The organism is Paenibacillus sp. 05T425 (assembly GCF_056396205.1).
Window position 1 is genome coordinate 1 of record NZ_JBFTLA010000021.1, and the last position, 57,671, is coordinate 57,671.

At 50.2% G+C, this 57,671-nt stretch carries 45 protein-coding genes and 1 pseudogene (1 of these 46 running past the window's edge); 14 read left to right on the top strand and 32 right to left on the bottom strand.

Annotation, left to right across the window (positions count from 1 at the left end; genetic code table 11):
* Window positions 1–127: 127 nt before the first annotated feature.
* The 6 genes from AC1DF0_RS29560 to AC1DF0_RS29585 all read right to left on the bottom strand — a co-directional run bounded on the left by AC1DF0_RS29560 (window position 128) and on the right by AC1DF0_RS29585 (window position 7,272).
* Entirely contained in the window at window positions 128–1,309 is a 1,182-nt protein-coding gene (locus tag AC1DF0_RS29560) for an IS256 family transposase (protein WP_477576984.1), read from the bottom strand.
* 184 nt (window positions 1,310–1,493) lie between these two features.
* Entirely contained in the window at window positions 1,494–2,396 is a 903-nt protein-coding gene (locus AC1DF0_RS29565) for a DMT family transporter (protein WP_477576986.1), read from the bottom strand.
* Window positions 2,397–2,707: 311 nt separating this feature from the next.
* A complete protein-coding gene (locus tag AC1DF0_RS29570; RefSeq protein ID WP_477576988.1) occupies window positions 2,708–3,424 on the bottom strand; it encodes an ABC transporter permease in 717 nt (238 codons plus the stop codon).
* A complete protein-coding gene (locus AC1DF0_RS29575) occupies window positions 3,421–4,266 on the bottom strand; it encodes an ABC transporter ATP-binding protein (protein ID WP_477576990.1) in 846 nt (281 codons plus the stop codon). The genes AC1DF0_RS29570 and AC1DF0_RS29575 overlap by 4 nt, the downstream gene beginning before the upstream one ends.
* Window positions 4,267–4,410: 144 nt before the next feature.
* Window positions 4,411–5,427, bottom strand: a complete 1,017-nt coding sequence (locus tag AC1DF0_RS29580) for a LytTR family transcriptional regulator DNA-binding domain-containing protein (protein WP_477576992.1) — start codon at window positions 5,425–5,427, stop codon at window positions 4,411–4,413.
* 99 nt (window positions 5,428–5,526) lie between these two features.
* Entirely contained in the window at window positions 5,527–7,272 is a 1,746-nt protein-coding gene (locus tag AC1DF0_RS29585) for an ABC transporter ATP-binding protein (RefSeq protein ID WP_477576994.1), read from the bottom strand.
* 190 nt (window positions 7,273–7,462) lie between these two features.
* On the opposite strand from AC1DF0_RS29585, the gene AC1DF0_RS29590 reads away from it, so the two are divergent.
* The 4 genes from AC1DF0_RS29590 to AC1DF0_RS29605 all read left to right on the top strand — a co-directional run bounded on the left by AC1DF0_RS29590 (window position 7,463) and on the right by AC1DF0_RS29605 (window position 12,956).
* Window positions 7,463–8,893 carry an ABC transporter permease gene (locus AC1DF0_RS29590; RefSeq protein WP_442048232.1) on the top strand — a complete coding sequence of 477 codons (1,431 nt, stop codon included), beginning with the start codon at window positions 7,463–7,465 and terminating at the stop codon, window positions 8,891–8,893.
* A gap of 14 nt (window positions 8,894–8,907) precedes the next feature.
* Window positions 8,908–10,416 (top strand): ABC transporter permease, encoded by a 1,509-nt coding sequence (locus AC1DF0_RS29595; RefSeq protein WP_477576996.1) that lies wholly within the window; start codon window positions 8,908–8,910, stop codon window positions 10,414–10,416.
* A gap of 126 nt (window positions 10,417–10,542) precedes the next feature.
* Complete coding sequence (locus tag AC1DF0_RS29600; protein ID WP_442048230.1) at window positions 10,543–12,375, top strand: ABC transporter substrate-binding protein; 1,833 nt, start codon at window positions 10,543–10,545, stop codon at window positions 12,373–12,375.
* A 104-nt stretch (window positions 12,376–12,479) separates the two neighbouring features.
* A complete protein-coding gene (locus tag AC1DF0_RS29605; RefSeq protein WP_442048229.1) occupies window positions 12,480–12,956 on the top strand; it encodes a hypothetical protein in 477 nt (158 codons plus the stop codon).
* Window positions 12,957–13,204: 248 nt separating this feature from the next.
* On the opposite strand, the gene AC1DF0_RS29610 is transcribed toward AC1DF0_RS29605, so the two are convergent.
* From AC1DF0_RS29610 to AC1DF0_RS29655, 10 genes are all read right to left on the bottom strand, one after another.
* Window positions 13,205–13,573, bottom strand: coding sequence for a VOC family protein (locus AC1DF0_RS29610; RefSeq protein ID WP_442048228.1), 369 nt, complete (start codon window positions 13,571–13,573; stop codon window positions 13,205–13,207).
* 20 nt (window positions 13,574–13,593) lie between these two features.
* A complete protein-coding gene (locus tag AC1DF0_RS29615; protein ID WP_477576999.1) occupies window positions 13,594–14,013 on the bottom strand; it encodes a MarR family winged helix-turn-helix transcriptional regulator in 420 nt (139 codons plus the stop codon).
* A gap of 136 nt (window positions 14,014–14,149) precedes the next feature.
* Window positions 14,150–15,157, bottom strand: a complete 1,008-nt coding sequence (locus tag AC1DF0_RS29620) for a FecCD family ABC transporter permease (RefSeq protein ID WP_477577067.1) — start codon at window positions 15,155–15,157, stop codon at window positions 14,150–14,152.
* Window positions 15,157–16,164, bottom strand: coding sequence for a FecCD family ABC transporter permease (locus tag AC1DF0_RS29625; protein WP_477577001.1), 1,008 nt, complete (start codon window positions 16,162–16,164; stop codon window positions 15,157–15,159). Before AC1DF0_RS29625 ends, AC1DF0_RS29620 begins: the two co-directional genes overlap by 1 nt.
* Before the next feature lie 109 nt (window positions 16,165–16,273).
* On the bottom strand, window positions 16,274–17,242 hold the full coding sequence (locus tag AC1DF0_RS29630) for an iron-hydroxamate ABC transporter substrate-binding protein (protein WP_477577003.1): 969 nt from the start codon (window positions 17,240–17,242) through the stop codon (window positions 16,274–16,276).
* A gap of 250 nt (window positions 17,243–17,492) precedes the next feature.
* The gene (locus AC1DF0_RS29635; RefSeq protein ID WP_477577005.1) at window positions 17,493–19,157 is read right to left on the bottom strand and encodes a type 2 periplasmic-binding domain-containing protein; all 1,665 of its coding nucleotides are present in this window, start codon (window positions 19,155–19,157) and stop codon (window positions 17,493–17,495) included.
* Between the two features lie 38 nt (window positions 19,158–19,195).
* Window positions 19,196–20,095 (bottom strand): carbohydrate ABC transporter permease, encoded by a 900-nt coding sequence (locus AC1DF0_RS29640; RefSeq protein ID WP_337100454.1) that lies wholly within the window; start codon window positions 20,093–20,095, stop codon window positions 19,196–19,198.
* Window positions 20,096–20,109: 14 nt separating this feature from the next.
* On the bottom strand, window positions 20,110–21,072 hold the full coding sequence (locus AC1DF0_RS29645; protein ID WP_442048223.1) for an ABC transporter permease: 963 nt from the start codon (window positions 21,070–21,072) through the stop codon (window positions 20,110–20,112).
* Between the two features lie 279 nt (window positions 21,073–21,351).
* Window positions 21,352–23,640 carry an AraC family transcriptional regulator gene (locus AC1DF0_RS29650; RefSeq protein ID WP_477577007.1) on the bottom strand — a complete coding sequence of 763 codons (2,289 nt, stop codon included), beginning with the start codon at window positions 23,638–23,640 and terminating at the stop codon, window positions 21,352–21,354.
* A 220-nt stretch (window positions 23,641–23,860) separates the two neighbouring features.
* A complete protein-coding gene (locus AC1DF0_RS29655; RefSeq protein WP_477577009.1) occupies window positions 23,861–24,643 on the bottom strand; it encodes an MBL fold metallo-hydrolase in 783 nt (260 codons plus the stop codon).
* Window positions 24,644–24,768: 125 nt separating this feature from the next.
* Between AC1DF0_RS29655 and AC1DF0_RS29660 the strand changes: the two genes are divergently transcribed.
* Window positions 24,769–25,653 (top strand): TetR/AcrR family transcriptional regulator, encoded by an 885-nt coding sequence (locus tag AC1DF0_RS29660; protein ID WP_477577011.1) that lies wholly within the window; start codon window positions 24,769–24,771, stop codon window positions 25,651–25,653.
* Between the two features lie 54 nt (window positions 25,654–25,707).
* Here the strand turns inward: AC1DF0_RS29660 and AC1DF0_RS29665 are convergent, their stop codons facing one another.
* The 10 genes from AC1DF0_RS29665 to AC1DF0_RS29710 all read right to left on the bottom strand — a co-directional run bounded on the left by AC1DF0_RS29665 (window position 25,708) and on the right by AC1DF0_RS29710 (window position 43,808).
* Window positions 25,708–26,316: a DUF1349 domain-containing protein gene (locus tag AC1DF0_RS29665; protein WP_477577013.1), complete on the bottom strand. Its 609-nt coding sequence runs from the start codon at window positions 26,314–26,316 to the stop codon at window positions 25,708–25,710.
* A gap of 154 nt (window positions 26,317–26,470) precedes the next feature.
* Window positions 26,471–30,583 (bottom strand): S-layer homology domain-containing protein, encoded by a 4,113-nt coding sequence (locus tag AC1DF0_RS29670; protein WP_477577015.1) that lies wholly within the window; start codon window positions 30,581–30,583, stop codon window positions 26,471–26,473.
* Window positions 30,584–30,734: 151 nt separating this feature from the next.
* Window positions 30,735–32,549, bottom strand: a complete 1,815-nt coding sequence (locus tag AC1DF0_RS29675; protein WP_477577017.1) for a family 43 glycosylhydrolase — start codon at window positions 32,547–32,549, stop codon at window positions 30,735–30,737.
* 309 nt (window positions 32,550–32,858) lie between these two features.
* Entirely contained in the window at window positions 32,859–34,019 is a 1,161-nt protein-coding gene (gene trpB, locus AC1DF0_RS29680) for a tryptophan synthase subunit beta (RefSeq protein ID WP_477577019.1), read from the bottom strand.
* Between the two features lie 84 nt (window positions 34,020–34,103).
* Window positions 34,104–36,215, bottom strand: coding sequence for a GMC family oxidoreductase (locus AC1DF0_RS29685; protein WP_477577021.1), 2,112 nt, complete (start codon window positions 36,213–36,215; stop codon window positions 34,104–34,106).
* Window positions 36,216–36,445: 230 nt separating this feature from the next.
* Window positions 36,446–36,568, bottom strand: coding sequence for a hypothetical protein (locus tag AC1DF0_RS29690; RefSeq protein ID WP_477577023.1), 123 nt, complete (start codon window positions 36,566–36,568; stop codon window positions 36,446–36,448).
* A gap of 12 nt (window positions 36,569–36,580) precedes the next feature.
* Entirely contained in the window at window positions 36,581–37,351 is a 771-nt protein-coding gene (locus tag AC1DF0_RS29695; protein WP_442048214.1) for a class I SAM-dependent methyltransferase, read from the bottom strand.
* Window positions 37,352–37,527: 176 nt separating this feature from the next.
* A complete protein-coding gene (locus AC1DF0_RS29700; RefSeq protein WP_477577026.1) occupies window positions 37,528–40,605 on the bottom strand; it encodes a glycosyl hydrolase family 95 catalytic domain-containing protein in 3,078 nt (1,025 codons plus the stop codon).
* Window positions 40,606–41,144: 539 nt separating this feature from the next.
* Entirely contained in the window at window positions 41,145–43,232 is a 2,088-nt protein-coding gene (locus AC1DF0_RS29705) for a prolyl oligopeptidase family serine peptidase (RefSeq protein WP_477577028.1), read from the bottom strand.
* A 177-nt stretch (window positions 43,233–43,409) separates the two neighbouring features.
* Window positions 43,410–43,808 (bottom strand): winged helix-turn-helix transcriptional regulator, encoded by a 399-nt coding sequence (locus AC1DF0_RS29710; protein WP_442048211.1) that lies wholly within the window; start codon window positions 43,806–43,808, stop codon window positions 43,410–43,412.
* Window positions 43,809–43,923: 115 nt separating this feature from the next.
* Here AC1DF0_RS29710 and AC1DF0_RS29715 point away from each other — a divergent pair, with 115 nt between their 5' ends.
* The 4 genes and pseudogenes from AC1DF0_RS29715 (at window position 43,924) to AC1DF0_RS29730 (ending at window position 46,898) form a co-directional block, all read left to right on the top strand.
* On the top strand, window positions 43,924–44,937 hold the full coding sequence (locus tag AC1DF0_RS29715; protein ID WP_477577030.1) for a zinc-dependent alcohol dehydrogenase family protein: 1,014 nt from the start codon (window positions 43,924–43,926) through the stop codon (window positions 44,935–44,937).
* Window positions 44,938–45,221: 284 nt separating this feature from the next.
* A pseudogene (locus AC1DF0_RS29720) lies at window positions 45,222–45,398 on the top strand (LysR family transcriptional regulator); the annotation flags it as partial.
* A gap of 63 nt (window positions 45,399–45,461) precedes the next feature.
* Complete coding sequence (locus AC1DF0_RS29725; protein WP_477577069.1) at window positions 45,462–46,088, top strand: substrate-binding domain-containing protein; 627 nt, start codon at window positions 45,462–45,464, stop codon at window positions 46,086–46,088.
* Between the two features lie 150 nt (window positions 46,089–46,238).
* On the top strand, window positions 46,239–46,898 hold the full coding sequence (locus AC1DF0_RS29730) for a type 1 glutamine amidotransferase domain-containing protein (RefSeq protein ID WP_477577032.1): 660 nt from the start codon (window positions 46,239–46,241) through the stop codon (window positions 46,896–46,898).
* A gap of 93 nt (window positions 46,899–46,991) precedes the next feature.
* Here the strand turns inward: AC1DF0_RS29730 and AC1DF0_RS29735 are convergent, their stop codons facing one another.
* From AC1DF0_RS29735 to AC1DF0_RS29755, 5 genes are read right to left on the bottom strand one after another with little or no spacing between them, the layout of a single operon-like run.
* The gene (locus tag AC1DF0_RS29735) at window positions 46,992–47,921 is read right to left on the bottom strand and encodes an MBL fold metallo-hydrolase (protein WP_477577034.1); all 930 of its coding nucleotides are present in this window, start codon (window positions 47,919–47,921) and stop codon (window positions 46,992–46,994) included.
* 16 nt (window positions 47,922–47,937) lie between these two features.
* Window positions 47,938–48,984, bottom strand: coding sequence for an ABC transporter substrate-binding protein (locus AC1DF0_RS29740; protein ID WP_477577036.1), 1,047 nt, complete (start codon window positions 48,982–48,984; stop codon window positions 47,938–47,940).
* Between the two features lie 27 nt (window positions 48,985–49,011).
* Window positions 49,012–49,776: an ABC transporter permease gene (locus AC1DF0_RS29745; RefSeq protein ID WP_477577038.1), complete on the bottom strand. Its 765-nt coding sequence runs from the start codon at window positions 49,774–49,776 to the stop codon at window positions 49,012–49,014.
* Window positions 49,709–50,548 (bottom strand): ABC transporter ATP-binding protein, encoded by an 840-nt coding sequence (locus AC1DF0_RS29750; RefSeq protein ID WP_477577040.1) that lies wholly within the window; start codon window positions 50,546–50,548, stop codon window positions 49,709–49,711. Before AC1DF0_RS29750 ends, AC1DF0_RS29745 begins: the two co-directional genes overlap by 68 nt.
* Window positions 50,549–50,576: 28 nt before the next feature.
* The gene (locus AC1DF0_RS29755; protein WP_477577042.1) at window positions 50,577–51,257 is read right to left on the bottom strand and encodes a Crp/Fnr family transcriptional regulator; all 681 of its coding nucleotides are present in this window, start codon (window positions 51,255–51,257) and stop codon (window positions 50,577–50,579) included.
* Window positions 51,258–51,709: 452 nt separating this feature from the next.
* Here AC1DF0_RS29755 and AC1DF0_RS29760 point away from each other — a divergent pair, with 452 nt between their 5' ends.
* A complete protein-coding gene (locus AC1DF0_RS29760; protein WP_477577044.1) occupies window positions 51,710–52,084 on the top strand; it encodes a hypothetical protein in 375 nt (124 codons plus the stop codon).
* A gap of 437 nt (window positions 52,085–52,521) precedes the next feature.
* Here the strand turns inward: AC1DF0_RS29760 and AC1DF0_RS29765 are convergent, their stop codons facing one another.
* A complete protein-coding gene (locus AC1DF0_RS29765; protein WP_477577046.1) occupies window positions 52,522–53,775 on the bottom strand; it encodes an FAD-binding protein in 1,254 nt (417 codons plus the stop codon).
* A 381-nt stretch (window positions 53,776–54,156) separates the two neighbouring features.
* Between AC1DF0_RS29765 and AC1DF0_RS29770 the strand changes: the two genes are divergently transcribed.
* The 4 genes from AC1DF0_RS29770 to AC1DF0_RS29785 all read left to right on the top strand — a co-directional run.
* Window positions 54,157–55,092, top strand: coding sequence for a LytTR family transcriptional regulator DNA-binding domain-containing protein (locus AC1DF0_RS29770; protein ID WP_442048202.1), 936 nt, complete (start codon window positions 54,157–54,159; stop codon window positions 55,090–55,092).
* 138 nt (window positions 55,093–55,230) lie between these two features.
* Window positions 55,231–56,076, top strand: a complete 846-nt coding sequence (locus tag AC1DF0_RS29775) for an ABC transporter ATP-binding protein (RefSeq protein ID WP_442048201.1) — start codon at window positions 55,231–55,233, stop codon at window positions 56,074–56,076.
* Between the two features lie 32 nt (window positions 56,077–56,108).
* Window positions 56,109–56,783: an ABC transporter permease gene (locus AC1DF0_RS29780; protein ID WP_442048200.1), complete on the top strand. Its 675-nt coding sequence runs from the start codon at window positions 56,109–56,111 to the stop codon at window positions 56,781–56,783.
* Window positions 56,784–56,805: 22 nt separating this feature from the next.
* Window positions 56,806–57,671, top strand: the start of a protein-coding gene (locus AC1DF0_RS29785) for a preprotein translocase subunit SecA (protein WP_477577049.1). It continues 1,417 nt past the right edge of the window; only the first 866 of its 2,283 coding nucleotides appear in the window; its start codon is at window positions 56,806–56,808; the stop codon falls past the right edge of the window.

The following is a 57,671-nucleotide window of genomic DNA, read 5'->3' on the forward strand; positions in this document are numbered from 1 at the left end:
GGGTAGCGTCAAGAAGTTTGTGTAAGAAGGTAGGAATATCCATTGGGGAGACGGGTGTGAGTTGTGTTTGAATATTCTGAAAAAATAGTCGGTAGGGCTTAGCTCCTATTCGACTGGAACTTATTGGTTAACCAATGGCCTGTGGATAGCGTTCCTCGAACATCTCAGCCAGTTCCTTTTTGACTTCCGTCATACCGAAACCAGGTGTGATGCGCTCCGCATACCTATCGTTGTACTCGATGGATTGCATGTAGACGACTTTCTCAGCCGCATCCATGTTCGTCAAGCTGTTCATGGGCTTGAGCCGTTTGCGGAATTCCTTATTCATGCGCTCGATGGCATTTGAAGTATAGATGGCGTTCTTAATTTCTTTGGGGTACTTGTAAAACGTCAGCAGGGTCGACAATTGGTTTTCCCATGATTTCATTTCCTTCGGGTAAAGCTTGCCCCACTTGTCTTTAACCGTATCGAAGGCAGCAAGAGCCATGTCGTGGTCGATCGCGTTGTAGATCGTCTTTAGATCGTTAATGACGTCTGTCTTATGCTCGACGCGGATCTTCGGAAAAGTGGAACGTACCTTGTGCACGATGCAGTGCTGCACATCAGCCTTCGGATAGGTCTCCCGAAATGCCTCATCCAACCCTGGGAGGCCGTCGAAAACGCCAAGCAGCACTTCCTTGGCTCCACGACTGTAAAGATCTTTCAGTACCTCACGCCAACCGTTAGAACTCTCTTGGCCGCCGATGTAGAAGCCAAGGATTTGACGTCGTCCATCTTCATCAATGCCCATGGCGAAGTAGATGACCTCGCCTCTTACATTAGTCCGCTTGAGCTTGATGTAAAGTCCGTCTAAGTAGATGACAGAGTAACGCTTCTGAAGCGGACGGGTTTGCCAATTCTGGATGTCCTCGAGTACGGTAGCGGTAATGTTACTTACTGTCGTCGGGGAATAGTGGCTGCCAAACATGCTTTCGATGAAGCGAGCGACGTCACGGGTGCCCATTCCACTTTTGTACATTTGAATAACAGCCTCTTCGAGCCAACCGTCACGGCGCTGATACGGCTCAAAAACTTGAGTTTGAAACAGACTGTTTCGATCCCGTGGGACCGACAAGTCCTCAATGTTCCCGAATTTAGTATGCAGGGTGCGGTTGTAGTAACCATTGCGGCTATTGTGCCGCTTGGATTCATCTGACTCCATGAATGCTGAGATCTCAGCACGCATGATGCTCTCAAGGTTGTCCTGTACAAACTGAGTAACAAGATTTTCAAATAGATTAGTAAGCATGTTTTCGGGTATATTAGTCATCGGTAGGGTCCTTTCTCTGGTGGCTTCAGCAACCCCGAGAATACCCTACTTTTTTGTTGCCTGACTAGGCTACAAATCTTGGTACACAAACAATTTTACGCCATCTGGAGACGAAATCTTTTGAAAGGATAATCATGTATAAGTTTTCGGTATAACGAGTAAATCGACACTCCCCATTGTTCAGTTATTCAGTGTGGTCGGGGACCTGCTGCAGCCCCTTGTCGCTTCGGCGCGGTATCGGGAAATTCAGCAATAGAATTCCCGCTACGAATATGAACGTACCGCTAATCAGGTAGATCGTGATCGGCTCTTGAAAAAACAAAAACGACCACAATAACGCAAAGAGAACGGTACAGTTGCCGACAATGGCTACGACTGCGAACGGTACCCGCTTGATGGCCTCCGCGAACCAATAAAAACTGAGACCCGTAATGATGCCAAGCAGCACCAAGGCTCCCCAAGCCCATACGCTAACCGGACCTATAAATCCTTGGGATTGGATCGGAATCGGAACGGTAACGATTAACGTGCTCAGGAAGAACACCGATAAGTTCATGTTGCCGTTATCCATCTTCTTGAGAAGCATTCGTTGGCTTAATACATGAACGGCAGCGCCGATCCCGGCAAGCGTGAACAGCACCGACGTCAGACCGCTTCCCTCCGCGAGCTTGCCAATCGGCGTTCCATTCCAGCCGACGACGATAACGCCAACGACGCAAAACGCAGCCGCGATCCATCCGCGCGCCGTTATCTTTTCATTGAACAACAGCCCTGCCGCAAACAAGAGTACGACGGTCTGAACCGGTTGGACGAGAATATTGCCGTAGGAATATCCGATTTTTAACGCGATATTCTCAAAGGTATAATTGGCGGCCTTCCCTATTGCACCAATCCAAATCCACTTCATCCCCATGCGAAGCTGAAGCTTGCCATCCCTAATAAACAGATAGACGCCAAGAAAAATGACTCCGAAAAAAAAGCGCGCGAACGAAACAATCGAACTGTCCACCATTGTCGACGCTGTCTTGACAAGTACTCCGACGAAGCTCCAAGCCAATGTCGCGAGCAGCAACAGAATGTAACCCACAAAGATTCAACTTCTTTCATAATTTTATGCCAGGCCTAGACGCTTCCATCATTCTAGATTAGCAGACTTTGTTTAATGGGTAAACTATGTCTCTATATAAAAAAAGCCTGACAGAAGGTTCGGCCTCCCATTCAGGCTAAATGATTTCAATCGCAATTAATCGAAAAGACCGAAGATCCCGTCAGGCAACCACAGCTTTCTTACAACCAGGCATACAGCGAGCAGGACAACGCCAAAAATGATGTTTTTGGTCCATTTATTCATCGAAACTCCTCCATCTCCATTATTATTGGCATAGCGCCGTCGCTGCTTTACTTATCGAACCGTCTTTTCCCATACACGAGGAAGCATAACGCCACCGATATAAGCGTCCATACAATCAAGTTGGTCAAATTCCCTAGAATCGGAGAAAGTCCGCCCTCCTGATGAAGCTCGGTTACCGCCAGCACGAATTGATGCGAGGGCAGCAAGTTAATGATGTTCATCAAGGCGGGCATATCCAGATCGGGAACAAAAATAGGTCCGAAAATAAAGAGCAGAAGCAGGGGAAGGCCGACGATGGAGGATTCCGATGCCGTTCGCGCGATAAGGCCGATAACCGTACCCAAAGCCATAAAGATAAGAAGCAATAAAATCGCCAACACCGTCAAGTAAGCGTAATTGACGTGAGGTACGCCGGATATGGCCAAGCACGCTGCGATGACAATAATTGCAAATAAGGTGGTCGTCGCGCTTTTGCCCGCAAGCACCTCCAGTTTCGTAGCCGGCGACAGCATTAACGAACGCAGCGTATTTTTCTCTTTCTCTTCCGCGATCATATTCGCTTGAACGAAAGCTCCGGTAATGGATATGGCAACCAGTATAGGAACAGAGATAAACGAAAGGTCGCTCGGATCAGCCCCTTTTTGGTTGAATAATACGGCAATCAAAATAGGCATGCCCGCGTTCAATAAAATTTGCGGATTCCGAATCGCGTCCTTCCATTCTTTCTTGACGATCGCTTTGAAACGGCGCATAGAGAACGTCATTCAAGTCCCCTCCCCGTCAGTTTCACGAAAATATCGCCAAGCGTAGGCTCATTGGAATGAATGGCCAGCAGCTCTCCGCTGTTCATTAAGCTCCTTACATGATCCGCACTCGCTTCGTTTTGCTCCATAACCTGCTTCCCCTCCCGGGTCGTCACGGTAATGGAGCGATCGCCGTACTGCAAACGCAATGCCTGCGGGGTGTCTAGAGCTGAAATTTCCCCATTGTTCAGAAACGCAACGCGGTGGCAAAGGTCTTCGGCCTCCTGCATATTGTGCGTGGTCAAAAAGATGGTCGTCCCCCGACGGTTCATTTCGCGCAGCGTTTCCTGAATGCGGCCGCTGTTCACCGGATCCAAAGCGGACGTAGGCTCATCTAGAAAAAGAATGTCCCGCTCGTGCAGGATCGTTCTTGCCAGCGTAACCCTCTGCTTCATCCCTTTGGACAGCCGCCCGACTACCGTGTACATGTCTTCGATCAGATTGACCGCCTCTAGAACGGCTTCAATTCTTTGATCCGCCACGCCGTACAACCGACAAAACAGCACAAGATTGTCATATACGCTAAGACGCTCGTACAAGCCGCTGTTGTCCGTAAGCACACCGATTTTGCCCAAAAACGAGGAATGCCGGTTTCGTCCAGGATCGCTTCCAAGCACGTTCACCCGCCCCGATGTGTACAGCAGTTGAGAGGTAAGAATTTTCACCGTAGTCGTCTTTCCCGAGCCGCTGGGACCGAGAAACCCGAATATTTCGCCCCGTTGAACGCGAAAACTGATTTTCTTCAGGGCTTGCTTCTTTTTGTAAAGCTTTTCGAGGTGTTCAACCTCAATAATCGATTGCATGACGATTACACCTTCCCTTGACACGTGTAGCCTGTAAGCTCCGTTCCAGATTAAGCGTAAAGCGGTCCGACAGCCTCATATTCACCGCGAAAAGAGCTATTCGCTAGCCGAATGACGCCATTCGCGGGATGAACGGAACCAACTTCATAACCCTACAATCGTCTTCAGCTCCTCGAATTTGCCCTTCGACAACGGAATTCGCGACTTGCGATCGTCGCTCAGAACCAAGCTATAGCTGTTGCGGCTCCACACGATCAGCTCCGTCAGCCGATCGAGATTGACGATATAGGAACGGTGGCAGCGATAGAATCGAAACGGTCTGAGCTTATCCTCTAATTCAGCCAGCGTCCAGGTGCAAGCAAGAATGCCTTCCTTCGTATGTAAGCAGGTGTTACCCTCGTTGCTTTCAATAAAATGAATTTCTTGGGGATCGATGAACACATATTTATCTTCGGCTTTCACCATTAGCTTACCTAGCCTCACGGCATGATCCGACAGCTCGCTGCTGCTGTTAACAGTCGAGGGTTCCCCGTCGTCAGCGTCCATATCCGGCTCGCTCGTTTCCGTCTGCTCAGGTACGCTAACCGGAACAAACCCGCTTCCCGTCAGCCGGAAAATCGTATTCGAAATCGAATGCGCTTGCTCCAACGTCGCGCATGTAACGAGAATCGCCTTATCCCTGCGGATGAGCTCGTCTATCAGCCTCCTGACGATGATGCAGCTATCCAGATCGAGATTCTGTTCCGGATCTTCCCATATGATAATGGCAGGATCATGAACAACGCTTCGTACGAAGCTAAGCAGCCGCTTCTCCGAATAACTAAGCTTGGATATTCGTTCATGGGCTTTGCCCACCAATCCGATGATGCTAAGCAGCTCCGCTAACGATGCTTGAACTTCATGGAGCTCTGCCCAAAAGGAAAGGTATTCTCTCACCTTCAGCCGTTCATATAACCCTTCGTCGAGCGTGCTGAATCCGACTTGCTTGACAGCTTCCGGGCCCTCCAGAGCTAACCGTTCCCCTTGATAAGAGATCCCATATTCCGATGATACACGCTCTCCTCTCATGGACCGGATGAATGTACGTCCGCTATCGGGATTGCACTGTATAACGACGCATTGTCCAGAAACGAGCTCGATGACTTTGTTTATTCCATCCATGTAAAGCGCCTCCTGCTCACCGAATTTCTATATCGATATATACGAAAAGCCCGACTGTAAGGTTCACACCTTCCAGTCGGGCTTTTCGTTCATGCATCTTTATCTTATATGAGCGGCAGCCATGGCTACCCAGTGGCCGGGAGTTACTTCAACGAATTCGGAATGTTCCAATCCGTAAGGATCGGCCTTGCTTGCCTCGTTGTTCGTGACACGTTTCTTCAGTGCCTCCACCTTCGGATCGGGAACCGGAATCGCGGCAAGTAGCGATTTCGTATAATCATGCAGCGGATTGCTGTAAAGCTCCTCGCTTTCCGCAAGCTCGACGATTTTGCCCTTGTACATGACCGCAACGCGGTCGCTAATATGCTTAACCATCGACAGATCATGAGCGATGAACAGATAGGTTAGTCCGAGACGCTGCTGCAATTCCTCAAGCAGCTTCACGATTTGCGCTTGTATCGATACGTCCAGCGCGGACAACGGCTCGTCGCAAACGATAAACTCCGGTTCGACCGCAAGCGTTCTGGCAATGCCGATCCGCTGCCTCTGGCCGCCGGAAAACTCATGCGGATAACGCATCGCGTGCGAAGCTTGCAAGCCGACGAGTTCGAGCAGTTCCTCGACACGCCGCAACCGCTCGCTCTTCGACGTCGCGATGCCATGCACATCCAGCGCTTCTCCGATAATATCGACAATACGCAACCGAGGATTCAGCGAGGCGTACGGATCTTGGAAGATCATGCCCATATGGCTCCGTATTTTCTTCATCTCGCCTCGGTTCAATTGTTGGAGCGGAATGCCGCGGAACAGCACCTCTCCTCCCGTCGCTTCATTTAATCGAAGAATGGTGCGTCCCGTCGTGGACTTGCCGCTGCCTGATTCCCCGACCAACCCCAGCGTCTCCCCTGCGTGGATGTCGAACGATATATTGTTAACGGCTTTAATCAACTGCCCTTTGCCTAGGTCAAAATGCTGTCTAAGCGACCGAACCTGCAGCAGAGGAACGCCCTCCTCGCGCTTAACGGCGCTGGATACAGCCTTCGGCTTCTTCTTCTCGTCCAGACGAGGCAGCGCATTAAGCAGCTTAATCGTATACGGATGCTGCGGATCGGCGAAAATTTGCTCCGTCGTTCCCGTCTCTACGATTTCTCCATCCTTCATCACGACAACCCGATCGCACATCCCTGCCACGACACCCAAGTCATGCGTGATGAGAATAATCGATGTGCCGAGCTGCTGCTGAAGATCCTTCATCTGATTAAGGATTTGCGCTTGAATCGTTACATCGAGCGCCGTTGTCGGCTCGTCCGCAATAAGCAGCGAAGGACGGCATGCCAGCGCGATCGCAATCATGACCCGTTGGCGCATGCCGCCGGAGAACTCGTGCGGATATTGACTGTACCGCGTCTCGCTATTCGGTATGCCTACCATACGCAGCATCGCGATCGCTTCGGCTTTCGCTTCCGCTTTATTAAGCTTACGATGCTTGACGAGGCTTTCCTCGATCTGCTTGCCGATACGCATCGTTGGATTGAGTGAAGACATCGGGTCCTGAAAGATCATGCCGATGTCGCGCCCGCGAATCTCTTCCATTTCCTTATCGGTTTTGAAAGCGAGATTCTGGCCTTGAAACCATATTTCTCCGTTTTTGACCATGGCCGGAGGCGACGGCAACAGCCGCATAATCGAACGCGCCGTAACGCTCTTGCCGCTGCCCGATTCGCCTACGATGCCCAGCGTTTCGCCCTTGCGCAGCTCGAAGCTTACTCGGCGCACTGCCTCTACTTCACGTTCATGCGCAAAAAACGAAACCGATAAATCTTTCACTTGTAACAATGTATCCATATAAGCACCTGCTATTCTGTAAAATTCAGCTGTGTAATGATGCGTCATTTCATTGTTTTAGGTATAATAACAAGGAACTTTAACCAACTATAACTTTATTGACATTTCATAGCCGTTAAAATAAAATCTACTATATCGATCGGAATAATTCAATTTAAAATTTTTGTTAGATGAAAGGGAGCGGAATAGCTTGACAGGGCACGCAACTTCAACAAGTAATGGCTATACGGCTCGCATGGCAGCCATCTACCGTAAGATGCTTCTTCATAAAACATATGGATTCCTGCTGCTGCTTGCCGGTTTGCCAGTGTCCATCGTTGTCTACTTTATACATCTAGCACGCAAAGCGCAAGACGGCCAGAAGGCTCTAATAGAAGAAAACCGCAAGCTGCTGCTTGAGAGCGGCGCCAGAGAGAAGCTGCTAAAGGAAGCAACGGAGCAATTGCGCCGCAAACACGCCTTTTTTGGTCAAACCGTCACCGAAGAGCATACGCGCCGGGAAGCGGAACGTATCGCCTCCGATAAGTTCGAGGAGAAGCTCCATGATCGGCTTGAAGGATTGCGGATTCACACCTATACCTTAGCGGATACTTATGAGTCGCTTGCAGCTAATCCTGTCTTTATGGCGCTATCAGTCATTATCGGCTTTCCTATGTATGTGCTGATGGCCATCTATGCAAGCCCTTATGTCAAGTACGTAGCCGAACGGCTCGTAATGGCAGCTCTCGTCATTCTCGGCGTATCGTTTCTCGTATTTACGATCCTTTATATTTCGCCGATGAATCCGGCTGCCAATCTGCTAGGCGAGACGGCTACCGCCGAACAGATCGCCAATTTCAATCATTTATACGGACTGGATCAGCCTTATCTTGTGCAGTTATGGAACAATTTAAAGGGCATACTAACATTTGATCTGGGTAAGTCATTTGCCGGGAATGAATCCGTGACGACGGCGATTGCGAACAAGTTTCCCGTTACGCTTACGCTGACGACGATCTCGACCCTGATAGCCGTGCTGATTGCTCTTCCGATCGGCATCATATCGGCAACGCGTTCGAATTCCTTTTTTGATTATACCTTTATGTTCATCGCTCTGCTTGGCTTGTCCATTCCGAACTTCTGGCAGGGACTTATCTTTATCTTGAACTTCTCGATCAAGCTTTCCTGGCTTCCTGCAACGTATAATCCCGACAATTGGCTATCTTCCATTATGCCGATTGTCGTGCTCGGTACCGGCCTAACCGCTGCCGTAGCCAGAATGACCCGTTCATCGACGCTTGAAGTCATTCACGAGGATTATATAACGACTGCCAAAGCCAAAGGACTCGGCCGCGGACATGTGTTATGGAAGCATGCGGTCGGCAACGCGCTCATACCGATTCTTACGATTGTCGGCTTGCAATATGGCGCCCTGCTCGGCGGCGCGGCCGTAACCGAGAAAGTATTCAACATTAACGGTATCGGCAGCTACATTGTTGACAAGCAGTTTATTCCGGATATACCGGCCATTATGGGCGGCGTAATCTACACCGCTATTACCATATCGATCGTCAACGTTATCGTCGACCTGCTGTATGCTTTCTTTGACCCTAGAATCCGCTCCAAGATGAAACAATACTAAAGCAGGTGCTACTTTTGAAAAATAACGCCATTAACAACCAAGAAGCGCGGTTCCGACTGAAGTCGAGCTCCGAATATAGCCATGCCAGCTTTTCCGCTATCGTCTCAGCTGCGCTAGGCGCCGCCTTGCTGTTCGCCAGCTATGTGCCGGCCCAAGGCGCGTTCAACCCGCTGCCGTTCTTCGGCGGCATCGCCTGGATCGTCTTTGCCTTTCTCCAAACGTTGGTATGGGCGATCATCCGAAGCAATTTATTGAAGTCCGGCGAGATCAAGACCTCGACCAGGCGGCTTGGCTACATGCTGCTGCTAAGCCTTCTGACCGCTAACGTATTCATAGCGACATCGGCCTTCGGACTTATCAGACGGAGAAAAAACGCCGCGTACACGCTCGCCGTATACACGCTTCTCACGACATTGTTCGTATTTGCCGTATCCGCCTTGAACGTATTCAAGCCTTTCGTGGCTAACGGATATTTGCTTGGCATGTCGCTGCTAATCATTATTGCGGTGGTGCAGTTGGTTACCCTGCTGCTCATCGCCAAGTACGCAGACCATGCTGTCCTACCCGGGTGGATGGGTCTCGTAGCAGCCATTCTCATTGTCACATCAGCTACCGGCAACTTGTTCGCGCTCTTCCTTGGCCTGCTGCTCATTGCGAGACTGCGGGACAAAAATTATTCTTCCGGCTCTAGACTTGCCGAAGTGATCGATAAGCTGTCGCGAAGCTCCACCTCTATGCTCGGACTGCTGTTTATCGTCTTTCTGCTAACGATCGCCATAACGAGCTACCTGACATTCGATTACGGCATGGCGATTGAAAATAACTATAGCCTGATCTTACACTCGCCTGACCTGGCCTACCCGCTCGGTACGGACAATTACGGCAGAGATTTGTTCTCGCGCATTATTTTTGGAGCACGGATCTCGCTTGTCGTCGGTCTGCTCTCCACCCTTATTCCGCTGCTAATCGGCGGCGCGCTTGGCGCCATCTCCGGTTACTACGGAAGACGCACGGACAATATCATTATGCGATTGCTCGATGTCCTGTATGCCATTCCCGGCATTCTGCTCGCCATCGCGATTATTGCGGCGTTCGGGGCAAGCACCGCCAATCTGATTCTGGCGCTTAGCGTCGGTGCCATTCCGACCTATGCAAGGACGATGAGAGCGAATGTCATGCTCGTATCGACGCTTGAATATGTGCAGGCGGCACGCGCTTTCGGAGTCGGCGACGGTAAAATCCTGTTCAAGCATATCGTTCCGAATTCGATAGCGCCCATGATAGTCAAGGCAACGCTGACGATCGGCACCGCCGTCATCTCGACAAGCAGCTTGAGCTATCTGGGTCTCGGCGTTGAGCCGCATATTCCGGAATGGGGCAATATCCTGAAGCTGGGAAGCGCATATTTGGAGACACACTCGTTCACGGCGATCTACCCGGGACTGGCGATTATCGCGCTTGTGCTTTCCTTTAACTTTCTGGGAGACGGGCTGCGCGATGCGCTCGATCCGAAGCTCGACTAACACGGTAGGTCAATCAACCTTGGTAACCTCATTCATATTCCTACGGCCTCTACGTTACGAAACGATGCATGGACGATACATGAATGTGAGTTAATATAAAAAAATAGATAAGTGGAGGGAATCATCATGAAAAGAAAAACCAAATTTGCCGCTCTGCTGTTAATCAGTGCTGCGCTTATGCTCAGCGGCTGCAAATTAACGACCAAAGACGACGCCGCGGAATCGCCGGCGCCGACGCAAACCTCGGAAACGCCGAGCGACGGAACGAAAGTGGACATTGAATTGCTCGGCATGAGTTCCAACGAAGCCGACCTCAACATCGTTCGCGACCAATTGACGAAAAACGGCTTTAACGTAAAGCTTAACATTCAAGCCGACTACGGCAGCTTCAAATCCCAGCAAGATGCAGGCAACTTCGATATCGCATTGTCCGGCTGGACGAGCGTAACGGGCAACCCTGACTACGCGGTTCGTTCCCTGTTCAAAACAGGCGGCGACTACAGCATTCTTGCTGACTCCGAGATTGATGCGCTTATCGATAAGGCTGGCTCCGAGACGCCTGAGCAATACACGGAAACATACAAGCAGTTCGAGCAACAGCTTGTGTTCGACAAAGCGTATATCGCGCCGCTCTACAGCTCGCTGAAATCGCAAGCGTTCAATAAGGACGTGCTGAAATCGGATTCGGTTCGCCTGTCCAAATCGCGTTCCCTTCCTTGGGAAGATCTTGATTTCAATGATGCGGGTAAACGCGCCAAAGATCCGATCGTGCTTCAATCGACGATGCCTACATTGACATCGCTTGATCCGATCAAAGGCAATGACGGCTCGATCAACATTATTAACACAAACCAATACGTGCGTCTTGTGAACTTGACCGACGACGACAAAATTACGTCCGAAGGCTCCCTTTCCTACAATCACGCCATTGCGGAAGGCAATTCCGATTACTATTTCATTCTGAGAGACAACATTAACTTTGCTGCAGTTAAAGACAAGCTGGCGGTCGATACGGGCGAACGCGTAGGCGGAGACGACGTTATCTTCTCCCTGAACCGTGCCAAAGACAAAAACTCCGTGCCTGACCATCGTACGTTTACGCTGCACGAGCATATCGGTCAAGTCGAGCTTGTAACCGACGTCGCAGCTCTTGATGCCGTTAAAGTATCGGGCGGCAGCGATACGGTAAAAGCAGCGCTTGAAAATGGATTGGATGCGAAAATTTCTTCGCTTGTATCCGACAAAACGCAAGCGAGCAGCAAAGATGGCAAATACCAAGTCGTGAAGCTTACGACTACCGAGCCTTTCCCGCAAGTTCTGAACTACCTGGCTCACCAATCGGCGGGTATCGTATCGAAGAAACAAGTCGAGAAAATCAACACGTATGACGTGGCTAAGTTCGACGTGAACAAGGACATCCCTTACGGCGACCAGAACACGGTAACCGAAGGCAGCACGTACAACAATACGCTTTACACAAGCGGTCCGTACATCCTGTCCTACAAGAACGAATATGAAGCTGTATTCTACAAAAACCCGGCTTACATGAAGGGCACAGAGCACGAGCCTAACGTGAACAGCATCAATATCCGCTTTATCAAAGACATGGACGCAAGCTTGTCCGCGCTCCGCAGCGGCGAAATCGATTTGTTGTACTCCGTGCCTGAGAACAAATTCGACGTTGTGAAAGGCGACAGCAAGATTGAACTGCAAACTGTACCGAGCAATGCGGTTTCGTACCTGTTGTTCAACACGAAAAACCGTACGGTTGCCGAAAGCGCCGATCTGCGAAAAGCAGTGCTTTACTCCATTAACCAAGACGAAATTCTCGCCTTCTACGGCGGCAACAAATTCAAAGCGATCTCTACGCTCAGCACAATGGTTAAGACCGGTCTTGAGCTGAAAGCCGATTCGGCCAAAGTGAAAGAATACCTGGACGCTTACAAAGCAAGCAAATAACGTAATAGGCAAGTTCGAAGACTGCCCAGGGCATCGCGGATGGCCGGGCAGTCTTCTGCCATTCTTATCAATTACTTACATTGAAGCATATGGAGGTCATTGCCATGTCTAACTTATCTGCTCCGCTCGCTAAGCTGTCCCAATGGGATGCGCTTATGCTGGAATCGCTCAAATCCCTCGGATGGCCGGACGAGGAGCTTATACGGAAAGTTGTTGCAGGAGAAGAACTGCCTAAAGACGACAGCAAATTTCATTTCGATTATTCGCAGCTAACGGCCTTTGCCGCAGACAATGAAGCTACGTTTCAGCAGGCTGTGACGCAAGGCTATCAGATCAAATACAATACGATTCGCGGCATTCACAGCTGGATTTTGGTTGCCTTGGGGATAGAAGCGGAGCTGCTTCTGGAGGCTGGCGAGGAGCAGGTTATTGCCCGCCTGACCGCTTCAGAGGCTGACAAGCTTGCAAGCGTCCTCTCCTTCGGCTGGGAAGCCAGCCGCTTGGATGAGCAGCCGACAGAGGATGACCGTGCGGTCTACCGCATAGCCCCTGCCAGTTTGAATGGATCTCATACAGGCTAACAGGCTTAATAACATTAAAAAGGTAGTTAAATTGGATTTCATACAGGCTAATGGAGCTATATTGGCGGAAACGAACAAAATGGGCGAATTAGGCTGTATGATTTCCACTCATGATGATTTATGCGCTTTTGTATGAAAAATAGCATAACTATTTACAACATACACCTTGTTTAACTAATCTTATGTGAAAAATCACATAAATTGACTATCTGGCAAATTGCGAGTTGGGAGCTTCGGTCTTCTGCTCGTTAACTGCGATAATACGACAATACCCAGCACACGCCGTTCCGGTCGGTCACGATCGCCAGCAGTCCGTTGAACGGAGCTTCATACACTTCCGTTTGAACTGTTCCGCTTGCCGCGAATTCGCCGTAAATGCTTAGGAATGTTTCCTCCGTATCGATTTTCAAGAATACCCGCACATAGTCGCCCTTGGCGGACGGCTTCGCCGCCTTCGTATCCGCAAACTTGAGGCTTGCTCCGTCAACAAGCAGATCCGCGTTCAGCACCTCTTCTCCCTGCTTACGCAAAATCGTGATCTCGCCGCCAAAGACGCTTTGATAATACTTGATTTCCTCTTTGCAATTTTCCACTGCGATAAAAGGTTGTGCAATCATCGCTTACACCCTCCCAAATATCATTCGATTATATTGCGAAGCACGTTCTTCAGCAGGCCTATCAACAACTCATACTCCTCGTCGCTCATGCCCTTCTTCGACTTGCTCTTGACCCGATTCAGCGCTTCTTGAACCTTAGGTACAACCTCGTGACCCGATTCCGTCAAAAAAAGCAGCTGGTAGCGGTTATCGGCAGGATCGGCCTCCCTTCGCACATAACCTTCCGCCTCCAGCTTGGCGATCGCCTTCGCGGTAGTCGTCTTGTCGATGAGCAGCTTCTCGCTTAGCTCCTTCTGTGTGGTTGGCTGTTGATTCGCAATCGCCATAAGAAATATATACTGGCCGCTGCCTATTCGATAAGGCGCCAGCTCTGCTGAGATGAACACCTGCATATGGCGATAGATTGCCGAAATGTAATGGCCGTGTGATTCCGATTCCATTGTTTTCACCCTCCTCTCGAATAGAATGCTATTGCAACTAATTTTAGAATACGCCAAATAGGATGTCATTGCAACTAGTTCTTCATAAAAAAAGCTGTGACCGCATGATTGCTCATGACCTGTCACAGCGACTACTCTACTTTTTCAGAAGAAGATACAAGAAGTACGGTCCGCCGATGAGCGCGACCATTATGCCCGCCGGAATGCCTGACGGATCGACAAGATTACGTCCAATCGTATCAGCGAACAAGAGCAGCCACCCGCCCATCAGAACGGCAATGGGGACGTAATATTGATGACGGCGCCCTACAAGTGACTTGGCAATATGGGGTGCCATCAGGCCGACGAACGCGATGCCTCCGGTGACGGATACCGCCGCAGCGGCTATAGCGACGGCAGTTCCTAACAACAGCAGACGGTTTCGGTTGATGGAGACACCTGCCCCTACAGCAACCGCTTCGTCCATCGACAATAGGTTAAGTGCGTTCGACTTGTACAGTGTGTACGGAAGCAGAATGACAAGCCACGGCAGCAGCGCCCATACGAACGGCCAGTCCGCTCCCCATATGTTACCCGCCAGCCACTGCGAGATAAAATCAACCTTCCGATAATCAGCGGATGAGATCAGCACGATCATCAGACCAGACAAGGCAAGGGCAAACCCAATCCCGACAAGCACCAGCTTCACTGGCTGCAGCCCGTCTCTTCTGGAATAAGAGAACAAGTAAATGAGGGCAACCGTAATTAGCGCTCCTACGAATGCGACAATCGGAAGCATATAAGCGAAAGACTTCGGATCGAGTGGCGCATAGAGGAAAAATACCGATATAGCCACACCGGCCCCGGCGTTAATACCGATAATGCCAGGATCGGCCAAGTCGTTCCGAGTAATCCCTTGAAGGATTGCGCCCGACAATGCTAAAGCCATTCCGGCCAACAGCGTTACTGCGATGCGCGGCATACGAATGGAGAATAACACGAGATTTTCCTTAGTCGTACCATTCCCGAACAACGTCTGGAACAGCCGATTGATCGTTAGAGCCCCAGAACCCAGACTCATTCCAACAATGATCGTTGCAACGATGAGCAGCAGCAACGCCATGAAGACGACCACTAGTTTCTTAACCTTCGCATTCGAAATCATCACAGCGTCTTCACTCCTTTACGAACGACGAACAAGAAGAACGGCAGTCCGAGTACGGCCATAATTGCCACAACCGGCGTCTCGAACGGCACATTGAGCGTTCGGCCCAACGTATCCGCCATGAGCATGAATGTCGCGCCCCAGATCGCCGACATTGGAATGACGGTGCGATAATCGGTCCCGAACAGCGCTCTTACGATATGTGGAATCATCATCCCGATGAACGCCATGTTCCCGATAAGCGCAACGGAGGCTCCGGCCAGCAGAATGATCATAATGTATAATACCGCTTTGACGTATGCCGTGCGAATGCCTAAACCAACCGCGGCTTCTTCGTTCAAGCTTAATATCGTGAGCGACTTGGACATGGCCATTGCAACCAGAATCGCAACGATGATAACTGGACTCATCGCTTGAACCTGTCCCCATGTCGTACCGATCAACCCTCCGGATGTCCACATCGTCGCTTCTTTGGATGTCTTCGATAGAAGACTGATACCGTCCGCTACGGCATATAGAAAGGCGGAAACTGCCGAACCGGCCAATACGATCCGGAACGGAGACATACCGCCTTTCTTCACCGAGCCGATACCGATAACGAGGAACATACCGAGCGCGGCTCCGACGAAGCAGACGATCATAATCCCGACATAACTCATCGCCGGCAATACGGCGATAGCCAAGGCGAGCGACGCTCTCGCACCGGCAGTTAGACCGAGAAGCCCGGGGTCTGCAAGCGGATTGCGCGTCAACCCTTGCATGATTGCCCCGGCTACCGCAAGCGCGGCGCCTACAAGCACGGCCGCCACTTCCCGCGGATAACGGATCTCCCTGAGCATCGAGATTTTATCATCATCTCCGCCTTGGTTAGCTAATATTAACCAGAGCTCGCGCAAGGATACATCCTTCGCGCCAAGCAGCATAGCGAGCGCGAACATGACTGCTAGTACCGCTATGCTGAGTATAAGTTTGAGAACAAAAGATTTTGACTTCCGACTAGCACTCATATTGCCATTCCTCCTCCAGGGCATAACGGGCAAGAAGAAGACCGAGACAGCCTCTTTGTTAACTGAGGCAACTCGGCCTTCTTCATCAGCCAGTGCGTTAAGCAAACGCTTATTTCAAGAAACCTTCTTTGAAGATGTTCAACAAGTATTCAAGTGTTATCGGATCGCTGTAAGAAGCAGCTTCTGTATCGATCTCGATGACATGGTTGTTTTGAACAGCCGGGATTTTCGTCCAAGTATCGGTCTTCATGAACGAATTGTCTCCCGTAGCGCTTCTGCTGAGAATGATCCAATCGCCGGCATAGTCGCTAAGAACTTCATTGGAAAGCGTATAGTAGCCAGGCCCTTGAGCATCGGCTTTAACTTTCTCAGGCATGTTCAGTCCCATTGCTTGATAGAGAATTTCCGTTCCGCGCGCCCAAGCGTCGCCGAACACGTAGAAGCTCTTCGAATCCGTCTCCAATACCGACACCGTAGCGTCTGCACCGATTTTTGCTTTAATTTCTTCGCCGGCTGCTGCCGCACGCGTCTTGAAATCGTCAATCCATGCTTGCGCTTCCTGCTCTTTGTTCAACAGCTTGCCGATTTCGAGCTGTTGCGTCAAGTAATCCAGTTTGCCCCAAGTGTACACAACAGTTGGCGCGATTTCCTGCAATTTGTCGATGTTTTTGTTATGTGTACCGGCGATGATCAAATCCGGCTCAAGCTCGATGATCTTCTCAAGACTCTCATCGGATACGACCTCTACACCAGCCAGCTTATCTGTGAAGTGAGGGCTCTTGTTCGTCCACTCGTCTACGCCAACGATCTTTCCATCCAACGACAGGATGTTTGGCGCGTTCGTCAAAGCAACGATACGTTGCGGATTCGCAGGCACTTCTACCGGACCAACCTCGGATTCGTATGTGATCGTTCCGGATTCGGCTGGAGCGTCCGTCGCAGGCGCATCCGTTGCGCTTGGAGCGTTAGTTGCCGACGATCCATTATTTGCACCATTGTTCGCTGCATTGTTACCGCAAGCACTTACGAAAATAACGGACAAAATAAGAAAGATGGACAAAAGAAACTTTTTATTCATTTTCAAACCCCTTTAGCTTAATTGATATTGATTTTCAATTTCATCTGAGTATTAATATAGCTACATTTAATCGGGTTGTCAACGCATAAACGAACTGAAATTTCTGCTTGCACGGCCAATTGTTACAGCTTTTTGTCTTCCCTAGTATTCCGAATCCAGTTATTAAGCCACAGTAGAAAACAAAAAGAACCGGGAGTCACCTTAAGGTGACCTCCGGCCCATCTTCCTACCTTCAACCCGCATACCAATATTAGTTGAATTTACCCGCATCGATTGCGGCTTGCTTCTCGTCGAGAATCTCTTGATAGCCCGCCTCAAGGTACGTTTTCTTAGCCTCTTCATACATGGCGTCGAACTGGTCCGTCGGTGCAAGAACAACCTTTACATACAGCTCTTGGAACAGCGAGTTCAGATCGGCCTTGTACTCGCTGACCTTCTCCAGCACTACGCTGAACATGGCGTCCGGCGTACGGAATTCCGCCGTTTGATCGTAATATTTCAACAGATCCTCAGCCAAATATTCATACCCTGCCGGCGACCAGTTGCGCAGGTAAGCTTTGCGAGTTACAGCAGGATCGGCATATTGCGGACTTTCGATGACAAGTGCCCAATAATCCTTGTTATTGTTCTGCGACAGAACGGATTCGCCTTTAAAATCCGCATTTTTCACAGCGATACCTTCGGCGTCAAGCGTATAGTTCTGACCTTCAACACCGTTCTGCAGGAAGAACAGGTTCTCCGGCTGGCTCATCCACTCGAGATACATCCATACAGCTGCGCGTTCCATTTCCGTAGACTCATAGTTGATGCCCATGATAAAGCCGAAAGGCCAGTACGCGCGTCCCTGCGGCTTGTAGCCTTCAGGAGTGCCTGCTGTCGGAGGAAGAACAGCGAATTGCGCGTCCGGATTGTTGGCAAGAGTAGCCGTAATGACATCCGTATTGCTGGCAAGATACAGACCATAGGTACCTGTCTTGCCCGCAACGAACTCAGCCTTGATTTTGCCATCGTCATTGCGCAGATAAAATTCCTTGTCGATCAGACCTTTATTGTACTGATCGTTCAGGTTGCGTAAGTAGCGCTCGCTTGCCGGCGTCGTCAAATCCGCTACGCCGAGATCGGAATAAAGCGCGCGATCTTTGGCGTCAACCGGCCAATCGCGGAATGCATAGTTGTACGTGTAGTTGTTCTGCAGCAGGCTGCCGGCGCCAGCTCCAAGACCGGCTTCTTTCCATTTCGTCAGCATCTCGTTGTATTTCTCAAGGGAGGTCAGGTCCTCCAACTTCATGCCTACCTTCTCCACCCAGTCTTTACGAATCAAAGTCGTGAAGTTGTCTACAGCCGGACGAGCAGCGAAGAAAAACACATTTTTATCGTCTACCTTGCCGTATTGTTCGATTGTTTCGCTCATGTTTTTCCAATAGGTAGGGGCGTAGTTAGCGATCTCCTCATAATTCAACTCTTGCATGACGTCCTCGCTATAGTATGCAAGCGCTTGCGGCATGTCGTAGTGGAATAGAATGTCCGGCGCCTTGTGGGAAGCGAGCAGTTGCTCGAAGTCCGTGACTTCGCTGCTGCGGGTAATCGGGATAAACTTAACGTTTACGTTGTACTTGTCCCCGAATTCCTTCTGAATCCAACGTGTGTAGTAGTTGTCGGTTACGTTCCAGCCCTCGAATGCGCGTTCATATACCGGAATCTCGAGATTGACCTTCTCCGGAAAGCCTTTGGAGTAATCGGCAAAGGCGCCTTCGGGGCTTTCCGCAGGGGCATTGGTTGCCTTATTGCTGTTGGTTGCCGCCGGCGCATTGGTCGCGTTGTTGCTCCCCTTATTGTTATCCGAGCAGCCTGCTAGAAGAGTGGTTCCCACAACTAAAGTCATCAACAACGATGTGAAGACTTTCATTTTGCTCATCTCTTATTCCTCCGCTATCGTATTTTTAATGCTCCCTATTACTCTTTGACGGCTCCTAGCATAACGCCCTGGACAAAATACTTCTGAATGAACGGATAGACACATAAGATCGGCAGCGTTGCGAATACAACGCATGAAGCTTTGAGCACCTCTGGATTGCTCAGCTGCACTTGCGTCGCTTCCAGCTGGAAGCTCTCGCTGGCCTGAATAACCAGGTAATACAGCTTCAGCTGCAACGGCCGCATATCTACATTTTGCTTAATGTAGAACAGCGCATCCTGGTAGGTGTTCCAGCGTCCGACCGCGTAGAAGAGTGCCATCGTTGCCATAATCGGTTTGGACAGCGGTAAAACGATATTGACTAGAATGCGGAAGTGTCCGGCTCCATCGATTCGCGCAGATTCCTCCAAGCTAACCGGAATGCTGCTGGAGAGAGCTGTTTTCATAATCAACAGGTTGAATGCGCTGAACGCCGGAGGCAAAATAATCGACCACATGCTATCCAGCAAGCCTAGATTGTTGACCAACATGTACTCAGGAATGATTCCGCCGTGAAAGTACAACGTGAACATAAAGATAAAAGTTAGCGCCGTACGGCCCTTCAATTGCATCCGAGACAAAGGATAGGCCGCGCAAATCGTGATGATCATGCCTAGAATCGTGAATAATACGGTCACGATAATGGATACATACAACGACCGCAGAATGCTCTCGTCTTGGAGAATTTTTTTGTACGCCTCGATCGTGACGCCTTGCGGCCAGAGAAAAACCTTATTCGCGATCACGTATGCATCATTGCTAAGGGATTTCGACACGACATGCACGAACGGCAGCAAGCAGACCAGCGAAGAGATCATCACGGTGAGGCGGATCAGCACATCCCAGATGTCGAAGCGCCTTTTGCGATGCATGGCAAGAGTGCCATTGGATGTTTTCATGGTTCGCCTCCTTTCTATAACAATCCGTCTTCGCCGAGCTTCTTGGCAATACGATCAGCGAGCAGCACGAGCACAAGTCCAATGAGTGCTTGGAATAATCCAAGCGCCGTCGCACGGCTGAAGTTGCCGCTCTCGATCCCCCATCGGTAGACCAGTACCGGGATCGTAGTGGTATATTCCGTAGTGGCTTTGTTCTGCAAGGCAAAAATCCGCTCGAATGAGCCCTCCATCACCTTGCCCAGGTTCATGATCAGTAAGGTTACAATCGTGGCTCGGATGGACGGCAGCGTGACGTTCCAAACCTTCCTCCACCGCCCTGCGCCATCAACGGTAGCAGCTTCGTACATCTCAGGGTTAATGCTGCTAATCGAAGCAAGGTAGATGATGGTGCCCCACCCCATACTGTACCAGACCCCGATAGCCAAATAACTGAACAGCCAATGCGTGTCTTCTTGAAGGAACGGGACACGATTCCAGCCCATTAATTCAAAGAGATTATTGACCGCTCCGCTCCCTTGGCCGAGCAGCTGATAAGCAATCGCGCCAATAATGATCCAGGACAGGAAATGCGGCAGATACAGCAGCGTTTGATTCACGCGTTTGAATCTGACGCTTTTGATCTCATTGAGCAACAGCGCAAGCACAATGGGCATTGTGAAACTAAATACGAGGTCGAGGCTGTTAAGCATCAACGTGTTGCGGACAGCGCGGATGAAGTCGGGTTTATCGAATATCTCTTGAAAGATTTGAAAACCGACCCATTCGCTGCCCCAGAACCCCCTTGCGATCTTATAGTTCTTAAAGGCAAGCACGAGCCCTGACAACGGCGCGTATTTGAAAACGGCAACAAAGGATAGTGGAATCAGAAGCAGTAAGTAAAGCTGCCAGTCCCGCCGAAGATAATATGTCATTCTCCGGTTACCCTTTTGTTTCTTTAAAGCGGTTTCATCAATAAGTGAAGCGCTTTCAACTTTCATAGATACACCTCCTCCACATTAGGGCTTCCACGGCCGACGGTTTGTTCGGACATTGGCGGGGTTATGACAGCATCATAGCCTCCCGTCATTCGATCCGTAAATCCTGACTATTGATTGCCCCTGTCATTTTTGATTTTCCCGCGTCACTCCGCCGTTTTCGAGTCTTAAATAATCAATTCTGATTAGCATGAGCAAAAATAATGGAGCAGCCTCCGTTTGTCTTTAGAGACCGGAAGGACAGCTCCACGCCGCTTACTTATCTGTTATTCGGTCAGCCTGCTACAGCAATTCCTGTTCTGATGCTCTTCCATGCTTAAGTGCCTTGTAGCTGCTCGGAGGCATGCCCTCGTACTTGCGGAAAAAACGATTAAAGCTTTGAACATTCATGTAGCCGACCTCGATGGCAATCTGTGCGATGTTCAGCTTGGATTCCAAGAGCAGATGCTTGGCGTACTCGATTCGCAGCTGGTTGGTGTAGTCGATCAGGCTCTTGCCCGATAACTCATAAACGAGCTTACGCATGTAGGAATAGCTGATGCCGATTTCCTTCGCCATATCTTCAAATACGATCTCTTCGCTGAAATGCTCTTCCAAGTACCGAATGATCCGCTCTCCGTAGTTGACCTCGCCTGAGCTGCGCGTAACATATTGAATAATTTCGCCAAAGAAGCCATGCAAATATTCTTCAAGCTCATCCAGCGTATCAAAGGAAGCAATGGCGGAATATATATTACCTTGCCGGGCGAAGAAACGCGAAGTGCTAATATTGTTCTCCCTAAGATGCCTGATCGTTATGCCTACCAATTGGGTGTAGATGAACAAAATATTATCGTAGGAGATGTACTCGACCGACTGGATCTCGCTCCGAATGAACGCCAGCTCTTTCATTATGCTGACCTGATCCCCGTTATCGAGAAAGTTGAGTATCCGCCTCTCGCTGTTCGATGGATATATATACTTTTTGCTTTGCTCGGCTTCTTGCTTCCAATACGTAATACCGCCGCTGCCTTCAATCATGCGATGTTTGATGACTTCCATCGCTTCGACCACTCGATCGGCGATCATGGCGCTTTCCATCGTTTGGCTGCTGACCCCGATGGTAACGGAGTGGCCGAGCAGCTCTGCTGCCGCATCCCTGATTGCGGCAAGCGTCTGATTGATGCCTTCATATTGGCTTTCAAGCTCCGCTGAACCAAAGTTGATGACAATGGCAAAGCAGCCTTCCCCTTGATAGACGCTTCGTGCCTGTACGCCGTCCGCGAACGAACTCTCGCATTTGGCTATGAGCAAATAACGATGGTAATTACGGGTCTCCGGATTGGTCTTGCTCACATACCTTCTATATTGATCAATTGAGACAATGGCGACGAAGTAATAGGGCTCCGGAAATAGCTCAACAATCTGTTTTGCCACTTCGCCCCGCAGCAAATTATGGATAGACAGGCTGCGCGTATCCTGTTCCCGTTCCTGCAGCAGCTTGTAGAGCCCTTCCTCCTCGTCCTGCATACGTCTGAACGCCGCATCTAGGAAAACAAGCTCATTCTTGTCCCCAATAACGAGATTTTTACTGCTTGCGCGGACAACACGGACCAGCTCCCTTAGCGGCTTGGATAACCAGGTTGCGAGAAAGACGGTCAACACGGTTCCTGCAACGATAATTATAATTGTAAGAACGATAATGTTGCTCTGTAAGGAGTGTGTCTTCGTCATCAGCTCGTCCATTGAATAAATGTTAACATTCCACCAACCAAACTGTGGAGAACGGGACCACGTATAGATCAAATGCTCGCCATCGATCTCATGGAACGCATAACCTTCCTTCGAGCCGCTCTCCAGTATGTCTTGGATATAGGGCTGCCGCTTGCCATCTGTAAGCAACAAGCTCTTGTCATTATGCGAGATGATCGTACCGTCCGCTCCCATGAGCAAATAATCATGTTTGCCCTGCTCGGAGGTGCGAAGATATTCCCCAATTTGGCTTTCTCTCAGGTTGACGACTAAGAATCCGCGAGTCGTAGTCAATAAACGGTTCAGCGGCAACACGTAAGATACCACTTTTACCCCCGAGTCCAACGTACGCGGATACCATACGCCGCTAATTCCTCTTCTGCCGACAAATGCTTCCTCGGTCCAATCAATCGACTCATACCTCTCCAGCGTTGTAATGCCCTTGTCGGTGGAAATAACATAGTCGGAATCCCCTAAATAGAAGTAGGACGAGTAAACGCCGTTCACTCTATGATTCAAGTTGAGCAGCTCCAGCAATACAGCTTGCGCTTTGCTCACATTGCTATAGTTCACGTTAAGCTCATTAAACGTCTCGAACACGCGAATGCGGTCGAAAATATTCGTAGCAGCAAGCCTCACTGCATCCTGAGCCAGATTGTTCAGCGCATTCTCATTAAGCTTGCGGTTCGCATTCAGACCGGCCAATGAGGATTCAGCGATAGCGCTCTCGGAGTTCTGCAAAATCTGTCCGCCGCTATACCATGTCAAGATAGCCATTGGAATGGCCATAACGCAGAACAGAATCAGTGCCAACTGCAGCATCATTGGAATTCGTTTCATGGATTCTCTCCCTGTCGCCTCTGCATTCGTATTGCCGCAAAAAAAGCGCTTACAAAATCAATTGAATATGAAGCCGATGAGCTGTCCTAACCTACAAATATTTTACCTGTAAGATCTATAATTTAAAAGGAATTTTTGTAAGTATCACCCATGCAAAAAGCCTGATGGAAGATTAACCTCCCTATCAGGCTATATAGTCAGATATGACTAGATAAAGGCTTTACGGATTCGCGGTCAACGCCTCAATACGCTTATTAATGTCTCCCCGCAGCAGTCCGCCGTGATAGCAAACGACGGTTTCAATCTCGAACGGCTTGAACTTCTCGAGCGAGCGGATTGCCTGCTCCATGTTAACCGTAGAATAAGGAGAGGAACCAAGCAATTCGCCATTATGGATAACCAAGGCATCGCTCGCGATAAGCGTCTTGCTTGCTTGGTGGTAGAGACTGACATGGCCTGGCGTATGCCCCGGCGTGTGAATGACCGTTAACCCGCCGCCAATCGGCAGTGTCTCTCCGTCCGACATCAATCGTGTAACATTCGGCTTGGATGGATGAACGAATATGCTCTCGAACTTCAGGCGCACATGATCAGACAAGGTATCAAGCTCAGCGCTTAGCATCTCGGTCGGAAATTTCAGAAGCGGCGCTTTCCCATCGATCGTGTCTCTATCGTCCTCATGGGCGTAGATCTCGAATGCTGCCTCGCCTCCATCCCCCAAAAATCCCGGCAAGCCACCGATATGATCGATATCCTGATGCGTCAGAATAATCGCTTGAAGCGTCTTTTCGGAAATCCCTGCTTCCTTGGCGTACGCGAGAATCGCCTCTGCCATTCCCGGCATTCCCGTATCGATCAACGTCCAAGTGTGTTGGTCATGAACGATCATAGGATGAATGATCATCGTACGGCCGCCAAGCTTCATCTCCAGCTCCAACATCTCTAGTCCTTCTGCAATAGGCATCATTGCTGCCGAGCCGGCGCGAGGGCCAAGCTTCGGCACACCTCCCTTATAGGTATAAAATAAAACTATTGAGTTCAATATAGAACTATATAGTTTCGTTGTCAACTCTATAACGTTGACCTCTTTTGAATCTCATGTCAATATAGGATGGGGTGATTGTCTACATGACGGATTTAAAAAAAGCGAATGTTCTCGACGCGGCTATGGATTTGTTCCGAAATAAGGGGTACAGCGCAACTTCGATGCAAGATATCGCAGAAGCGTGCGGGATGGCCAAAGCCAGCATCTATAAAATTTTTACATCCAAAGAGGCTCTATTTACAGCGACTTTCGTCGCCTGCCATCAGACGTTGCTTGAGCAGGCCGCCGAACTTGACCGCTCCGGAATGCCGCTTGGCGTATCTCCTAAGGAGAAGCTCAGCCGTTTGATCGAATTTTATCTATACTATATCCTTGAGAATCACTTGTTCATGATTGAATTCAACGAGTCTCCTATTACGGAGAACGACATTTACATAGAGGCAGAGAAGAAGATCAACAACGCCCTGCTGACCTGGCGGAAGGAAATGCTGATTGAAACCTTCGGCGAGCAGCTCGAGCCGCATGTGTGGGATGCCGTCATGATCTTCCGCGGCATTCTCCGCGAATATACGAACGGCGTCTTGCAGAAAGTGGTCTCACAGCCGATCCCCGAGCTTGCGGACTTTATCGTCGATCGCATGGAAGCCATCGTACAGGATATGATCCGCACAACACCGAAGCCGATAATCGGCGAATGGATCGTTGAGCCGCGTCTCATGAACCGTAACGACGAATCGGCGCGAAAAGGAACGGTCGCCGAATTTCTTAAGGCGATGGAGGAGCGGATTCAGACCCTTCCCCTGCCGTCAGCCTCCCTCAAGGAGTTAAGTGAAGTTGTCGGTCTTCTGCGCGCGGAAGTGCAGGCGGAGCAGCCCAACCTCACCTTGCTCCGGGTTCTGAAGGCGCATCTAGAGGCGGTTCCGGAGCTGCGCTCGTATTTGCGGCAGCTTAAGCTGCTGCTAACTTAATCCATAGAAAAAGCCGTGACCTTCGACAAAGAAGGAACACGGCTTTCGTTTATTTCACTTAACGATGCGGATATCTCCCGAACCGGCCTCTCCAATCGTGAGCTGCTCGAATCTCGCATGGGAACCTTCGCTGATCGGCGCTTGGGCAACGACGCCTACCTTCATTTCCTCGGGGCAGTCCATTCCGAAATATCTGACCAGCTTCCAATGCTCCCCGTCCAACGAATAATGGAAGGCAAAGCAGTTTCCGGAACGCGCCGCTCTCAAATAAGGCTGCCTTGCCTCTACCGTGCTGGACACGCAGTCATCCGATGTGTTTCTAGTAACAACGCTTAGGATGGAGGGCTGATTCTCAAAAAACTCGAAACATACTTTTGCCCAATTACGGTCATCGGCCATTATCATTAGGCAACCGGAATCGTATTGCTGCTTCATCTCCACGCTGACGCGCGTTACGATGCTGAAATCGCCTTTTACCCAAGTGTACAGATACGGCGCGGACGCTTTGTTCGTTTCTCCCGATGGATCGATAAAGAAGTCTGCCATTGCGGGCGCAGCCACCGATAAGCTATGATCCTCCTGAAACGTCCAATTGACAGGTTCGTTTATCCAATGCAAACGGGACGATAGGGATTGATTGTAACAGCCTTCAAATAAATTCATCGTATTCGCTCCTAGTAAGTGGGTATATGATTTCGATCCATTCAAATATACTACAAAATTTCTAAGATTTGCACGTTATTCCAATCTGAATGACATCAAAACAAAGAAAGCTAGCTCATCCGCACAGGCCGCGGATAAGCTAACTTTCTTAATGTTATAGAGAGAGCAGCTTCGCAATAACCGTTGCAGCCTCGGCGCGGGTCAATGAGCTTTGAGGATTAAACTTCCCGTTTCCTCCGCCCCGAACTAATCCAAGCCGCTCTACATTCGCAATCGCTTCGATTGCCCAACTTTGCGCGTTATTCATATCGGTAAAGCTTGCGGTTGAGGTATTCCCCGTATTTTTGCCATTCATGTACGCATACGCTCGATTTAGTATAACCGCCATCTCTTGACGGCTAATCTGCGCATGCGGATTAAATTGCTCATTATTTTGTCCGTATATGATGCCTTTTTCAGCGGCAGCGATGACTGCATCCGCATACCAAGCATCGTCGTCCACATCATTGAACTGCCCTTCTCCGGTTGCGGAGAGCTGCAAAGCCCGAGCGATAATTGCCGTAAACTCCGCACGAGTAATCGATGCATTAGGCGCGAACCGCTCGGCATCTACTCCGGCAGCCAAATTTGCAGCGGACAACATTTGAATATAATCGTACGCCCAGTGATTGCGGTTCATATCGGAATAATTCGTTACCACTTCAATGGCCACGTAGGTGTGGCCGGCCAGTAATGCAAGACGATTCGCATAAAGAGCGACATTCGCTTGGACCAGCGTTAGCTTTCCATCGCTGCCTTTTTCATATAGATTCGTATATGCAGACATTCCATCGGCTTGCATGCCAAGCGTATAAGATAACGCGGCCGTTGCAGCGCTTGAAGTTGCTGTAACCGTGAATGCTTTGCTTGCTGCGCTGGCCGTCTTTTTCGAGCTTTGGATTTGCTCCACATAGGCTTGCTGCTCGGCCGGCGTTGCATACTCCACCGTGATTTCAACCGACTCCGCGTCGCTGTTGTCCGACAATAATCTGTTCAGCTCTTGTCCGCTTATCACGATGTTCGGTTGATTAGGCACGGTGATGACGATTTCTCCGTTCTCCAATTGTTTGATCAAGGAGGCCAGTTCGGTTGGAATTTGAATCGTACCGCCATCGCTGCTTAGATCAATGACCAATCTTCCAGATTGGATCGCTGCCGTTACTTCCTTATCCGAAATGACCTTATCCGCGGTTGGCGTCGGCTCCAGGGTCGGTTCCGGCGACGGCTCGTCGATTGGACCCGGCACCGAAGGCCCGCCGGTCTTCGGCTTCGTGATCGAGAACTCGTCGATCAAATCGCCCGCGCTCGTGCGCGCTTCGACGCGAATCTCGTTCTGCGTAATTTTGATAGCGGAATATACGGGAACATCCTCGTCGAATATGTGATTTAAATAGTCGTACTTAATGCCGTTGTAGAATTTCCAGCCAGCGGCGCCGCCATCCAAATAAACGGTGCCCTTATTCGTGCTTTTGTTAGGCTTTCCGTCTTGCATCGGATAAGTGCGCGCGTACACGTGATCATGGCCTACCAGGACCAAATCGACTTTCATCTTCTCTAATATAGGCGCGAAATACGTTTGCGTATACTCAACGAGCGTGTCACGGCCTTCCTCCGTATGGTAGGCGGGACGGTGAAACATCGCGATCGTCCATTTATTGTCGTTTTTATCCAGATCCTCTTGCAGCCAGGCAGCTTGATCCATCATTTGCTCTTCCGTGCCTTCCGAGTTCAGAACGACAAAGTGCGTATCGTCGATATCGTAAGCATAGGCATATTGCATTTGGGATTCCGGTCCGTTCTCGGGGAAATTGGCGCCTTTGGTAAACACGTCCTTCCCTTCGCCCTTCACGTCATGATTTCCGAGCGTTAGCGCGGACGGATACGTTGTGGCATAGATCGAAGAAGCTTTCCAGAACTGCATCCATTCTTCGAGGGCTCCGCCTACGTCCACCATATCTCCGCCGTGCATGACAAATTGCGTAGACGGATATTGCGCGAACGCGTTAGTCATGAGCTCTTGATAGATTTCCAATCCGTCATCTTCTTTCGTATGCGAATCCGTAACGTACAAGAAAGAGGTTGGCGTAGCTTTGTTCTGATCAAGCGTGGAATAGGCATACCATGCCGACCAGTGGCCGTCATAGCCTACACGATATTTGTAAGCCGTGTTTGCCTTCAAGCCTTCTACCCGTACATTATGGAAGCGGATCTCGCCCTTGGTGCCCTTCTCCTTCATGCTAAGCACCTGAAGCTCGCTCTCGGATTGCTGCTGCTTTACATAAGAGGCATTAGGTTCTTCTTCCGTCCCCCAATCGCTCGCAGCGATGTACTGAATGAACGTGTCTTTAGTTGCGGAATTCGTTTGCCATGCCGCGCTCAGCTGCGTGGACATGTCTTCCGCGACATACGTTTGAATGAACTCCGGGGCGTTCATGCCGTATTGCTCGACGACCTCATAGTCGACAACCTTACTGTTCTGATCGCCGAAGACGGCTTGAACCTGATAGGTTCCAAGCGCCAGTGTCGTTAAATCCGAAGTCAGTTGTCCTTCGGCATCCGTCTGGCCCAAGCTGCCTTCCAGCGGTTGGCTGCTAACATCGGCTTCGGCGATATAGCCTGTTGTTTGGCCATCGGCAAATATAACCTCGAACCAACCGTCATCGGCTTCTCCCGACGCATAGTAGCGTTGGCCAGCCGTTGCAACCATCAGCACCTCGGAGGAAGCATCGTCATCCTCGTATACATTAGTCGTTGCGGCGTCAATCGTTACGACCGAGCTTTGCTTCAATAAGCCCGTAAAGTAAATATCGGCGCCCTCATACGGACGATGATTACGGTCTGTAACCGTGAACGTAGTGGTAGTCCCTATTCCAACTCCCGTCATCTCCAGATGGAACGGAAAAGCAATCGTGTAGCGGATGGGCGTAGCGAGCGGCGAACTCGTTTGAACTCCGCCCGATGCCAGCTCCGAACCGCTCATCGTTATGGATTTATAAGCCTCGCCTCGCGCCAGCACAGCTTCGGAGTTGACTCTGAAGTTGACTGTCGCGATATCGTCGGCAACTGCCGCAGATAGCCCGTCAAGGTTTACTTGGACGATTCCGTTCTCATTATCGATATCCGACGTTTGGGTAACGCCGTTGACCGCGTCAACGTTTTCTACTTGCAGCGTATTCGGGTCGTAATTTAATTCGAACTGTGCCGTCTCTGCATTCGCATAATCCTTAATATTTAAGTTGACGGCATATATTTCATTGCTAACTGCCTCTTCGGCGGCTTTCATGAATAGACGCTCGCCAGCATTCATCGTGAAGGCATAGGTTTTCTCTGCCGGGTTGCCGTTATTATCTTTCACCTGAATAGCAAGAACATGATACCCGCCGTCAATACGTTCGCCTGGGTAGGTTAATAGATGGGAGTCGGAAGCATACTGCACGTCGGCCGTAATATCCGTCCCATCCAAATAAACGGACAACGTATCCATGTTAAGGCCTGATTCCGTGTCGGTCATCTCAACCTTCAATTCATCCAGGGGAGCAGTTAATTCGGCATTTTCGACAGGAGCAATCGGTTTAATGACCGGCACGTCATGATCCTCATCGGCCTCCTCATAAATAAACCGAATATCGTCCACCCATATGGAGCCCTTGTTTTTCTTGCTCATATCGGACTGCTTCAATTGGAAAAACAATTCAAGAACGATAGGGCCGGTTTTACCTTGCGGAACATCGGCCTCGATATATTTCCATCCCGTCCAATTGATACCGTTCGTAGCCGCATCGTAGAATTCGGACTGGAAGGAAGAGCCGCTCCCTCCTTGCTCCCTGAATTTCGTCGTTAACAAATGTCCTTCGTTATTGCCGTAAACCCACATTCCTACTTTGATGGGGTAGCCCGTTACCGGCATATAGCTTTGATAACCTACCTCGATTTGGGACGGATTGTCTACGATCCCGATCATGTCATAATCGATTCTGGCGGAATATTGTCCATTCCTTACGTACTTCGCGTTGTCTTCCAGGTGCAGCGTGGCTTCATACATACGTTTAGGATTGAATTTAACGTCGGAAATGCCATCCTCAAAATCTTCAACGATAACGGATGCGGTGCCATCTGCGGCTTGGACAAGCGGATTCGGCCCGAATCCCGACAGTAGCTCTACTCCTAGCAACGTTAATACAAACGCGATTATTAACGTTTTGCGCGATTCTTTTGTAATAATATTCATGTTTTCATCCTCTCTGATCACAGATTCATCGTGTCATTAAGGATTTTAACAATGCATTGTAATGTGAATTCACATAAATTGTTAAGAAATTTTATTATTCTAAGAAAACAGAAAGACGGCCCACTCATCAATGAGTGGACCGTCCTTGGCTTTACGGGGTCGACGAGACGATGATGCGCGTTACGTTGGCTCCTCCCAGACCGCCGCTCACCCGAATCACGTTACCCGCGCCTGCATTCAAATCAATGGCACGGCTGACCTGTCCGGTGTACGTGCTCCAGCCCCCCGTGCCAGGCAGCGTGAGCGAATATCCATTCCCGGTCGGGTCGCCGCTGGCGTTCACCCGAAACGTTGTTTGGGTGTCCGCGGAACCGTAGATAACCGTAAGCGTCGACTGTCCGCCTGCGCCGCCGTTCACGCCCGTCACCTCGAAATAAGAGCCGGGAATGTGCATATTTTCAATGGTGCCGCCCGATTTAACCGCCCCGCCCCCTACTGACACATTGGCTCCGCTCATCGGATATTCCGTTGGCTGGGCAGATTGCGGAATCAACGATACAATGACACGGGACACGTTCGCTCCCCCCATACCGCCGCTGAGCCGAATGATATTATTCGTGCCCGCGTTTAGATCGATCAGACGATTGGTCCGACCGGTGTAGCTTCCCCAGCCACCCGTGCCGGGAAGGGAAAGGAAATATCCGTCTCCGGCCGTATCGCCGCTGGCGTCTACCTTGAAGGCTGAGCCGCCGTCAGCTGAAGCGTATAGCACAGTAAGAAGCGCCTTGCCGCCAGTGCCGCCGTTAATACCATTCAACTGGATATAAGAACCTGACGTATGCATATTTTCAATTTTGTCGCCCGAACGGGTAGCCCCTCCGCCAAAGGCGACGTTGCTGCTATTCATGGCATATTCCGTTTTCTGAGTATATTCATCGAAGCTCTCGTTAATCAAGTCGTAGTACTTGACCTCCGTAGCATGTGAACGCGGGCCGACCGCTGGGACGCCCGTGGTCGTCTGAATAACCTTCTGGATCGTGCCATCGGAATTGAAATACAATCGGTCCACCGCAACGGAGCGCAGCGTACCGTTAGAGGAAATTTGGGCGTTATGGTAGAACAAATACCAGTTCCCCTTATACTCCACAACAGAACCATGGGACGTTTCGCTGCTTACCGGATCTAGAAGGATACCGCGATTCACCCAAGGTCCAAGCGGACTGCTGCTGGTCGCGTACCGCATACGGTTGCCGCCTGCGTTATTGTCGGAATAGGTTAAGTAATACGTGCTTCCCCGCTTGAACACCCAAGTAGCCTCGTGAAAGTCGTCCAGCTCGGTGAACTGCTTGACAGGACCGTCGATCGACGTCATGTTGGCAGCAAGCTTCATGCCGTAGCTTGTTCCACCGCCTCCGGCATAAAGGTAATAGGTGCCGTCGTCGTCGCGGAACACGTTAGGATCAATTAAATTACTGCCCGGAAGCCCCTGTATATAGCCTTGAACCTCGAAGTCCGCGGCGGGCTTGTCACTTGTCGCCACGCCGATTTTCCAAGAGTTGTTCCAGTTCGTGTCGCTTGGATGAGGGAAATAGAAGTAGTACGTTCCATTCTTGTAAGCCGCGTCAGGGGCCCACATAAAGCCTCCCTCCGGTCGTCCCCACGGCACATCATCCGCTCGCAGGATCTCTCCTTCGTCCACCCAGTCCACCATATTATCCGACGAGAAGACGTGATACTTATCCATCAGATCGCTGCCTCTGGAAGGAAATATATCATGTGACGCATATACATAAATACGTCCGTCATTCCACACACGCGCAGAAGGATCGGCAGTAAAGATGCTAGTGAATATTGGATTACCAGAGTTGATGACTGGATCTGCGGCAGAAGAAGAGGATGCTAATCCGAAAAAGATAGACAGAAGCATTGTACCTGATAAGAACAAGCTTAAAACCTTTTTTTTCATTATTATTGTTGCCTCCCCAATACATGAATTCCGAGCAATACGTCGGTAAACGCTTTCAAAACCATGCCATCAGACTGCTTAATAAGCAGATAGTGAAGATGATTCCATTATCCCCCCTCGACAACCATAATGGTAAAATTGTAAATATAAGGACCATTAATAGCTTAACGTATAGGTAACCTCTAATATAGTGAGGCATTATTAAACTTTTCCCTATCATTCTTAGCTGCGTAGCATATATTTTTGATACATACCAAAAACACACCGCCATGGCACGAGGTCCACTTGGCGGTGTATTTAATGTTGTTACTATTTAATCATTTGAAACACTTGCTCAACATCCTTATCTCCGCGACCAGACAGATTGATGATGAGAATCTGATCCTGATCCATCGTAGGCGCAAGCTTCTTCGCGTGTGCAACTGCGTGCGCGCTCTCTAAAGCCGGGATAATCCCTTCCGTGCGGGATAGTTCCTGGAACGCTTTCAGCACTTCGTCGTTAGTAACGGTGGCATATTCTGCTCGTCCCGTCACCTTCAAGTGGCTATGCTCCGGCCCAATGCCCGGATAGTCGAGCCCCGCGGCGATCGAATACGTTTTCCGCGGCTCGCCTTCCTCGTCCAGCAACACCAAACACTTGAAGCCGTGAATCATGCCGGGAACGCCCTCGGTCAAAGTTGGCGCTTGATCGGGTTCGACCCCGATCAGGCGGACGCTTGGCTCGTCGATATAGTGGGCGAATGCGCCGATTGCATTGCTGCCGCCGCCCGCGCAGGCCACCACCGCATCCGGCAAACGGCCTTCCTTCTCCAAAATCTGTTGCTTCGACTCTTCGCTGATGACCGCTTGAAAGTGTTTGACCATTGTCGGGAACGGATGCGGTCCAACCGCGGAACCGAGCAAATAAAACGTATTTTTATAATTGCGAACGAGATCGCCCAGTGCTTCATCCACCGCGTCCTTCAGTCGTCCTTGGCCCTTATCAACCGGTACGACAGTAGCGCCGAGCAGTTCCATCCGGAACACGTTAAGCGCCTGACGGCGCGTATCTTCGGCTCCCATGTAGATGACGCATTCCATATTAAACATAGCGCAAGCCGTTGCCGTAGCGACCCCGTGCTGTCCAGCACCGGTCTCGGCTATAATCCGCTTGGCACCCATCCGCTTGGCGAGCAGAATCTGGCCAATAGCGTTGTTGATCTTATGAGCTCCGGTGTGGTTCAGATCCTCGCGCTTTAAGTAGATTTTGGGTCCGCCCCAAGCCTTGGACAACCGTTCCGCATATGTCAGCGGGCTCTTGCGGCCAACATATTCGCGCAAATAATAGCTAAGCTCTTCATTGAATTCAGGGTCGTCTTTGAACTTATTAAATTGCTCGCTCAAATAGTTCAGCACTTCTTGCAATTCCGGCGGGACGAAGCTGCCCCCGAATTCTCCGAAGTATCCTTCTTGCTGTACTTGTTGGTCCATAAGTAAGCGCCTCCATAAATAGAAATAGTAATCTATCGAAACTATATTACCATAATTTTCAGCCTCTCATTACTATTGTTCTGCTTATCCTTGTTTCACCAGGTTTTCTGCGGCGCGGAAAGCCAATGCAAGAATCGTTAACACCGGGTTAACGCCGCCATTGGTCACATGCACAGAGCCGTCGCTCACCCAAAGATTGTCGTATCCATGAACACGGCCCAAGGGATCAGTGACCGATGTTAAAGGGTCGTTCCCCATACGCAGCGTACCCGCCTGATGCTGACCGGCACTTAGCCCGCTGCCCGGCCGGGTTCGCCACACCTCACGCGCTCCAGCCGCCCATAGCCACTTCTCCGCTTGCTCTCCCAACATTTCCGCAGCACGAAGAGACTCGGGATGAACGCTTCCAGATAGGCTAGCTACGGGTATGCCAAAACGATCTTTGACCGACTTCGATAGACGCACTCTGGACTCCGGATTCGAAATCTCTTGGATCGGCCCTTGAATTTGGCTCGTTCGCAAGTAGCTCTCGCTCATCGTTTCCTTGCCTTTTCTCCCCCACCGCGCCGCATCCGGTCCAAGTGCCCGATACCAATGGATAAGCGGCAACCGGGTGAAATCGTTAGCAAGCAGCCCGCCGCCGATAATTCCGCTTTCGTTACTATGGTCAAAGCGGAATGTCGCAATACTTACACCTGGGCCTAGACCATCTTGAACCCGCTCGTCAAAGAGGCCGTAAGCGCCAGCATAGACGTGGCCTTGCAGATTTCTTCCCACTTGCCCATTCCGATTGCCTATGCCATTCGGTTCCGAATCATTTGCGGAATTGAGAAGAAGCCGTGCGCTTTCGATAGCTCCTGCAGCAACTACAATATGGCCTGCCCGAACTTGCCGTCGCTGCACGGAGCCCTCCGATTGCTGTACTAGATGAACTCCGGTCGCATGCTTGCCGCCTTCGGTATCAATGCGCTCCACCAACGTATCGCAGATCAGATCGCAGTTACCGGTAGCCATGGCTCTTACTAACATTGTATTGTGCCCGCCGTTCTTGCTGTTGGTCGGACAGGCAAATCCGATGCACTGGCCGCACCTCACGCAGGCCGGCCGGCCATCCCGCTGAACAGAGTTAATAAGAAGCGGCACCGGCCCTGTTTCCCAGCCAAGCTTCTCTGCCCCGCGAGCCAAATGTTCAGCCTCCAAAGTAGGCGACAACGCCGGCATTGGATAAGCATGTTGCCGCTTTCCCCGTCCAGAATGGGCATTCCCATCACCGGAGACACCAACCTCCCACTCAGCCCGATTGTAGTAGGGTTCGAGATCTTCATATTGAATCGGCCAGTCACTTAACGAACTGCCTTCTGGTACCCCATAGCGACTCGCCATGCGGAAATCATTCGGGTGAAAACGCCATGCCTGAGCCCCGTAGATCCGCGTTCCTCCGCCTACCGTCATTGCATTATTATGGTAATCCCCTTCGAACGGCATCGTAATTCGCTTGTCCCCGCCTGCCATTATTATGGTGCGAGGGTTACCATCCAGCTCAGGCCCCGTGTTATGCCCATATTTGCTTAACCGATGATTGCGCAAGTGATCTGTGCCGACTTGACCGTACCGGAGCCAACTGCCGCGCTCCACGACGAGAACCTGCAGCCCTGCCTCGGCCAATACCGCAGCCGCAACCGAACCGCCGGCTCCAGCACCGATAACGATAACGTCATAGCGGTCTTTCAACTGATTGAACGGGGTTTGCGGCAAATCGTCTTCCGGGACCACACTATTCTTTCCGGACGCGGGGCCAGGACGATAGCCGATCATATCCCATGACTTGCCTCCGATATTCCCGCCTGATTCCGGACTTCCATAGTAACCTTCGACAACTAGACTCAATAGCGTATCGAAGAAACGTTTAGACGAAACAGGCCAGTACTGAAAGAAATCACGCTCTGAATCTTGCAATAATCGATCTTGCTCCTGAGCCGACAGTTCCGAGAAGGGTTGGTTATGAAGTTTCCCTGCTTCTGCATTTAATGCGCGAAGTCCGGGTTCTATCACATCCGTCCAGGTAGCAGCATCTTGAACGGCGTAGCGCTCCAAATAAGTCAGGACTCCCCCCTCGGACGCCGATGGCCACTCATCCTTCGGTATCATTCGATCAGTAACCGCTTTCAAAATTTGAGTTTCATCATGTTGACTCATTCTCCCGATCGCCCCTCCCAATATAGCCTCATATCCATATTAACCTTTTCACCGGCTTGTTCAAGTCCTATCTATTCCTTGCGCGCTCGTTCGATCAGCAGTAATGAATACAACACAAAAATACACCGCCGCATGAGCGATGTATTCATACCCAGCTTATTCGATCATCCGCTAAGGTCAAGCGTTTATTGGGTTTACCGCAAAGAGCGAATGAATATTGCCATCCGGATCTATTCAACGTAATGATCCTCTTCAACAACGATATGGAATCCAAGCACTTCATAATAAAACCTCGCCAAGCGTGAAACATCGTCCGACAATACGGTAATACCTTCTAATTGCACTCTCATCATGGAATCTATCCCTTATCCCGGCTTAACCGCCATTACTCTTAATCGTTTATAATCCGCGTACCATGAACCGTTATGAAACAATTCGTTTCGCGCTTTATCAGCTATTTTCGCACAAACGGCATGCCTCTCAGCTTCAGAGAGTGCTGTGAAGAAGTTGTCGGCGAAGCCCCTAAGCCAATGATGCAAGCCTTGCTCATTGTCCTCGATCTTTGTCGGTCGATCAAAGTGAATCGCATAGGTGACGCGGAAGCCTTGCTGTTCCAACAAGATGCTGTATTCGGCGATGCTTGGAAAATACCAGGGATTCAGCTTGCTCGCATCAATGCCGAAGTCCTCTCTCAGCACCTCGCCAATGGCCTGAACGATCGTTTCCACATTTCCTTTCCCGCCAAACTCTGCAACAAACCTGCCGCCAGGTTTTAAACTATTCCATACACCGGCCAGTACCGCCCCCGGGTTCTTCATCCAATGCAGCGCCGCGTTGGAAAAAACGGCATCGAACGTAGAATCTATGGTAAACCGTTCTCCATCCCCGACAAAAAATTGGATTTGAGGATATTTGCGCTGCGCCTGCCCGATCATCGTCTCTGACAAATCCATCCCTGTAACCTGTGCGCCGGCTTGGCTTATTTCATTCGCCAAATCTCCGGTTCCGCAGCCCAAATCAAAGATATGTTCATCCTTGATCGGATTCAAAAGCCGAACAACGTCCTTCCCAAATTCAGATACAAATCCAAGCTTACGGTCATAGTGATCGGATTGCCAAACTTGATTGGAACTCATGGAATCATCTCCCAACTTTTATGTTAGGGATAGTATGGCATAGTCCTATTTATAAGTTAAATATATAAAATCTATATAAATTATAGTCCTAACCTATCATTCGGCTCTATAAAAAAACATCGCCCAAGGTAAGTAACCTTGAGCGATGTCTACAAATTTTATATACTGCAATACTTCTAGTTCTGCACGCCCACATAGTCAATATTCGCGCCGTCATCGCCGCTGTCACGCTGCAGCTTATTCGTAGCGCCCGCTGGTATCGGAACCGTCACCGTAACGGTGGAATACGTCGTATTCCAGCTGGACGTGGACGGGAACGTAACGTTGCCGCTATCTACCCCGTTGATGTACAGGCTCAGCCGTCCAGGATTGTTGGCGGTGCAGTAGCCAATCACGAGCTTGGAGCCCGCCTGAACATTAGCAACCGACACGGAGTCGCCAATATTGGAGTAATGATCCGTCGCTTGGCCTCCCGAGGCGCTCGTATCGTTATAGATGCCTACCGCTCCTGTTCTGACTCCAATCTCTGCTTCGTATTTCACGACGCTGCCACCGCCTCCGCTGCCCCCCACAATCACGATCGAGGACATTTTATCGTTGGCGTTTGGATTCGTACTGCTTGGGAAGTCGGTGTCCGCCGTGAACGACCACTGCGTACCCGTAAAGTTATCATTATCATAGATGGTCACCGTATAGCCCAGCGGAACCTTAACGGAGGATACCCAGTTATTCGGAATGCCCGCCGCGGTAAGCTGCGCGGTCGTGTAGCTGCCTGTCGCAAGCGTTTTGGCGGCGCCTCCGTAATTCGAATCCTCGAAGAAGGTCGTGATGGTCGCTCTGCCGCCATTAGCGTCCAGACCCAGCTTGGAGTTAGTGCCGCTCAGCGACTTTACGCCTTGATTGGCCGTTCCCGTCAGCTGCGTATGTTCGAAGTTGGCAAAAGGTTTGGCCGTGCGCTCCACGACATATACAGCCCCAGCCGACGTATTGAACGTAAACTCGCTACTCGAAGATGTCGTAATAACGACGTTGTCGGACATTCTTCTGACCTGCACGGCTTGCGTTCCCCATGGATTCACGACGGTAGCCGGCTTGCCGTTCAGGCTCTTGATTCCGACGTATTTGATCTCGTTAGCCGCTTTCTCGGAGCTGACCAGAAAACCTCCGCTGGCGAGCAGCGTAAATTTGCTGACGAAATTCGTTTCGGTCGGCAGTGCTGGGAACACCCGAATTTTATCGTTATAGCTCTGGAGAAGCGATTCGTTCATTGCCGACAAATGGACGCCCATATACTCGAATTCGCCGTTGGAATTGGTCGTTCTTCCGTTCGGGTAGTGCTGATAGCGCTGCAGCATCATCCGCATGCCGAGATACGCTTCATCGCCGAGACCAAGCCGGGCGGCCTGAATCGGAGCCGGATCCCATACGTTGTTCGAGTTATACGGATAAGGCCGTGTGTTGTAGTTGTTAACCAGCTTCTGATAATCCGGATAGCCGATGCCGCTAACGCTGTAAGGCCATGCCAGCTCCAAAACGACGTTCTCGTTGTTCCGATTCTGAGAAATCGGCGGCGTATGCGGCGCGTATTTGTTCGGATCGCTAGGGTCAATAGGATAAGCGACCAGATTGTTCAGCACGGTTTGCCATTCGGCGCGCAAATTTGCATCTATGCCAAGGCTGGCGCTGGCCTGTATAGCAACCGGGAACAAAGCGCGAATCGCGGCTAGATCGGTAATCGCGTTCCGCACGTCCCAATGCTGCTCGTGAGCGTTCGAGGAAGCCATATAATACTTACCTGTCGCACTGTCGTAGGAAACAATGTCGGCATAAAATTTCGCCGCCTCGCGCATGAACGGATACGCAGTGCCGCTTAAGTAATTAGCGTCGTTCGTATACTTGTACTGCGCATACATGTTCAGAGCCGCTTCCGCCGCCGTCGACAGCGTATCCTGCGTATAATCGCTGTAGATCGTTCCCGCCGCGCTGGCGTTCCAGCCCATCGTCTCCGGCACCCAGATACCGTCGATTCCGTACCGGGTCATCGTATAGGCCTTCAGCGTATTGTAATTTCGGCTATATAAATTGTTAAAGACGTTAACCATATCGGCGTGATTGGAAGCCAGGAAGGAATGGTAGATGTCACGCTGATTCCAATACCAATAGGCATTGCTCCACTTGCCGCTGTCGTTGTCGTTAACGGCGCTAAATACGCCGTTAATAAAGTGGAACGGATAGTTGCCGTAAGAGCCGGCCGCAATCATGTAGGTGCTCAAGTAGTAGAAGCTTTCCATATAGTCGGCGTCACCGGATGCATTGGAATACTGCACGAACGATTTCGCCCAGAAGTTATGCCACCAGTTTTTGTAGCTGGCCAAGGTAGCGTTGTAGCCGGTATTTTTGACACCGGTAAGTTGGTTTTTGGCGGCGGTTACGGAGTTGTGGCCCGGCGCGTTCAGCCGGCTCGCGCTGGAGATCCAGATCGTGTAGCTTGAAGATGGGGTAATAATCAGCCTGACCTTGTTGCCTCCGACCGCCTGAGTGGTGAAGCTGGCTCCCTCGACGGTAGCCGCCAGCGTGTAGCCGAAGTTATTCGCATCCGTCTGTCCCCTGCTCAGTCCAACGACCGTCGGATCGACGAAAGTAGAGACCGTTCTCCAAGTGTTGATATCCGGCACGTCGCCGCCGCTGAAGTTGCTGACATCCCACAGGCTTAGATCCAGGGAGACGCTGGACAAGCCGGTACGGCTGTCCTCGACATGGATACCCATTACTTCGGAGTTCGGCGCACCCATGATCGTAATTTTACGGTTGCTGTCATACTCGGTGGTGAGCACGCCGTCATACAGCGACAGCCGCTGCTTGTACGACGTATAGCCCGCATTGAGCCCCGGATTCGTATACAGATTGACCAACCCTTGCGAAGCGAAGCCTTCTTGGGAAGCGTCCACGCCCGACACCTGCATCGTGATGCCGCCCAGCGTGTCCCACACCATGCCTCCGACCCGCCCGTTGCCGACGGTCAAGGCGCCTTTTGGGTCTGACACCGGCGACTGGTACACGACGTCATGCTTGGACAAATACGTAGCATAATCTACATCCAGCACGCCGGTCGACGTATTGAACGCCTGGGACATGGCGTGATCCGCCGCCGAGGCTACACTCCCTGTTCCCGGTACTGCGGGCAACCACGCAAGACTGCCGACTACCAGCAGAATGGCAAGCTTTCTCGAGCCTTTCTTCCGAACCATCTTCATTGGCCGATAACCTCCGTTTAATATCATATTGGCATAACGGACCTCAAGTAAAACGCTTACATTTCAAAACGATTTAAACCTCCTACATCAACCTCTCCCCTTCCTTTGCTTCGTTTTTTAGTTCATGCGTGTCTGAGCATCCTCTCGTCTAATTGCGGGTTCATGGAGTTATACCTTAATCATAGTTTTCGGCGCGTTTAAAACAATGGAATAATTTCCACAAATAGTCGAAAAAAACACGCAGCAGGAGTCTTTCCCCGCCGCGCTAGCTTTCTGCTATTCGTATTTTGGCATCGGCACGAGGTCCTTCTTCATTCGAGCTCTACCTTTGTATGAATGGATATCGTCCAATCAAATAGCCTGTTATAGACGAATTCGCACCCTTGATTGGAAAACATACAGCCTAATTCGCCCAATTTACTCATTTTCACCAAAAGTGCCTCGTTTGCCTGTACGAAATCCATTCAAACCGCTTATTTGATGCCATTTGGCCCATTAGCCTGTATAGAATCCATTCTGAATGCTTTTCGGGAGGAAATTCAATCCCCTGCCAGAAAAACATCGCCGAATGCGTTAATATCTTTGGCCGTTCCTATTCCGCTATTGTATTCCAGCCATCCCCTGCGCCCGGCACCGTCATTGTCGTTGACAAGCAATGATAATTTCATTTTCAATCCTGGCTTTATCATTGCGATGTCTTGGGTTAACTCACTCATGGGGATGGCCATTTCATAGATCGTATGTTGATTATTGCGGACGATGGCATAATCAAGCTTTATTGAATCGTCAGCTCTAAAACCCCTCGGAGCTATCCAACGCCATTTGGACAGCTGTCCCTTGCCGGTCATCGCGATGCCTAATTCGTGATACTCGAGAGGAAGGCTGCCGTCATCATTCGCTAAACCTATCGCCAATTGAAGGCTGTCACCACTCCAGATGCCGAGCCCCTCCGCTTCTTGGGTATGTGTATCGTCAGTAACGTCAAGCGCTAGGTACACATGGTCGACGTCCCAAGTCATATAACCGATCGCGCTTAAATCTTCAATCCCTTTCCAATCGGCGATCATTATCTTATTAACATCGAATGGCGTCTGACCTTTCCACTCCTCCAGATTTCCATCGATATGGATCGGCTTTTCGGACTTCTGAAGGACAAGCGCATTAAATAGATCTTCCTTCTTCTGCAGCAAAGCGCCCGCTTGGTTGTATGCATGAATGACCCGCTTCCCTCTTGCCAGCTCCGGGATATGGAAGGATACACGATCCCCCGGCTCTACCTGGTCCACGTTCGTCGTGAATTTCCCCTGAGACGATTGCTCCGTTTCGTAATCGACCTGAAGAGTCCCGCTAAACTTGTTTTTGGATCGATTGGTGATTTGCATACGGGTTTTTATTTTATGGTCAATGGCATCAAAATACGTTTCAAAGCTCTCTTCCAAAGGGTCAACGACGTTGACATTGATCGCAAAGCTTTGAACAGCCTCCCCGTTTTGTTCCAGAGTGACGAAGATCGAACGATTGCCGCGCTCCAAACCTGCAGGGATGTGCACCTGAAGAGACTCATCGCTATCGGCATTATCCAGTGACCATCCCTCCGGCAGGGCAACGCTAATCTGCCCTTCTGCCGAATGGCCGATACTGGCTTCAGGCAATCGAATGTCGAATGAATCCCCCGACACGGCCTTGATCCCCGTGCTCGCCGGAAGCCATCCGCTCTCGGAATTACGCATGACATTCCACAGAAAATGCAAGGTCGTCCCGATAACCTCGTCTATATACTTATCGTTCTTATAGTCATGTCCGACACCTTCCATGGTGAACAGATCATGATATATTCCTTGTCCCTCTAACGTATCCTTCAAGTCTAAACTCTGTTGGTACGGTATTAATTGATCAATCGTTCCATGGATAATCATAACGGGGGGCAATTGTTCGTCCACGCTATGTTCCAGCTTACCACCGTAAATATCCACAATAGCAAATATGGAGTGAACAATTGACGGATCGCGTTTCAAGTATTCATTGACAACATTCATCGATAAATAACCTCCGGCGGAATCCCCGCCTATAGCCAGTTGTTCTGCGTCCATTCTATAGGCTTCCGCGTTATGGCTAATCCAGCCGATCACATCGGATATATCCTCGTAAGCGTCCGACAAGGTGCGTTGAAAATTGACAAACGGGTCTTTTTTCAAGCGGTAATCCATGGACACAACGACGTACCCTCGCTTGGCGAGCTCATTCGAAATGGTTGCCGCATCAGACTTGCTTCCTTCCTTATATCCTCCTCCATGAATAAAGATAAATACCGGTCTTCGTTTATTGTTATCGTTGGTCGGCTCATACACATCCAACTTCAACGGCTCTTTGGTTTCTGATTCATTCACCTTGCTCGCATAGACAATATCGTTGTGTACATTTACGTCGTAATTGGTAGCCAAATACCGCGCTTCGCTATGCTCGCTGCTTAAGGCAACTTTAATCGGCATTTCTTGGTTCACAGTCGTATTCGTTGGGAGAATTTGTTTGTCCTGATTTTCAACTTTGCTCCCCTGTCGGTTAATCAGCAGCCCCATAACTACAACCATTATGAAAATCGGAAGAACGTACATGAGTCGACGCTTCATAGGTAAACCTCCCAAAAAATATCCTATATTATTAATCATTTTATAATACTGATTTGCCCCCAAACATGGCTTTTCCTCGGGTTATTGTGTGTATTATTACTCATTCCTCGCCAACTGCTCTGGAGACAAAAAAAACATCGCCAGAGCGTATAGTCACATGGCGATGTTTTTATATTGCTATGCATCTTTCCGTTCCACTTCATTCACGATGGTTTCCGCGTCACCGAGATCATATTCTTCTCTTGCCTTCCTTACTGCGGAGTAGTGATTGGAAGACCATTCTACTAAATTTTTCATATATGGAATCAATGTCTCTCCAAGTGGGGTTAAGGTATACTCAACTATTGGTGGTACCGATGGCATCACTTTCCGGCTGACCAAGCCATCCCGCTCCAGTCGCCTCAACGTTTGCGTCAGCATTTTCTGCGAAATGCCTTCGATACGCCTCATTATCTCACCATATCTGATGGTACCGTTCTCCAAAGAGTAGATAACCAATGCGGTCCATTTATTCGAAATAACCTCCAACACATGGGTATAGCTGCAATCTTCCAATGAGATATCCCGCGGCTTCATATGCCTCGCCTCCTTACGCACCTTAAGGTTCGCAACCGACTTTAAAGTGCCGTCTAGCTACATCTTAGTGTGTGGATTATTGTATGTCTATACCTAAGATAAGGAGAGATGCTCAATGAAAACGTACGTCCTTCAAGGCGGCTTCGGACTCGATCACGTCGCCGAAGTCGATCTCCCCGTCCCAACTCCAGGCCGAGGTGAAGTCCTCATTCGAATGAAAGCCGTATCGCTGAACGCGCGCGATATCGGAGTCATAGACGGCTTCTACAATCCCGAACTAAAAGAGCCTCTCATTCCGGTGTCCGATGGAGTAGGCGAAATCGTTGCCTTAGGGAAAAATGCCGGCAAGTTTCGGATAGGAGAACGAGTGAGCGCGATTTTCACACAAAGCTGGAAGTCAGGCGAGGCTACGCAGGAGAATTGGATTACGACTTTAGGCAGCCCTCTCCAGGGGCTGCTGGCGGAATATGTCGCGTTGCCTGAAGAAGGGTTAGTTCGCGTCCCCCAATATTTGAGCGATGTCGAAGCCGCGACTCTGCCTTGCGCCGGGGTCACGGCCTGGCATGCGATCGTAGAAGAGGGTAAGGTCAAAGCAGGAGATACGGTTGTCGTCCAAGGCACCGGCGGCGTCTCCCTGTTCGCCCTTCAGTTCGCCAAGCTCCAAGGCGCCAAAGTTATCGTAACGTCTAGCAGCAATGAAAAGCTTGCACGCGCAAAAAGCTTAGGCGCCGATTACGGCATTAATTACAAGGAAACGGCGGAATGGGACAAAGCCGTACTGGAGTTTACGCAAGGAAAAGGTGCTGATCATATCGTCGATCTCGGAGGCGGGGCAACGCTTAATCGTTCTATCTCCGCATTAAAAGTAGGCGGCCAAATCAGTATCGTCGGCATTCTGTCTGGAGCCAGCGTCGAAGATTTAGCCATCGTTCCGGCCATTCTCCGAAGAGCCAAACTTCAAGCCATAAACGTAGGCAGCCGGGCCATGTTCGAGAACATGAACGTTGCGATCGAACACCATCGGCTTCACCCTGTCATCGACTCGGAGTATCCGTTCTCGCAGGCCGTTAAGGCCCTCACCCACCTTGCGGAGGGCTCGTATTTTGGCAAGATTGTCATTCGATATTAAATTCCAAGGTGATTTACTCCGAGCATAACAAATACACCGCCTAAGTTCTTGAGCTTCATGGCGGTGTATTCGTCATTTTATATCATTGCCTACAACCACATCATTGGCTTTGCTCAACTAAGCCTCTGCTCTGTCCTACTCTGGAGCCTTCACGGTTATGGGACGGCTTCGGATATTAATGAGATGACTATCTGGATCAAAAATGAGGAGACTGCGCTAACAAATGGGGTTGGGAGTTTGTTATATTAAGATACAGAGATTAGGAAAGGAGTGAATGCAGGGCTATGGTCGACTTTGAATGGTATCGGAGTTTTATTGCCATCTATAAGCATAATTCTTTATCGGAAGCAGCCAAAACGAGGATAATGACGCAGCCGACCATGAGTCAGCACTTGTCAGCCCTGGAAGCCGAGGTTGGAGAGTCGCTGTTTGCAAGGACGTCAAGGAAATTAACCCCGACCGAAAGAGGCAAAGAGCTCTACTCACAGGTTGCTCCTCTTATCGAACATCTGGAGGAGACAACCATGAATTTGAAAGCAGCGTCTCTCCCTACTCTTAACGTCATTCGAATGGGCACCGCGCATGAATTTTTTAGCGAGAAAATCCTTCCGAACTTAAATAAGTACAGTATGCATACCATTCATTATTTTGGAACGGCGAGCCAACTCATAGAGATGCTTAAGGAAGAACAAACCGATCTCATCGTGACATCGAAGAAGTTTGTATCTCCAGGAATTGAGTATATCAAATTATATGACGAGGAGTTCGTGATCGTTGCCCCTGAACGTCTGGAAACTCCCGATACGGATCACCTTCCGTCCATCGAGAAATGGCTTTCTATGCAGAACTGGATCAGTTACGGGCTGGAATTGCCGATTATTAGACGTTTGTGGAGAGAACATTTCCGGAATCGCCCACTAATTAAACCGGTTCATGTCATCCCTAATCTACATATGATTCTCGAAGCGATTAAGAACGGATCAGGCATTAGCTTATTGCCTACCTACCTCTTGGGCCAAGGGAATGGCCGTTCGAAAATAATATTCGAGCACCTGAGAATCACCAATGAATTATTTATTGCCTATCAAACAAAGCACAAGCATCTGCCTGAGATCAACGAGATCATTAGGATCATTCGCGAAGAAAGATAGAGATCAGCGGATCACGTTACGTTTGATCTTTATTTTTGGAATATCTATAAATTTATTTATGGATTAACTGTTATTTCATGATTTGTTTTATAGATAGATTGGACTTAAACTGGCCATATAACAAATTACTTGGTACAGGAGCTGATCGTAATGGCAAAGAAAGTGTTGATCGTTGTCACTAATCACGACGAGATTTATGAAGGCAGACGGACAGGCATATGGTTGACGGAATTCGCGGAGGCCTATCTGGAGTTTGTCGAGAAAGGATACGATGTGACGGTGGCAAGCCCTCTCGGGGGCAGAGGACCCATCGACCCCGGAAGCGTAGATTCAACCACTTCGCAGCGCCTATTGGATACTCAGAAGCATTTGGAGAATACCTTGAAATTGGATGAAGTCGGCGCGGATGAGTTTGATGCGATTTTCTTGCCGGGCGGCCATGGAACGATGTATGATCTTCCGGACAATCGCAAGCTTCAGGAATTGCTGCGGGAATTCTATGAGGCCGGCAAGATCGTTGCCGCGGTATGCCATGGGCCCGCGGGGCTCGTAGGCGCTAAATTATCAAACGGGAATCCTTTAGTTGCAGGCAAACGGATCAGCGCTTTTACGGACAGGGAAGAAGCAGCGACAACGCTGGATCAACATCTTCCGTTCTTATTGGAAAGCAAAATTCGCGATCTGGGCGCCATCTATGTGGCAGCTCCGAATTGGTCGGTTCATTATGAGGTGGACGGCAACTTGATTACCGGCCAGAATCCTCAGTCTACGTTGGCTGTAACCCAAGCCGTTATTGCACAATTAGGATAAACCCCTGGAAGGCCGGTAGTACTTTACTCCGTATCATCTATAGAGCGAAAAAAGAAGGGCACCCCGCCAGGCCCTTCTTTGAACGGTTGCCCGCTACTTTAATTCAAAGGCCATCAAGTCGCGACCGACCGAGATCGGACCGGCGTAAATCTCGGCCATCCCCTCTATATACGCTTGCTCCGCCGCCGGATTTGCCTCCGGTGCGGGAATGTGATGCGTGAGCACGAGATGCTTGACGCCTGCCCGTTGCGCGATGTCCGCCGCTTCCAGCGTCGTCGTATGATACTTCGCGGGATTCGACAGCGCCTTCTCGTGCTTCGGATATTGCGCGATCAAGGCGTCAAGCCACGACTTGTTGTACGCTTCGTGAACGAGCAGATCCGCCCCGGCCGCTTGTTTTACCATGTTGGCCACCGGAATCGTATCGCCCGAGATAACGACCGTCTTGCCGTTATACTCGAACTTGTAAGCGATAGCCGGATAGACAGGACGATGGTCCACTTCGAAGGCGGTAATCCGGATGCCATGCTTGTCGTAGACAACGCCCTCGTTGCATTCCGTATACTCGATTCGCGAGCCCGCTTCGTCCGACAGGTTATAGCTGATTCGGAGCTTGACGTCGAACTCGAAAGAATCCCGCATTTTGCCGATGATCGCCTTCGTCGTCTCGGGTCCGTACACTTGCATGGGCACCGAACGGCCTTCGAAGACACGTTCTGCGGTAATATGCGTGCGCCAGCTCGTGATGAACACGTCGAAGAATCCGCCGTTATGATCGTAATGGTGATGGGTGAACAGGACATCGGATATCCGCTGAGGCATGATGCCCGCTTTGATCAGTTGGTCCACCGTAGCGCCCCCGCAATCGACGAGGAACGCCTTGTCTCCCGCAAGCACCACGGCTCCGGGCTTCGCTCGCCCATAGAAGGCGCGGGGAGAACCCGTTCCGAGCAGAACGACTGTCAAGTCTGGGTGGTAGTCTGGCCGCAAATTCATTTGTGGCTGGATATACATCGCTGTCATCCCTTTCGTCCTCGGTTTATTTGCCTTCCTGCGTCTCCTTCAGCAGCGACAGATCGTACAGACCTCCCAGATCCAAGCCGTCGGCTCCGACTCCCTTGATGTAGCCGGCATCGACCGCTACCTGAGCCATTATCTTCAAAGCTTCTTGGTCGATGTTCGTCGTCAGGCTTAGATGCGACAGTGTGGCCTTGATCAATTCAACGTCCAAGCCCTTGCCCGTCAGTTCTTTCAACTCGTCGCTGACTAGAGAATACGTGTCGTCCGGACTATCCTTCATGAACTTAATTGCGTCCTCGTTGGCGAGAAGAACGGATTTGGCCAAATTCCGATGATTCTTCAGGAAGTCCGCGCTAGATACGATGATCGTGAGTGGATAATTTCCCTTGTTCGGCGGAATCTGATCCCACTCGACGGCGATATCGCCGATGCCTTCGTTCGCGATCTGCGTACCCCATGGCTCCGGCAATAGCGCCGCGTCTACCTGGCCTTGCTTCATGGCCGTCATTGTATCCGCCGGAGCCATCGCGATGAGCTGCGCCCCGCTCTTGTCCGTCGTCACCTTCAAGCCCTGCTCCTGAAGAAGCAGACGGAGAGAGATCTCGTTCGTGCTCCCCTTAGTCGGGATGGCGACCAGCTTGCCCGCCAAGTCCTTGACGCTCGTCACGCCGGAGCCCTTCCTCGCCACTAGCACGGCGCCGCCGTTATTAGCCCCGGACAGTATCTTGATGTTCTTGCTCTTTGTGTATTGGTTGATTACTGGGCTTGGTCCGACATAGCCGATGTCGATTTGGCCTGTCGCCATCGCGGTCGAGAAGTCGGAGCCGTTGTTGAAGCCCTGTACTTCGATCTTCACATTAGCGCCAAGACGGTCTTGCAGATAGCCCTTCTTGATCGCAACGAAAGCCGGAGCATGTGTCACATTCTTGAGCAAGCCGATCTTCACCGTAATTGGATTGGCCGAATTGGAGCTCCCGTTACTCCCCGAACCAGAGGAGCCGCAGCCCGACAGCAGAGTCAGAATAAAGACGATTACAAGACTCGAATAAGCCGCTTTTTTGAACATGGATCATTCCCCTTTTCCTAGTTAAGCTTACGTTTTGGCAGCATTCAGACCGTACTGGGTCCAAATCCGGTCTTCTATGCGCTTGAAGACGAGGTGGTCGGAGATCGTACCGAGAATCGCAATCACGAGCACGATGCAGAGCATGAGTGAGGTGTCGCCGAGGCTTCTCCCCTCCTCCAACAGCTGCCCCAGCCCAATGCCGCGAGCAATGAGTTCGCCGGAAACGAGCGCCCGCCAGGCGAACGCCCAGGCCATGCGCATGCCCGTAATGAGCTGAGGGATGGCGGCGGGGATCATCACTTGGTAGAAGAGCCGGAACCCGCGGCCTGTTCCGAACATCTGCGCAGACTTCAGATAGATCGGAGGAATGTTCTTGATCCCGCTCCGGCTCGCAATCGTCATCGTCCACGTCGCCCCGATCGTCGTAATGAACACGACGGCGAAGTCGTTCAGCCCGAACCAGATGATAGCGAAAGGTAACCAAGCGATGCTCGGCACCGTCTGCAGAGCGACGACGACAAAGCCGAACGTCTCGTCCAGCAGTCGGCTCCGAGCGAACAGGACGCCGAGAGTCATGCCGATGACGCAAGAGAGGACGAACGCGATGAGGATTCGCCTCAAGCTGCTAAGCGTCGCTTCAAGTAGTTGCCCGTCTGCGATCCCATCATAGAACGTCTGCATCGTCTGCAGCGCCGATGGGAAGCGCCAGCCCCAATGCATCGTCCTATATGCCGTCTCCCAGATTACTAGCAGTAGAATGAGAAAGAGGGCTTTTCTCCAGAGTGTAGTCATTGCCGTATTCCTCCTTCGCCACCTTCTCCAGTTCAGCGGCCAACGTATCCATGATCTGTTTCTCGATATGGTGCAGAACGGAATCGCCTGCCTCTCGCGGCCGTATCGCCTGTACGCGGTACTCCTTCTTGATCCGTCCCGGCCGGGTGGACATGACGAGCACCCTTTCCGACAGCGTAACCGCCTCCCGGATGTTGTGCGTGATGAACAGAATGGTCTTCCGCGTATTCAGCCATATCTGCTCCAATTCCTTGTGCAGCAGCAGCCTCGTCTGTTCATCCAGCGCAGCGAACGGCTCATCCATGAGCAGAATCTCCGGGTCCATGACGAGCGCCCGCGCTATCGCCACCCGCTGCTTCATCCCGCCCGACAGCTCATGGGGATAGCGGTCCGCGAACTTGCCCAGATGGACCGTCCGGATCTGCTCCATGGCCCGCTCGCGGCGCTCCTTCTTTTTGATTCCCTTTTGCTTGAGACCGAATGCGACGTTCTCCAACACGGTGAGCCAAGGATACAGTGCATGGTCCTGGAACACGACGATCCGGTCAGGTCCCGGGGCCGTGACTTCCTTCCCGTTTGCTTCAACCCGGCCGTGATCCGCCCGCTCCAGCCCCGCTACCAAATTAAGCAGCGTGGACTTGCCGCAGCCGGAAGGACCGAGGATGGAGACGAACTCTCCCTTTCCTATCTCGAAGTCGATATCATCCAACGCGACGTAGCCTGCTCCGCCCCGTTGCGCGAACGTCTTGCCCACTCCTTTTACCCGGATCATGCTCCGCCCCCCATAGCTTTCCATATCGTTATAAGTGCTGTTGGAACTCGTCGGTATCGAGAATGACGACCATCTTCTTCTCATAGTGAATGATGCCTTCGTCCCGCCATCGACCCAATGTCTCCGTAACCGTCTGCCTGCTGCAGCCGATAACATAGGAGATTTCCTCATGGCTAAGCGGAAGCGTGACGACCGTCTCCTTCCCCGTACGAACACCGAGCTGCATTAATAGCTGAGCCAGCCTCCAGGCAACCGGCCGCGAGATGAGCGTCTCCACGTACCGCTGCGTCTGCAGCAGACGGCGGGCGTTGGCCACCGTTAGCGCGTAGAGGGCATCCGGATGTATCTTCAACAAGCCGGTGAAGTGAGAGGCCGGAATCGAGAGAATGCAGCTGTCCGTGATGCATCGCGCATAGCGTTGCCTCTTCTGCCCCGTCAGCACCTCGGCTGCGCCGAACACCTCGCCCTTGTGCCGCAGGAACAAGGTGATGCTCTGGCCCTCTTGCGCAAACTGCGAGATCTTCACCAGTCCTTCCCGGACGAAATAGATCTCCTGACTTTCCTCCTCACTACTGAAGATAAAGGCGTTCTTCTTCATGTCGCGAGAAGTGCCGAATTCCTCAAAGAGCTTCGCTAACGCGATTTGCTCGGCTTCGGCGTTATCCGTTACGATTCCTTCCGAATAGAAGGACTTGCCCTCTTGGCCCATCGTTGTTGCGCCCCTCTCTGGCTATTTGGTTAATTCAAAGTTTACTTATCGGTATTTACGATTATAGTTCATAGTTTAATACAAAACAGTCGGCTAGCCGACAAAATATTAGCCGTATCATTGGTTTATTTGTTGGAGACGGTAGTGAGGGCAAAAAAAAGATTGTCCCGAAGGCCGGCAAGGCCTTAGAGACAACCAATATTAGGTCCAATAGAATAACCGGACGCCCAAGAGGGCCACCACCAGAACCGATTTCTTCACTCATGGTGGCTCAACCACAACTCCAACCGGCCGGCTGGAAAGATTCCGATAGAAATAGACATACTATTCGAATTTCTAAATATAGTAACTTCTTCTAAATGGTGATATATTCATCGCGAGAGCTCTCTGCAAAGGTACATCCCCTTTTCGGCCGGAACGGGGAAAACGAACCTTACTAGGAGGAATGAATAATGAAGAAAATATTGTCGCTTGTCATGGTCATCGGTTTGCTGCTCGGGATCGCTTCCCAAGCGAGCGCGGCCGACGGGGTTTATGTATTTAACCCGTATCCGAACAGCATCGGCGCGGTTCCGAATTATATCGGCATCACGAAGCCGACCGGGGCTTACAAGTACGAGCTCCACATTCAGGAGACGAACAACGGATCATTGTCCTACTATTCGGGCATGATCAACGTGCCGTCCAGCGGATACGACATTCGTCATACGCTATCGAACAGCACGAAGATCACGCTGGCAAACGGAACTTTCAATATTCTCGCATCGGTTTATAACAGTTCGGGGACGCTCATCGGCAGGGATGTAATCAAAGTTACTTTCCAATAATTTCGTAAGCGATCTACTTCCCCCGTCGAGTCAGTTCCTGCGGCAGAACAGCTATACTCGGGACAAAAAGGGCTGGAGCACGGTCGGGGGAAAGATTGTAATGGACATAGCTGCACCTTAAAAAGCGTTTTTCCGTCTTCCGCCATTTTAACGGACATACGTAACGCTTAGCGCGCCCAAAATGGCGGAATACCATTCATCTGGTGTTTTAAGCGTCGCTGGTGTCCGTTAGATGCCCGGATTTGCGTTTTTTGCCCGATAAGCGTCTCTGGTGTCCGTTAGTTTTTTCGCGCGAGATAGCCAGTAAGTATTTTCAGGAATTGAGCGTTGACTCCCCTGTTGATTTTGACGCCCCAAGCACAACGCAAAAAAGTACACCGCCGTGTGAGCGATGTACTCCAAGTCCTATACGGCTATCCTGATAAGCCTTCTCTTATTTACCACACATACGAATCTAAGAACGAATTACGGAACTTCCCCTGCGGATCGCAGCTAGCTGCGAGACTTTGGAAATCAAGGCGCTTCTCATAGAGCGACTTCAATCGTTCAGGCGCCATTGTGAACACCTTACCCCAGTGCGGGCGCGCCTCGAATGGCTCGAGCGCTGCTTCGATGATCGGCAACACACGCTCAACCGCCTCAGAATGGGGTTTCCATGTAAAATGAATGCCGATCGAATCCCGGTTGTAGTTTGGACTCATCCATAGCTGATCGGAGGCAATCGAACGCACTTCCGAAATATAGAGATGCGGAGCGATATGCTCCCGTATCTTGTTAATCGCCTCTATCGCAGAGTAGGCTTGGCTTCGCGGCACGAAGTACTCGCTTTGCAGCTCCTCTCCCGCACTCGGAGTAAACTCCATTCGGAAATGCGGCAGCCGCTCATGCCAAGGTCCCCTTTTTCCTAGCTGCTCACTGCATGGCTCTGCGGAAATACCCGGCACGGGATGCAGCGGCGCAGTAGCTCTCGTCGCCCCGTAGAAGTCATCCGTGGCAAACGTATCATCCACATTGGCGAGACGTTTCAACCACACTTGATTAAAGTGATCGCTGCTCCAATCCGTAAATAGGCTGACGCTGTACGCACTCGAGAAAACATCGTCGAAATGGTTTTCCAGCCTTGATAGAGCCAGGTTCTCAAACAGTTGTTGGCTGATATCAAAGCTCGGCACGATGTCTAGTGTCAGCTTCGACACGATGCCTAGCGCTCCGAGTCCGACGATGGCTCCCTCTGCTTCCGGCTGTTCACCGCGCGTATAACTGACCGCTTCCCCGCTTGCAGTAACAATCTCAACCGAGCGCACGGCGGTAGCGAGATTGCCATTCCGGTCCCCCGAGCCATGCGTACCCGTTGCGCAAGCGCCAGCAATCGTAATGTGCGGAAGAGAAGCCAAATTGTGCAGACCATAATGGTTTGCATGCAAGTAACGAGCCAACTCTCCGTACCGGATGCCGCCTTCCACCGTGACGGTCCCTCGCGAGGGGTCAAGCTCCAATACTTGATTCATCTTATTCAGCGAAACCAGACTGCCGGACGTATCGGCAATGCTGTTGAACGAGTGACGCGAACCAAGCGCTCTGACTTTATGGCGTTTTGCCACCCATTCCTGGAGCTGCTCCATTCGCTCAGGCTCGAACAGCTCCGATGCACTGTATCTGTAATTTCCCGCCCAATTGCGTTGCTCTTCCATTGTATTTATCACTCCATTCCACGTTGTGCAATGCATGCATGAGAAAAACTCCTATCGAAGTACTTCGAGGATGTGCGACCGCGTTTAAGCGGAAGTTTTTATCGCCATTCTGAATGATCTCCTTTACGCTTTTTCGCTGTAAAGCACTTAAACATTCCGATGTGGTAAAAAACAAAACCTCGACTTCCCTCTCGTCGGGCTCTGTATTCTAATTCGCTTTCTAAGCGCTTAACCCTCCCCCACCGCAACCGGATTTTCACCGTAACAGATCCAATCGCTCCAGCTAATTACTGTCGTCAATTCAATAGAAACTGACAAAAAAGTATCCCAACCTTATAATTGTTTCATATATCCTATAGCGGTACCGATCAGGAGGAAGGCATGCAATTTGAACCCGTGTATGAAAATGGACAATTATTTGTACCGAAGATCGAATTAACTATGACACCGAATCAAGCAATTGGCATTATAACGGACTTGAAGCGAAAGCAGCTTTTAATGAATCAATTGCCGGATCGTTCCCTATATTACCTATTTCGAGCTGGGCAAAACGAGTATATGCATTTAAAGGTGGAAGAATTAATCACTTTTCTAATCAACGTAACAGAGCGGAATGAGCGTGCCGATCGGTTGTTGGATTATTTTGCTTTAAAAGAAGAACGGAAAGTAAAAATCAAAAATCTAAGCCCATCGAAAAGAATGTATGTAACCTTGCTGCGCGTCTTTTTTGCGCATCAGCCTACGCTTGTACTGGAGGAACCGTATTTTTACCTGGAAGAACGGGATCGGCGTCATTTCAAACGGATATTAGATGACCTTTCGAACGAAAAGCAGATACTCATTTTAACTTCGAATTTAGAGGATGCCCTTATTTCCTGCGATGCCATTTATCGATTAAACGAGCTCGGCTTTCATCAATTGGATATTCGGGACTCGGATGAGGACAAACAAGAAGTGCAGGAACAAGATCAGGCCAATATCACCTTGCAGAAGATTTACACGAAAAGAAACGGCAAAGTCATTTTATTTAATCCGCCTGAAATCGACTATATAGAAAGCGTAGATGGCTCGATTCTCGTTCATGTGGATGGAGAAAATTATGACTGTGCTCTCACGCTAACCGAGCTTGAACAGAGATTGGCGAATTTCGGATTTTTCAGGTGCCATCGATCCTACATCGTTAATCTTCAAAAAATAAGAGAAATTATTACATGGACGAAGAATAGCTACAGCTTGCGATTAATTACAGGCAAAGATGCCGTCGTTCCATTATCTCGATCGAAATTGCAGGAATTAAAAGCTCTTCTTAACCTTTAATTCCGAGGGGGATGTCGGACCAATCAAGCAGTAAATGGTACAATTCAGCCGATAACAGCTACATTTCGGCGGATTTTGATGGCTGGAAGCCCGCAATCTTAATATAGTTAAGCCATCAACTCCAAGGATGTGGTGTGAATGGCCGTTATCGAAGTCGAACATATTCGAAAGAGATTTGGAAATAAGGATGCATTGGCGGATGTGTCTTTTTCGATTCCAAAGGGAGAAATTTTTGGTTTCCTGGGTCCAAGCGGTTCAGGAAAAACGACACTTATAAAGCTGTTGACCGCGCAATTAGATCCGACAAGCGGACAAGCAAGCGTATTTAACGAGCCGGCGGAAATGATGCATCGGTCTCCGCAGAAAATGCGCTTTGGCATTTTGACGGATAACAGCGGTCTCTATGAGAGATTAACGATAGAAGAAAATCTGGAGCTGTTTCGCCAATTATATGATCTTCCTAAATCTTCGATCGATAAGGTGCTGCAGTTTGTAAACTTAAGCGGAGAGCGCAAAAAGAAAGTCAATCTCCTATCGAAAGGGATGCGTCAGCGTGTCATGTTGGCATGCGCAATTATCCACGAGCCGGAATTATTATTTTTGGACGAACCTACCTCGGCTTTGGATCCGGTAAACTCCGCGCATATTTATAAAGGGTTGCGCCGCTTAAATGAGAATGGGACAACGATTTTTTTAACGACGCATGATATGGCCGAGGCAGAATTGCTATGCAATCGTGTAGCGATTTTGTATCAAGGACAAATCCAAACCATCGGCTCCCCGAAGGAGCTTAAAAAGCAGCATCGAGAAAACGTCGTTTGTGTCGAGTTAATAAGCGGAGAAGCCTACGAGCTCCCGATTAATAATGGAACAGTTGATCAAATAGCCGATTGGATGAAAAAAGGGTTAATTGATACGTTAGAAACGAAAGAGCCAAGTCTAGGTGACATCTTTATTAAAATGACAGGAAGTGAGTTACGATGAGTATCTCATTAAAACGCGCACAAGCGATATTCGTGAAGGATTACAAAGAGTTTTCACGCAATTATGCGATCTCCATCATGCTGATTTTTCCAATTATTTTTGCAATTCTTTTTCGAAATGCAGGTACGTCTTTGCCTGGGGCCGCCGGTTTTCTTTTCAATATTTCGTTTGTGCTGCTAACGTGTTTTGCGCAAGCATGCTTGATTGCGGAAGAAAAGGAGCGCAACACTCTACGATCATTAATGATGACTCCGGCTACAACCATGGATGTTTTAATCGGAAAAAGCACGTTAGTCTTTGTCATGTCTGCTGTTGTTCTCGCTATTGCTACATTTATATTCGGCTATGAGCCAGCTAGTATATGGGCGTTTATGGCAGCAATCATTCTTTCGATTATTTTATACACGGCAGTCGGGACGATATGCGGTTTATTCTCCAAAACGTTGCTTGATGCGTCATTATCGATCATTCCTGCAGCGATGGTATTTACTGCGCCTCCGGTTGCAACGCTGCTATTCGGTGATTTTCCGATTTTTAAAGTGCTGGATTATACGCCAAGCATTCAACTTGTGAATCTGCTAAACATGCCCCACGCAGACTTTACGACGGGAGACATATTAACCCCTCTCCTTATTACTGGGGCATGGACGGTCGTATTAACGATTGCGTCCGTTGTTTTGTATCAACGACGGTTAAAGGATGAGTGAGAAAAGGAGGGAATACATTCCGATGAATATAGCCGTCAAGTTGATTCAACATTTCAAGGCCCGTGATGCCCAGCTTAGGCTGAAGGGCTATCGGGACAAAGTTGAACGCATCCGACAAAGGAATTTGGAAGCCTGGGACGATGGGCAGCTTCAAGCGGAATCCCTCCGGCTAAGGAAGGAATCACGATCGGGTGCGCCTTTGGATGAGCTGCTGATCGATGCCTATGCGCTAGTCTGCGAAGCAGCGAAGAGAACGCTCGGATTACAGCCTTACGATGTGCAAATTATGGCTGCCATCGCTCTGCACGAGAGATTCCTGATCGAGCAGCATACCGGCGAAGGCAAAACGCTCTCTGCCGTTATGCCCGCTTATCTACATGCGCTAACCGGCGAAGGCGTTCATGTGCTGACTTTTAACGATTATTTGGCCAATCGGGATGCGGAGTGGATGGGTCCGATCTATCGCTTCCTCGGGTTAACGGTAAACGCAGTTCAAGCGGGCATGAGCTTGTCACGGAAACGGGAAGCGTACGCCGCGGATATCACCTATGTGACGGCCAAAGAGGCGGGATTCGATTATTTGCGCGATTCGATTGCGCTAGACGAAGCCGATACCGTTCATCGCCCCTTCCACTACGTCATCGTCGACGAAGCGGATTCGCTGCTTCTCGACGAAGCTCGGGTGCCGCTAGTCATCGCCGGCGAGCCTGAGTTCTCCGGCAACGACGACAATCCTTTCGCAGCAGTGGCTAGGCAGCTTCGGCAGGATGAGCATTACGACTTCGATGAGTTCAAACGGAATGTTTATTTAAGTGAAGCCGGCTCGGCGATAGCGGAATCGCTGCTCGGATGCGGCAATTTGTACGAAGACCGGAATAGTCATTTATT

Coding starts and splice junctions, on each gene's coding strand:
- AC1DF0_RS29630 (WP_477577003.1), bottom strand. CDS start 17,242: ATGAATAAAAAGTTTCTTTTGTCCATCTTTCTTATTTTGTCCGTTATT.
- AC1DF0_RS29605 (WP_442048229.1), top strand. CDS start 12,480: ATGTCTAACTTATCTGCTCCGCTCGCTAAGCTGTCCCAATGGGATGCG.
- AC1DF0_RS29570 (WP_477576988.1), bottom strand. CDS start 3,424: ATGACGTTCTCTATGCGCCGTTTCAAAGCGATCGTCAAGAAAGAATGG.
- AC1DF0_RS29760 (WP_477577044.1), top strand. CDS start 51,710: ATGAAGAAAATATTGTCGCTTGTCATGGTCATCGGTTTGCTGCTCGGG.
- AC1DF0_RS29675 (WP_477577017.1), bottom strand. CDS start 32,549: ATGAAAAAAAAGGTTTTAAGCTTGTTCTTATCAGGTACAATGCTTCTG.
- AC1DF0_RS29665 (WP_477577013.1), bottom strand. CDS start 26,316: ATGAATTTATTTGAAGGCTGTTACAATCAATCCCTATCGTCCCGTTTG.
- AC1DF0_RS29730 (WP_477577032.1), top strand. CDS start 46,239: ATGGCAAAGAAAGTGTTGATCGTTGTCACTAATCACGACGAGATTTAT.
- AC1DF0_RS29770 (WP_442048202.1), top strand. CDS start 54,157: ATGCAATTTGAACCCGTGTATGAAAATGGACAATTATTTGTACCGAAG.
- AC1DF0_RS29575 (WP_477576990.1), bottom strand. CDS start 4,266: ATGCAATCGATTATTGAGGTTGAACACCTCGAAAAGCTTTACAAAAAG.
- trpB (WP_477577019.1), bottom strand. CDS start 34,019: ATGGACCAACAAGTACAGCAAGAAGGATACTTCGGAGAATTCGGGGGC.
- AC1DF0_RS29695 (WP_442048214.1), bottom strand. CDS start 37,351: ATGAGTTCCAATCAAGTTTGGCAATCCGATCACTATGACCGTAAGCTT.
- AC1DF0_RS29580 (WP_477576992.1), bottom strand. CDS start 5,427: ATGGATGGAATAAACAAAGTCATCGAGCTCGTTTCTGGACAATGCGTC.
- AC1DF0_RS29635 (WP_477577005.1), bottom strand. CDS start 19,157: ATGAGCAAAATGAAAGTCTTCACATCGTTGTTGATGACTTTAGTTGTG.
- AC1DF0_RS29740 (WP_477577036.1), bottom strand. CDS start 48,984: ATGTTCAAAAAAGCGGCTTATTCGAGTCTTGTAATCGTCTTTATTCTG.
- AC1DF0_RS29620 (WP_477577067.1), bottom strand. CDS start 15,157: ATGATTTCGAATGCGAAGGTTAAGAAACTAGTGGTCGTCTTCATGGCG.
- AC1DF0_RS29600 (WP_442048230.1), top strand. CDS start 10,543: ATGAAAAGAAAAACCAAATTTGCCGCTCTGCTGTTAATCAGTGCTGCG.
- AC1DF0_RS29700 (WP_477577026.1), bottom strand. CDS start 40,605: ATGAAGATGGTTCGGAAGAAAGGCTCGAGAAAGCTTGCCATTCTGCTG.
- AC1DF0_RS29735 (WP_477577034.1), bottom strand. CDS start 47,921: ATGACAGCGATGTATATCCAGCCACAAATGAATTTGCGGCCAGACTAC.
- AC1DF0_RS29690 (WP_477577023.1), bottom strand. CDS start 36,568: ATGATGAGAGTGCAATTAGAAGGTATTACCGTATTGTCGGACGATGTT.
- AC1DF0_RS29625 (WP_477577001.1), bottom strand. CDS start 16,164: ATGAGTGCTAGTCGGAAGTCAAAATCTTTTGTTCTCAAACTTATACTC.
- AC1DF0_RS29750 (WP_477577040.1), bottom strand. CDS start 50,548: ATGATCCGGGTAAAAGGAGTGGGCAAGACGTTCGCGCAACGGGGCGGA.
- AC1DF0_RS29650 (WP_477577007.1), bottom strand. CDS start 23,640: ATGAAACGAATTCCAATGATGCTGCAGTTGGCACTGATTCTGTTCTGC.
- AC1DF0_RS29745 (WP_477577038.1), bottom strand. CDS start 49,776: ATGACTACACTCTGGAGAAAAGCCCTCTTTCTCATTCTACTGCTAGTA.
- AC1DF0_RS29585 (WP_477576994.1), bottom strand. CDS start 7,272: ATGGATACATTGTTACAAGTGAAAGATTTATCGGTTTCGTTTTTTGCG.
- AC1DF0_RS29710 (WP_442048211.1), bottom strand. CDS start 43,808: ATGAAGCCGCGGGATATCTCATTGGAAGATTGCAGCTATACCCATGTG.
- AC1DF0_RS29755 (WP_477577042.1), bottom strand. CDS start 51,257: ATGGGCCAAGAGGGCAAGTCCTTCTATTCGGAAGGAATCGTAACGGAT.
- AC1DF0_RS29725 (WP_477577069.1), top strand. CDS start 45,462: ATGAATTTGAAAGCAGCGTCTCTCCCTACTCTTAACGTCATTCGAATG.
- AC1DF0_RS29670 (WP_477577015.1), bottom strand. CDS start 30,583: ATGAATATTATTACAAAAGAATCGCGCAAAACGTTAATAATCGCGTTT.
- AC1DF0_RS29765 (WP_477577046.1), bottom strand. CDS start 53,775: ATGGAAGAGCAACGCAATTGGGCGGGAAATTACAGATACAGTGCATCG.
- AC1DF0_RS29560 (WP_477576984.1), bottom strand. CDS start 1,309: ATGACTAATATACCCGAAAACATGCTTACTAATCTATTTGAAAATCTT.
- AC1DF0_RS29775 (WP_442048201.1), top strand. CDS start 55,231: ATGGCCGTTATCGAAGTCGAACATATTCGAAAGAGATTTGGAAATAAG.
- AC1DF0_RS29615 (WP_477576999.1), bottom strand. CDS start 14,013: ATGGAATCGGAATCACACGGCCATTACATTTCGGCAATCTATCGCCAT.
- AC1DF0_RS29705 (WP_477577028.1), bottom strand. CDS start 43,232: ATGAAGCGTCGACTCATGTACGTTCTTCCGATTTTCATAATGGTTGTA.
- AC1DF0_RS29685 (WP_477577021.1), bottom strand. CDS start 36,215: ATGAGTCAACATGATGAAACTCAAATTTTGAAAGCGGTTACTGATCGA.
- AC1DF0_RS29640 (WP_337100454.1), bottom strand. CDS start 20,095: ATGAAAACATCCAATGGCACTCTTGCCATGCATCGCAAAAGGCGCTTC.
- AC1DF0_RS29645 (WP_442048223.1), bottom strand. CDS start 21,072: ATGAAAGTTGAAAGCGCTTCACTTATTGATGAAACCGCTTTAAAGAAA.
- AC1DF0_RS29660 (WP_477577011.1), top strand. CDS start 24,769: ATGACGGATTTAAAAAAAGCGAATGTTCTCGACGCGGCTATGGATTTG.
- AC1DF0_RS29715 (WP_477577030.1), top strand. CDS start 43,924: ATGAAAACGTACGTCCTTCAAGGCGGCTTCGGACTCGATCACGTCGCC.
- AC1DF0_RS29610 (WP_442048228.1), bottom strand. CDS start 13,573: ATGATTGCACAACCTTTTATCGCAGTGGAAAATTGCAAAGAGGAAATC.